Origin of the sequence: Streptomyces sp. NPDC006739, from assembly GCF_042869815.1 — a bacterium.
GTDB lineage: Bacteria > Actinomycetota > Actinomycetes > Streptomycetales > Streptomycetaceae > Streptomyces.
The window spans coordinates 169,611-225,478 of record NZ_JBIAGM010000004.1 but is presented as its reverse complement, the minus strand read 5'-3'; the positions used below and the strand labels follow the sequence as shown (position 1 = coordinate 225,478).

The 55,868-nt window shown below is 71.4% G+C and carries 51 protein-coding genes, 1 tRNA gene and 1 pseudogene (2 of these 53 cut by a window edge); 25 read left to right on the top strand and 28 right to left on the bottom strand.

Features of this window, described 5'->3' with window-relative positions:
- The 3 genes and pseudogenes from ACFYMM_RS10840 to ACFYMM_RS10830 form a co-directional block, all read right to left on the bottom strand.
- A protein-coding gene (locus ACFYMM_RS10840) for a pirin family protein (protein WP_388385501.1) crosses the window boundary here: on the bottom strand, positions 1–396 show its beginning. Its footprint begins 579 nt before the window's first position; the window shows 396 of its 975 coding nt (coding positions 1–396); its start codon is at positions 394–396; the stop codon falls past the left edge of the window.
- A gap of 90 nt (positions 397–486) precedes the next feature.
- Positions 487–699 (bottom strand): annotated as a pseudogene (locus tag ACFYMM_RS10835) (pirin family protein); the annotation flags it as partial.
- A gap of 116 nt (positions 700–815) precedes the next feature.
- Positions 816–1,283: an SseB family protein gene (locus ACFYMM_RS10830; protein WP_388385500.1), complete on the bottom strand. Its 468-nt coding sequence runs from the start codon at positions 1,281–1,283 to the stop codon at positions 816–818.
- A 160-nt stretch (positions 1,284–1,443) separates the two neighbouring features.
- Between ACFYMM_RS10830 and ACFYMM_RS10825 the strand changes: the two genes are divergently transcribed.
- From ACFYMM_RS10825 to ACFYMM_RS10810, 4 genes are all read left to right on the top strand, one after another.
- Positions 1,444–3,270, top strand: coding sequence for an acyl-CoA dehydrogenase (locus ACFYMM_RS10825; protein WP_388385499.1), 1,827 nt, complete (start codon positions 1,444–1,446; stop codon positions 3,268–3,270).
- Between the two features lie 121 nt (positions 3,271–3,391).
- Positions 3,392–4,738 carry a M18 family aminopeptidase gene (locus tag ACFYMM_RS10820; RefSeq protein ID WP_388385498.1) on the top strand — a complete coding sequence of 449 codons (1,347 nt, stop codon included), beginning with the start codon at positions 3,392–3,394 and terminating at the stop codon, positions 4,736–4,738.
- A gap of 111 nt (positions 4,739–4,849) precedes the next feature.
- Complete coding sequence (locus ACFYMM_RS10815) at positions 4,850–5,119, top strand: DUF6458 family protein (protein WP_388385497.1); 270 nt, start codon at positions 4,850–4,852, stop codon at positions 5,117–5,119.
- Between the two features lie 109 nt (positions 5,120–5,228).
- Positions 5,229–5,723, top strand: coding sequence for an LURP-one-related/scramblase family protein (locus tag ACFYMM_RS10810; RefSeq protein WP_388385496.1), 495 nt, complete (start codon positions 5,229–5,231; stop codon positions 5,721–5,723).
- Positions 5,724–5,727: 4 nt separating this feature from the next.
- Here the strand turns inward: ACFYMM_RS10810 and ACFYMM_RS10805 are convergent, their stop codons facing one another.
- Complete coding sequence (locus tag ACFYMM_RS10805; RefSeq protein ID WP_388385495.1) at positions 5,728–6,528, bottom strand: carbon-nitrogen family hydrolase; 801 nt, start codon at positions 6,526–6,528, stop codon at positions 5,728–5,730.
- Between the two features lie 184 nt (positions 6,529–6,712).
- On the opposite strand from ACFYMM_RS10805, the gene ACFYMM_RS10800 reads away from it, so the two are divergent.
- Complete coding sequence (locus ACFYMM_RS10800) at positions 6,713–7,537, top strand: maleylpyruvate isomerase family mycothiol-dependent enzyme (RefSeq protein WP_388385494.1); 825 nt, start codon at positions 6,713–6,715, stop codon at positions 7,535–7,537.
- Between the two features lie 133 nt (positions 7,538–7,670).
- Positions 7,671–8,477, top strand: coding sequence for an SAM-dependent methyltransferase (locus ACFYMM_RS10795; protein ID WP_388385786.1), 807 nt, complete (start codon positions 7,671–7,673; stop codon positions 8,475–8,477).
- A gap of 30 nt (positions 8,478–8,507) precedes the next feature.
- Here ACFYMM_RS10795 and ACFYMM_RS10790 read toward each other — a convergent pair whose 3' ends face one another.
- Both ACFYMM_RS10790 and ACFYMM_RS10785 read right to left on the bottom strand, forming a co-directional pair.
- Complete coding sequence (locus ACFYMM_RS10790) at positions 8,508–9,806, bottom strand: nitrate/nitrite transporter (protein WP_388385493.1); 1,299 nt, start codon at positions 9,804–9,806, stop codon at positions 8,508–8,510.
- On the bottom strand, positions 9,803–10,462 hold the full coding sequence (locus ACFYMM_RS10785) for a GntR family transcriptional regulator (protein WP_388385492.1): 660 nt from the start codon (positions 10,460–10,462) through the stop codon (positions 9,803–9,805). The genes ACFYMM_RS10790 and ACFYMM_RS10785 overlap by 4 nt, the downstream gene beginning before the upstream one ends.
- A 188-nt stretch (positions 10,463–10,650) precedes the next feature.
- Here ACFYMM_RS10785 and ACFYMM_RS10780 point away from each other — a divergent pair, with 188 nt between their 5' ends.
- Complete coding sequence (locus ACFYMM_RS10780; protein WP_388385491.1) at positions 10,651–11,553, top strand: D-alanyl-D-alanine carboxypeptidase family protein; 903 nt, start codon at positions 10,651–10,653, stop codon at positions 11,551–11,553.
- 154 nt (positions 11,554–11,707) lie between these two features.
- Positions 11,708–12,664, top strand: a complete 957-nt coding sequence (locus ACFYMM_RS10775) for a Bro-N domain-containing protein (RefSeq protein ID WP_388385490.1) — start codon at positions 11,708–11,710, stop codon at positions 12,662–12,664.
- A gap of 88 nt (positions 12,665–12,752) precedes the next feature.
- Here ACFYMM_RS10775 and ACFYMM_RS10770 read toward each other — a convergent pair whose 3' ends face one another.
- Genes ACFYMM_RS10770 through pdhA (ACFYMM_RS10760) form a run of 3 tightly spaced genes read right to left on the bottom strand, consistent with a single transcriptional unit; the run spans position 12,753 to position 16,403 of the window.
- A complete protein-coding gene (locus ACFYMM_RS10770) occupies positions 12,753–14,174 on the bottom strand; it encodes a dihydrolipoamide acetyltransferase family protein (protein ID WP_388385489.1) in 1,422 nt (473 codons plus the stop codon).
- 10 nt (positions 14,175–14,184) lie between these two features.
- Positions 14,185–15,189 carry an alpha-ketoacid dehydrogenase subunit beta gene (locus tag ACFYMM_RS10765; RefSeq protein ID WP_388385488.1) on the bottom strand — a complete coding sequence of 335 codons (1,005 nt, stop codon included), beginning with the start codon at positions 15,187–15,189 and terminating at the stop codon, positions 14,185–14,187.
- A 2-nt stretch (positions 15,190–15,191) separates the two neighbouring features.
- Positions 15,192–16,403, bottom strand: coding sequence for a pyruvate dehydrogenase (acetyl-transferring) E1 component subunit alpha (gene pdhA / locus ACFYMM_RS10760; RefSeq protein ID WP_388385487.1), 1,212 nt, complete (start codon positions 16,401–16,403; stop codon positions 15,192–15,194).
- A 474-nt stretch (positions 16,404–16,877) separates the two neighbouring features.
- Here pdhA (ACFYMM_RS10760) and ACFYMM_RS10755 point away from each other — a divergent pair, with 474 nt between their 5' ends.
- Positions 16,878–17,894, top strand: a complete 1,017-nt coding sequence (locus ACFYMM_RS10755; RefSeq protein WP_388385486.1) for a phosphotransferase — start codon at positions 16,878–16,880, stop codon at positions 17,892–17,894.
- Between the two features lie 105 nt (positions 17,895–17,999).
- Here ACFYMM_RS10755 and ACFYMM_RS10750 read toward each other — a convergent pair whose 3' ends face one another.
- Complete coding sequence (locus tag ACFYMM_RS10750; protein ID WP_388385485.1) at positions 18,000–19,571, bottom strand: protein kinase; 1,572 nt, start codon at positions 19,569–19,571, stop codon at positions 18,000–18,002.
- A gap of 344 nt (positions 19,572–19,915) precedes the next feature.
- On the opposite strand from ACFYMM_RS10750, the gene ACFYMM_RS10745 reads away from it, so the two are divergent.
- Positions 19,916–21,547, top strand: a complete 1,632-nt coding sequence (locus ACFYMM_RS10745) for a protein kinase (protein ID WP_388385484.1) — start codon at positions 19,916–19,918, stop codon at positions 21,545–21,547.
- Positions 21,548–21,639: 92 nt separating this feature from the next.
- Here ACFYMM_RS10745 and ACFYMM_RS10740 read toward each other — a convergent pair whose 3' ends face one another.
- The gene (locus ACFYMM_RS10740; protein ID WP_388385785.1) at positions 21,640–22,182 is read right to left on the bottom strand and encodes a bacterial proteasome activator family protein; all 543 of its coding nucleotides are present in this window, start codon (positions 22,180–22,182) and stop codon (positions 21,640–21,642) included.
- Between the two features lie 170 nt (positions 22,183–22,352).
- Between ACFYMM_RS10740 and ACFYMM_RS10735 the strand changes: the two genes are divergently transcribed.
- Positions 22,353–22,856, top strand: coding sequence for a hypothetical protein (locus tag ACFYMM_RS10735; protein ID WP_388385483.1), 504 nt, complete (start codon positions 22,353–22,355; stop codon positions 22,854–22,856).
- Between the two features lie 5 nt (positions 22,857–22,861).
- Here ACFYMM_RS10735 and ACFYMM_RS10730 read toward each other — a convergent pair whose 3' ends face one another.
- From ACFYMM_RS10730 to pdhA (ACFYMM_RS10705), 6 genes are read right to left on the bottom strand one after another with little or no spacing between them, the layout of a single operon-like run.
- Positions 22,862–23,842, bottom strand: coding sequence for an NAD(P)H-quinone oxidoreductase (locus ACFYMM_RS10730; RefSeq protein ID WP_388385482.1), 981 nt, complete (start codon positions 23,840–23,842; stop codon positions 22,862–22,864).
- 57 nt (positions 23,843–23,899) lie between these two features.
- A complete protein-coding gene (locus ACFYMM_RS10725) occupies positions 23,900–25,285 on the bottom strand; it encodes a molybdopterin molybdotransferase MoeA (protein ID WP_388385481.1) in 1,386 nt (461 codons plus the stop codon).
- Positions 25,282–26,211, bottom strand: a complete 930-nt coding sequence (locus tag ACFYMM_RS10720) for an NTP transferase domain-containing protein (RefSeq protein ID WP_388385480.1) — start codon at positions 26,209–26,211, stop codon at positions 25,282–25,284. Before ACFYMM_RS10720 ends, ACFYMM_RS10725 begins: the two co-directional genes overlap by 4 nt.
- A gap of 10 nt (positions 26,212–26,221) precedes the next feature.
- The gene (locus ACFYMM_RS10715) at positions 26,222–27,556 is read right to left on the bottom strand and encodes a dihydrolipoamide acetyltransferase family protein (protein WP_388385479.1); all 1,335 of its coding nucleotides are present in this window, start codon (positions 27,554–27,556) and stop codon (positions 26,222–26,224) included.
- Entirely contained in the window at positions 27,556–28,560 is a 1,005-nt protein-coding gene (locus ACFYMM_RS10710) for an alpha-ketoacid dehydrogenase subunit beta (RefSeq protein ID WP_388385478.1), read from the bottom strand. The genes ACFYMM_RS10715 and ACFYMM_RS10710 overlap by 1 nt, the downstream gene beginning before the upstream one ends.
- Entirely contained in the window at positions 28,557–29,720 is a 1,164-nt protein-coding gene (gene pdhA / locus ACFYMM_RS10705; RefSeq protein ID WP_388385477.1) for a pyruvate dehydrogenase (acetyl-transferring) E1 component subunit alpha, read from the bottom strand. The genes ACFYMM_RS10710 and pdhA (ACFYMM_RS10705) overlap by 4 nt, the downstream gene beginning before the upstream one ends.
- A gap of 174 nt (positions 29,721–29,894) precedes the next feature.
- Here pdhA (ACFYMM_RS10705) and ACFYMM_RS10700 point away from each other — a divergent pair, with 174 nt between their 5' ends.
- Entirely contained in the window at positions 29,895–30,395 is a 501-nt protein-coding gene (locus ACFYMM_RS10700) for an Lrp/AsnC family transcriptional regulator (RefSeq protein ID WP_388385476.1), read from the top strand.
- A gap of 91 nt (positions 30,396–30,486) precedes the next feature.
- Here the strand turns inward: ACFYMM_RS10700 and ACFYMM_RS10695 are convergent, their stop codons facing one another.
- Together ACFYMM_RS10695 and ACFYMM_RS10690 are read right to left on the bottom strand one after the other, a co-directional pair.
- The gene (locus tag ACFYMM_RS10695) at positions 30,487–31,077 is read right to left on the bottom strand and encodes a TetR/AcrR family transcriptional regulator (protein WP_388385475.1); all 591 of its coding nucleotides are present in this window, start codon (positions 31,075–31,077) and stop codon (positions 30,487–30,489) included.
- The gene (locus tag ACFYMM_RS10690; RefSeq protein ID WP_388385474.1) at positions 31,074–32,591 is read right to left on the bottom strand and encodes a 3-hydroxyacyl-CoA dehydrogenase; all 1,518 of its coding nucleotides are present in this window, start codon (positions 32,589–32,591) and stop codon (positions 31,074–31,076) included. The genes ACFYMM_RS10695 and ACFYMM_RS10690 overlap by 4 nt, the downstream gene beginning before the upstream one ends.
- A 161-nt stretch (positions 32,592–32,752) precedes the next feature.
- Here ACFYMM_RS10690 and paaN point away from each other — a divergent pair, with 161 nt between their 5' ends.
- Positions 32,753–34,444, top strand: coding sequence for a phenylacetic acid degradation protein PaaN (paaN, locus tag ACFYMM_RS10685; protein WP_388385473.1), 1,692 nt, complete (start codon positions 32,753–32,755; stop codon positions 34,442–34,444).
- Here the strand turns inward: paaN and ACFYMM_RS10680 are convergent.
- The 3 genes from ACFYMM_RS10680 to ACFYMM_RS10670 are packed head-to-tail and all read right to left on the bottom strand — an operon-like array spanning position 34,441 to position 37,275.
- A complete protein-coding gene (locus tag ACFYMM_RS10680) occupies positions 34,441–35,178 on the bottom strand; it encodes a TrmH family RNA methyltransferase (protein ID WP_388385472.1) in 738 nt (245 codons plus the stop codon). The genes paaN and ACFYMM_RS10680 overlap by 4 nt on opposite strands.
- 10 nt (positions 35,179–35,188) lie before the next feature.
- A complete protein-coding gene (locus ACFYMM_RS10675; protein WP_388385471.1) occupies positions 35,189–36,436 on the bottom strand; it encodes an HTTM domain-containing protein in 1,248 nt (415 codons plus the stop codon).
- Complete coding sequence (locus ACFYMM_RS10670) at positions 36,433–37,275, bottom strand: DUF5819 family protein (RefSeq protein ID WP_388385470.1); 843 nt, start codon at positions 37,273–37,275, stop codon at positions 36,433–36,435. Before ACFYMM_RS10670 ends, ACFYMM_RS10675 begins: the two co-directional genes overlap by 4 nt.
- A 327-nt stretch (positions 37,276–37,602) precedes the next feature.
- On the opposite strand from ACFYMM_RS10670, the gene paaA reads away from it, so the two are divergent.
- The 6 genes from paaA to ACFYMM_RS10640 all read left to right on the top strand — a co-directional run bounded on the left by paaA (position 37,603) and on the right by ACFYMM_RS10640 (position 42,605).
- Entirely contained in the window at positions 37,603–38,619 is a 1,017-nt protein-coding gene (paaA, locus tag ACFYMM_RS10665) for a 1,2-phenylacetyl-CoA epoxidase subunit PaaA (RefSeq protein ID WP_388385469.1), read from the top strand.
- The gene (paaB, locus tag ACFYMM_RS10660) at positions 38,616–38,903 is read left to right on the top strand and encodes a 1,2-phenylacetyl-CoA epoxidase subunit PaaB (RefSeq protein WP_094218582.1); all 288 of its coding nucleotides are present in this window, start codon (positions 38,616–38,618) and stop codon (positions 38,901–38,903) included. Before paaA ends, paaB begins: the two co-directional genes overlap by 4 nt.
- Positions 38,900–39,619 (top strand): 1,2-phenylacetyl-CoA epoxidase subunit PaaC, encoded by a 720-nt coding sequence (paaC, locus tag ACFYMM_RS10655; RefSeq protein ID WP_388385468.1) that lies wholly within the window; start codon positions 38,900–38,902, stop codon positions 39,617–39,619. The genes paaB and paaC overlap by 4 nt, the downstream gene beginning before the upstream one ends.
- A complete protein-coding gene (gene paaD / locus ACFYMM_RS10650) occupies positions 39,613–40,206 on the top strand; it encodes a 1,2-phenylacetyl-CoA epoxidase subunit PaaD (RefSeq protein ID WP_388385467.1) in 594 nt (197 codons plus the stop codon). The genes paaC and paaD overlap by 7 nt, the downstream gene beginning before the upstream one ends.
- Entirely contained in the window at positions 40,206–41,264 is a 1,059-nt protein-coding gene (locus tag ACFYMM_RS10645; protein WP_388385466.1) for a 2Fe-2S iron-sulfur cluster-binding protein, read from the top strand. Before paaD ends, ACFYMM_RS10645 begins: the two co-directional genes overlap by 1 nt.
- A gap of 186 nt (positions 41,265–41,450) precedes the next feature.
- Complete coding sequence (locus ACFYMM_RS10640) at positions 41,451–42,605, top strand: acyl-CoA dehydrogenase family protein (RefSeq protein WP_388385465.1); 1,155 nt, start codon at positions 41,451–41,453, stop codon at positions 42,603–42,605.
- Positions 42,606–42,659: 54 nt separating this feature from the next.
- Here ACFYMM_RS10640 and ACFYMM_RS10635 read toward each other — a convergent pair whose 3' ends face one another.
- From ACFYMM_RS10635 to ACFYMM_RS10620, 4 genes are all read right to left on the bottom strand, one after another.
- A complete protein-coding gene (locus tag ACFYMM_RS10635; protein ID WP_388385784.1) occupies positions 42,660–42,989 on the bottom strand; it encodes a rhodanese-like domain-containing protein in 330 nt (109 codons plus the stop codon).
- Between the two features lie 59 nt (positions 42,990–43,048).
- Positions 43,049–43,861 carry a hypothetical protein gene (locus ACFYMM_RS10630; RefSeq protein ID WP_388385464.1) on the bottom strand — a complete coding sequence of 271 codons (813 nt, stop codon included), beginning with the start codon at positions 43,859–43,861 and terminating at the stop codon, positions 43,049–43,051.
- Positions 43,862–43,902: 41 nt separating this feature from the next.
- Entirely contained in the window at positions 43,903–45,318 is a 1,416-nt protein-coding gene (locus ACFYMM_RS10625) for a DUF2252 domain-containing protein (protein ID WP_388385463.1), read from the bottom strand.
- A 208-nt stretch (positions 45,319–45,526) separates the two neighbouring features.
- Positions 45,527–45,610 (bottom strand) — tRNA-Leu (locus ACFYMM_RS10620).
- A 327-nt stretch (positions 45,611–45,937) separates the two neighbouring features.
- On the opposite strand from ACFYMM_RS10620, the gene ACFYMM_RS10615 reads away from it, so the two are divergent.
- The 6 genes from ACFYMM_RS10615 (at position 45,938) to pknB (ending at position 54,114) form a co-directional block, all read left to right on the top strand.
- Positions 45,938–46,798, top strand: coding sequence for an FhaA domain-containing protein (locus tag ACFYMM_RS10615; protein WP_388385462.1), 861 nt, complete (start codon positions 45,938–45,940; stop codon positions 46,796–46,798).
- A 10-nt stretch (positions 46,799–46,808) separates the two neighbouring features.
- Entirely contained in the window at positions 46,809–47,336 is a 528-nt protein-coding gene (locus ACFYMM_RS10610) for an FHA domain-containing protein (protein ID WP_388385461.1), read from the top strand.
- A 98-nt stretch (positions 47,337–47,434) separates the two neighbouring features.
- Positions 47,435–49,009, top strand: a complete 1,575-nt coding sequence (locus tag ACFYMM_RS10605; protein WP_388385783.1) for a Stp1/IreP family PP2C-type Ser/Thr phosphatase — start codon at positions 47,435–47,437, stop codon at positions 49,007–49,009.
- 27 nt (positions 49,010–49,036) lie between these two features.
- Positions 49,037–50,482: an FtsW/RodA/SpoVE family cell cycle protein gene (locus tag ACFYMM_RS10600; protein WP_388385460.1), complete on the top strand. Its 1,446-nt coding sequence runs from the start codon at positions 49,037–49,039 to the stop codon at positions 50,480–50,482.
- A complete protein-coding gene (locus tag ACFYMM_RS10595; RefSeq protein WP_388385459.1) occupies positions 50,479–51,960 on the top strand; it encodes a peptidoglycan D,D-transpeptidase FtsI family protein in 1,482 nt (493 codons plus the stop codon). The genes ACFYMM_RS10600 and ACFYMM_RS10595 overlap by 4 nt, the downstream gene beginning before the upstream one ends.
- Before the next feature lie 171 nt (positions 51,961–52,131).
- Complete coding sequence (gene pknB, locus ACFYMM_RS10590; RefSeq protein ID WP_388385458.1) at positions 52,132–54,114, top strand: Stk1 family PASTA domain-containing Ser/Thr kinase; 1,983 nt, start codon at positions 52,132–52,134, stop codon at positions 54,112–54,114.
- Between the two features lie 89 nt (positions 54,115–54,203).
- Here pknB and ACFYMM_RS10585 read toward each other — a convergent pair whose 3' ends face one another.
- A complete protein-coding gene (locus ACFYMM_RS10585) occupies positions 54,204–54,950 on the bottom strand; it encodes a class E sortase (protein WP_388385457.1) in 747 nt (248 codons plus the stop codon).
- Positions 54,951–54,963: 13 nt separating this feature from the next.
- A protein-coding gene (locus ACFYMM_RS10580) for a class E sortase (RefSeq protein WP_388385456.1) crosses the window boundary here: on the bottom strand, positions 54,964–55,868 show its 3' portion. It continues 196 nt past the right edge of the window; 905 of the gene's 1,101 nt are visible here — the last part of the coding sequence; its start codon lies off the right edge, out of view; its stop codon occupies positions 54,964–54,966.

Sequence of the window (55,868 nt, the reverse complement as noted above, 5' to 3'; positions counted from 1 at the left end):
CAGCGACTCCGGCGGCGCCTCGATGTGGAGCAGGCCGGATCCGGCCGTCATCCACTGGGTGTCGCCGTTGGTGATGGTGCCGCCGCCGCCCTGGCTGTCCTGGTGGTCGAAGATGCCGTCGATGATGTAGGTGACGGTCTCGAAGCCGCGGTGGGGATGCCACGGGGTCCCTTTCGGCTCCCCGGGCTGATACTCAACCTCACCCATCTGATCCATCATGATGAACGGATCCAGGTGGCGGTAGTTGATCCCCGCGAACGCCCGACGGACGGGGAAGCCCTCACCTTCGAAGCCACTCGGCGCGGTCGTCACGGCCAGCACGGGGCGAGCCACGGCATCCGCCGACGCGGCCACGCGCGGCAGGGTCAGGGGGTTCTCGACGGTTACAGCAGGCATGGGTCCGACTCTCCTCTGGGTGGAAGTTTCCGCAGGTCAGCGAGCATCCGTCGGGATACTCCCCCAACTGATAGAGTCCTTGGGCTCGCCCGGCGCGTACTCCACCTCGCCCATCTGGTCCATCATGATGAACGGGTCGAGGTGGCGGTAGTTGATCCCGGCGAACGCCCGGCGCACCGGGAAGCCCTCACCCTCGAACCCGCTCGGCGCGGTCGTGACGGCGAGCACGGGTCGTGTCACGGCGTCGGCCGACGCGGTCACGCGGGGCAGCGTCAGCGGGTTCTCGACGGTCACTGCAGGCATGGTCGGTACCTCCTTGTGCGGCCAGTTTAGTTGAGCATTGAACTTTCTGCTACCCGGAACAGCGAAAGCCCGGAGGGAATTCCCTCCGGGCTCTGGGCCTGTCGCCGGGCGCGGCTTCAGCCGTACATTCTGCGCATGGCGAACTCGACCATCTGCTCCACCGCCTTGGCGTCGAACACCATCCGGTGCTCGCCCTCCATGTCGAGGACGAAGCCATAGCCGGTCGGGAGCAGGTCGATCACCTCGGCGCCGGTGATGACGAAGTACTTGGACTCCTTGCCCGCGTACCGGCGCAGCTCCTTGAGGGAGGTGAACATCGGGATCACCGGCTGCTGGGTGTTGTGCAGCGCGAGGAAGCCGGGGTTGTCGCCGCGCGGGCAGTACACCTTGGACGTGGCGAAGACCTGCTGGAAGTCCTCGGCGGACAGCTGGCCGGTGGTGAAGGCGCGCACCGCGTCCGCGAGCGAGGGCGGGGACGGCTCGGGGTAGAGCGGCGCCTGCTGGCCGTACCCACCCGGCATCTGCTGCTGCGGCGGGACGCCGTACTGCTGCTGGGCCCCAACGTTCTGGTCGTAGCCGTACATGCCACAAAGGGTACTGACCCCGCACGAGGGCTCGGTCACAGATGGCCGGATCGGGGTTGCTTGTTATTACCGACGGGTAGCATCATCGTAGCTACTTGTTGGTACGTGAACCAGATGCGAGGAGACAGTGCCTCGCCCAGTCCTATACGGAGCCGTCACCATGGGGCACTACAAGTCGAATCTCCGCGACATCGAGTTCAACCTCTTCGAGGTACTCGGGCGCGACAAGCTGTACGGCACCGGCCCGTTCGCGGAGATGGACACGGACACCGCCAAGAGCGTCCTCGAGGAGCTGACCCGGCTCGCCGAGAACGAGCTGGCCGAGTCGTTCGCCGACGCCGACCGCAACCCGCCGGTCTTCGACCCGGAGACCAACACCGCGCCCGTCCCGGCGTCCTTCAAGAAGAGCTACAAGGCCTTCATGGACTCCGAGTACTGGCGGCTGGGCCTGCCCGAGGAGATCGGCGGGACGACGGCTCCCCCGTCCCTGATCTGGTCGTACGCGGAACTGATCCTCGGCGCGAACCCGGCGGTCTGGATGTACTCCTCCGGTCCGGCGTTCGCCGGGATCCTCTTCGACGAGGGCAACGAGGCCCAGAAGAAGATCGCCCGGATAGCGGTCGAGAAGACCTGGGGCTCCACCATGGTGCTCACCGAGCCCGACGCGGGCTCCGACGTGGGCGCCGGCCGCACCAAGGCGGTCCAGCAGGAGGACGGCTCCTGGCACATCGAGGGCGTGAAGCGCTTCATCACCTCCGGTGAGCACGACATGGAGGAGAACATCCTCCACTACGTCCTCGCCCGCCCCGAGGGCGCCGGCCCCGGCACCAAGGGCCTCTCCCTCTTCCTCGTGCCCAAGTACCTGTTCGACTGGGAGACCGGCGAGCTGGGCGAGCGCAACGGCGTCTACGCCACCAACGTCGAGCACAAGATGGGCCTGAAGGCGTCCAACACCTGCGAGATGACCTTCGGCGACCGCCACCCGGCCAAGGGCTGGCTGATCGGTGACAAGCACGACGGCATCCGCCAGATGTTCCGGATCATCGAGTTCGCCCGGATGATGGTCGGCACGAAGGCCATCTCGACCCTGTCGACCGGCTACCTCAACGCGCTGGAGTACGCCAAGGAGCGCGTCCAGGGTCCGGACCTGGCGAACTTCATGGACAAGACCGCGCCGAAGGTCACCATCACCCACCACCCCGACGTGCGCCGCTCGCTGATCACGCAGAAGGCGTACGCGGAGGGCATGCGCGCGCTGGTCCTCTACACCGCCTCGATCCAGGACGCCATCGCCGTGAAGGAGGCGAACGGCGAGGACGCCAAGACCGAGCACGCGCTGAACGACCTGCTGCTGCCGATCGTCAAGGGCTACGGCTCCGAGAAGGGCTACGAGCAGCTCGCCCAGTCGCTGCAGACCTTCGGCGGCTCCGGCTTCCTGCAGGAGTACCCGATCGAGCAGTACATCCGCGACGCCAAGATCGACACCCTGTACGAGGGCACCACCGCGATCCAGGGCCAGGACTTCTTCTTCCGGAAGATCGTCCGCAACCAGGGCGCCGCGCTGAACTCCCTCGCCGAGGACATCAAGAAGTTCCTCGCGCTCGGCACCGGCGGCGAGGAGCTGGCGGGCGCCCGCGAGTACCTGGCCAAGGCCGCCGTGGAGCTGGAGGCGATCGTCGGCCTGATGCTGACCGACCTCGCGGCCACCGAGCAGGACGTGAAGAACATCTACAAGGTGGGCCTGAACACCACCCGCCTGCTGCTGGCCTCCGGTGACGTCATCGTCGGCTACCTGCTGCTGAAGGGCGCCGCCGTCGCCCAGGAGAAGCTGGAGACGGCCTCCGCCAGGGACAAGGCCTTCTACACGGGCAAGATCGCTGCCGCGAAGTTCTTCGCCGCCAACGTCCTGCCGGGCGTCACCGGTGCGCGCAAGCTCGCCGAGGGCGTCGACCTGGACCTGATGGAGCTGGACGAAGCCGCTTTCTGAGGTCCGGCGAACCGCTTGGCCGAGCGGGTTCCCGAGGACGGCCTCCGAACCCGTCGACCGCCGCTGTGGGCCCACTCCCCGGACGGGGAGTGGGCCCACAGACGTCGTTAAGGTAAATCCCATGAGCGAACCCGCCCGGCCGTCCGCCGCCGCCCTTCCGCAGAGCGCTCCGCGCGCTCCTCTCGCTTTCGACCGCGGCCACACCGACGACCTCATGAGCTTCCTGGCGGCGAGCCCGTCGCCGTACCACGCCGTGGCGAACGTCGCCGAGCGGCTGGAGAAGGCCGGCTTCAGGCAGGTCGCGGAGACGGACGCCTGGGACGCGACGAGCGGCGGCAAGTACGTCCTGCGCGGCGGCGCGATCGTGGCCTGGTACGTCCCCGAGGGCGCCGCGGCGCACACCCCGTTCCGGATCGTCGGGGCGCACACGGACTCGCCCAACCTGCGCGTCAAGCCGCTGCCGGACAGCGGTGCGCACGGCTTCCGGCAGGTCGCGGTGGAGATCTACGGCGGTCCGCTGCTCAACTCCTGGCTGGACCGGGACCTCGGCCTGGCCGGCCGGGTGGCGCTGCGGGACGGCTCGACCCGTCTGGTCGACATCGCCCGCCCGCTGCTGCGGGTCCCCCAGCTCGCCATCCACCTCGACCGGTCGGTGTCCACGGACGGGCTCAAGCTCGACAAGCAGCGCCATCTGCAGCCGGTGTGGGGACTCGGCGACGACGTGCGCGACGGCGATCTGATCGCCTTCGTCGAGGCGGAGGCCGGGATCACGGCGGGCGAGGTCACCGGCTGGGACCTGATGACGTACCCGGTGGAACAGCCCTCCTACCTGGGCCGCGACCTCGACCTGGTCGCCGGCCCGCGCATGGACAACCTGCTGTCGGTGCACGCCGGCACGGCCGCGCTGGCCGCCGCCGCCACCTCCGGCGCCCCGCTCACCCACATCCCCGTGCTGGCCGCCTTCGACCACGAGGAGAACGGCTCCCAGTCGGACACCGGCGCGGACGGGCCGCTGCTCGGCACCGTGCTGGAGCGTTCGGTGTTCGCGCGCGGCGGGTCGTACGAGGACCGGGCCCGTTCCTTCGCCGGTACGGTCTGTCTGTCCTCCGACACCGGTCACGCGGTGCACCCCAACTACGCCGAGCGGCACGACCCCACCCACCACCCCCGGGTCAACGGCGGCCCGATCCTCAAGGTCAACGTCAACAACCGCTACGCGACGGACGGTTCGGGCCGCGCGGTCTTCGCCGCCGCCTGCGAGAAGGCGAACGTCCCCTTCCAGACCTTCGTCTCCCACAACTCCATGCCCTGCGGCACCACGATCGGCCCGATCACGGCGGCCCGGCACGGCATCAAGACCGTCGACATCGGCGTGGCGATCCTGTCGATGCACAGCGTCCGCGAACTGTGCGGCGCGGACGACCCGTTCCTGCTGGCCAACGCGCTGGTGGCGTTCCTGGAGGGATGAGCGCCGCCGGGAAGGCACGGCCCCCGCATGGGAGTTGCCGCCCGGGGTACCCGAACGTCCGGACCGGCCCGGACCTACCGGATGCACCGGTCAAACAGGGAGGCGAGACTCATGGGCCTCGGCGGGTGCATCATCCTCATCGCCGTGGGAGCCATCCTCACGTTCGCGACCGACTGGCACATGAACGGGGTCAACCTCGACCTCGTCGGCGTCATCCTGATGGCCGTCGGCCTGATCGGCGTCTCGACGTTCAGCAGCATCGCCCGCCGCAGGCGGGTCGTGGTGCCGCCGCCGGCCACGACGGTCGTCGAGGAGGAACGGCACGTCCACCACCGGCCGGACGCGTACGGCGACGGGTACCGGGACGGCTACGGCGTCTGAGGGACTGAGGGTCCGAGGGTCTGAGAGTCTGAGGGTCTGAGGAAAGGTTTCTCAGCCCGTCGGCCTACCGGCTGCGTTCCGTGTCCCCTGCCGGGGAAGCGGTAACGGCATGAGATTCCTCGTACGCGACCGGCTCCTCGGCTTCGGTGACGACTACTGGATCGAGGACGAGCACGGCAACAAGGTGTTCCTCATCGACGGCAAGGCGATGCGGGTGCGGGACACCTTCGAGCTGAAGGACACCCAGGGGCACGTCCTCATCCACATCCACCAGAAGATGTTCGCCCTGCGCGACACGATGGTGATCGAGCGGGGCGGCGAGCCGCTGGCCCGCATCAAGCGCAAGCGACTGTCCCTGCTGCGCAACCACTACCGCGTCTCCCTGGTGGACGGCACGGAACTGGACGTCAGCGGCAAGATCTTCGACCGTGAGTTCGCCGTCGAGTACGACGGCGAACTCCTCGCGGTCGTCTCCCGCCGCTGGCTGCGCGTCCGGGAGACCTACGGCGTCGACGTGGTCCGCGACGACGCCGACCCGGCACTGATGATCGCGGTGACGGTGTGCGTGATCCACCTGGCCGAGAAGGAACGGGACGACGACTGAGCGGTCAGGGGCGAGGACGGGGTGGCAGGAGCCCCAGGACCCGGTCCTTGAGCGCCGGGAACTGCTCCCGCGTCGCCGCCACCCTCGCCGGGTCGAAGTCGACCGTGAGGATCTCCTCGCCCGGGCCGGCCTGCGCCAGTACCTCACCCCACGGGTCCACCACGATCGAGTGACCCGCCTGGGGAACTCCCGCGTGCGTCCCGGCCGTTCCACACGCGAGCACGAACGCCTGGTTCTCCACCGCCCGCGCCTGGGCCAGCAGCGTCCAGTGCGCGCGTCGCCGCTCGGGCCAGCCCGCCGGGATCACCAGGGTCTCGGCGCCGGCGTCGACGAGGGAGCGGAAGAGTTCGGGGAAGCGGAGGTCGTAGCAGGTCGCCAGGCCGAGCGTGGTCTGCGGGAGGCGGACGGTCACCAGCTCGCCGCCCGCGCCCATCAGCACCGCCTCGCCCTTGTCGAAGCCGAAGCGGTGGATCTTGCGGTAGGCCGCGACCAGTTCACCGGAGGGGGAGAAGACGAGAGAGGTGTTGTAGAGGGGGCCGTCCGGGTCCCGCTCCGGGATCGACCCGGCGTGCAGCCACACGCCCGCGTCGCTCGCCGCCTTCGCCATGGCCTCGTACGTCGGCCCCTCCAGCGGTTCGGCCTGCGCGGCGAACTCCTCGTAGGCGAACGCGCCCGTCGTCCACAGCTCGGGGAGCACCACCAGGTCGGCCCCGGACTGTTCCCCGACGAGCGCGGCCACCCGCCGCCGCCGGGATTCGAGCGATTCGCCCTCGTTCACGGCGATCTGGATCAGCGAGGCGCGCACACTACCACCGTCCTGGCATTCGGGCCGTCCATACAGGCCTACGATCGTCACACGAAAGCACTGCCGGGGTGCCTTGGAGCAGCGTAACTTAGCGTTCCAAGACACCCGCCGACAGCTGCCGCCGCCGCCCGCTGGCAACGCCGCCACCACCGCCCGTGTACCGACCGCCGAGGGGTCCCGTTCCGTGAGTCTGCATCCCACCCTCCAGCCCTACGCCGACGCCTGGACCCACTCCATCGACGCGATATCCGAGCTGGTGCAGCCGCTTGCGGAGGGCGAGTGGAACCGGCGGACCCCGTGTCCCGGGTGGTCGGTCCGTGACATCGTCTCGCATGTCATCGGCCTGGACTGCGAGATGCTCGGCGACCCGCGCCCGATCCACACCCTGCCCCGCGACCTCTTCCACGTCACCAACGAGCACCAGCGGTACATGGAGATGCAGGTCGACGTCCGCCGCCACCACACCGCCCCGGAGATGACCTCCGAGCTGGAGTACACGGTCATCCGGCGCAACCGCCAGCTGCGCAACGAGTCCCGCGACCCCGGCACCAAGGTCCGCGGCCCGCTCAGCACCGAGATCACGCTGGAAGAGGCCATGCGCACCCGCGCGTTCGACGTGTGGGTGCACGAACAGGACCTGCGCGCCGCCCTCGGCCGCCCCGGCAACCTCGACTCGCCGGGCGCGTACGTCGCCCGTGACGTCCTGCTCGCCGCGCTGCCCCGCGTCGTCGCCGAGAAGGCGGACGCCCCGCGCAGCTCCGCCATCGTCTTCGACGTGCACGGGCCCGTCGAGTTCCTGCGCACCATCCGCGTCGACATCCAGGGCCGCGGCACCCTGGAGAGCACCCCCGCGCTCGGCCCCGCCGCCACCCTCACCCTCGACTGGGAGACCTACGTCCGCCTGGCCTGCGGGCGCGTCCACCCCGAGGCGGTCACGGACCGCGTGAAGGCCGACGGAGAACCCGAACTGACGGCGGCGATCCTGCGGAACTTCGCGGTCACGCCGTGAACTCGCGGTCACGCGGTGAACTCGTGACGCCGTGAGGTCGTGACCGGTCTCCGGGGCGCCGCCCGGGCCCCGGATATTCGCTGTCGCCGGGACGACGACGGAAACTAGCGTGCCCGCCATGACCGACTCCGCCATGACCGGCCCCGCCACGTCCAGCACCGCGGCCACCCTCGACACCGACGAAGTTCCGCCCCGTCTCACCCGGCTCACCTTCCACGGCCCCCTCTCCGAGACCCGCGCCACCGCGATGGTGCGGCGGCTCGCCGGAGTACGGCCCGGCAGCGTCCTGGACATCGGCTGCGGCTGGGGCGAGATGCTCCTCCGCGTCCTGGACGCCGTACCGGACGCCCATGGCGTCGGAGTCGACATCCGGGGCCAGGACCTGGAGCGGGGGCGACGCAACGCCGAGGCGCGCGGGCTCGCGGAGCGGGTGGAGTTCGTCGAGGAGTCGGCGGTCGGAACCCGGCGCGGGCCCGCGGACCTCGTGCTGTGCCTCGGCGCCAGCCATGCGCTGAGCACCGCCGAGCCGCCCCGGCACACCACCGACGCCCTGCGGGAGCTGCGCCGGCTGGTCGCCGACGGCGGACGGGTGGTCCTCGGCGAGGGCTTCTGGGAGCGCACCCCGACCCCGGCCGAGTTGTCCGGCATGTGGCCGGGCGCCGCCGCCGGCCAGCACCACGGCCTCGCCCGGCTGACGGACCTCGCCGTGGAAGCCGGGTTCCGGCCCGAGTGGACCGAGACGGCGAGCCAGGAGGAGTGGGAGGAGTTCGAGTCGGCGTACCAGGCGGACACCGAGGTGTGGCTGGCCCGCCACCCGGACCATCCGCTGGCGGCCGAGACCCGCGAACGCCTCGACCGGCACCGGGGCCAGTGGCTGAGCTACCGGGGCGTCCTCGGCATCGCCTACCTCACCCTGGTACCGGTGGCGTCGGCGCGCTGACGTGTCCGGGGCCGGCTCGAACGGGCCGGCTCACACGGGCACGTGCACCGTCTCCACCCGGCTCGCCACCAGGCGCTCCCGCTCCCGGCGGGCCGCCCGTCCGCGCAGGCGCAGGATCTGGCTCACGCCCAGCGCCTGGAGGACGAAGACGAAGGAGAAGGCGACCGTGTAGTCGTCGCCGGTGGCGTCGAGGAGCACACCGACCGCGAACAGCGTCGTCATGGAGGCGACGAAACCACCCATGTTGGTGATCCCGGAGGCGGTGCCCTGACGCTCCGGCGGGTTGGCCGGGCGCGCGAAGTCGAAACCGAGCATCGATGCCGGTCCGCACGCGCCCAGCACCACGCACAGCACCACCAGCAGCCCCATGGGGGCGTGGGCGGCCGGACAGGCGAGGGTCGCCGCCCACAGCGTCGCCGTCGCCGCGACCGTGCCCAGGGCCAGCGGCAGCCTGGCCGCGTGGTGCCGGGCGACGATCTGGCCGTAGACCAGGCCGATCACCATGTTCGACAGGACGACCAGGGTGAGCAGTTCACCGGCGGTGGCGCGGCTGAGGCCCTGGTCCTGCACCAGGAACGGCATGCCCCACAGCAGCAGGAAGACCATCGCCGGGAACTGGGTCGTGAAGTGCACCCACAGACCCAGGCGGGTTCCCGGCTCCCGCCAGGACGCGGCGATCTGCCGGCGGACGTAGGCCGCGCCCTGGTGCGGGAGGGGCTCGGGGGCGTAGCCCTCGGGGTGGTCCTTCAGGAAGAGCAGCACCAGGACGAGGACGACCGCGCCGGCCAGCGCGCTGCCCGCGAACGCCGGGGTCCAGCCGACGCCGTGCAGCAGCCGGGCCAGGACGAGGGTGGAGACCAGGTTGCCCGCCATGCCGACCAGCCCGGCCAACTGGGCGACCAGCGGACCGCGCCGGGCCGGGAACCAGCGGGAGCCCAGGCGCAGCACGCTGATGAAGGTCATCGCGTCACCGCAGCCGAGCAGCGCGCGGGAGGCGAGCGCGGTGCCGTAGGAGGGGGAGAAGGCGAAGCCCAGCTGACCCGCGGTGAACAGCACGGCGCCGATGCTCAGCACCCGCTTGGTGCCGAGCCGGTCCACCAGCAGGCCGACGGGTATCTGCATGCCGGCGTAGACCAGCAGCTGGAGGATCGAGAACGTCGACAGGGCCGAGGCGTTGACGTGGAAGCGGGCGGCCGCGTCCAGACCGGCGACCCCGAGGGACGTGCGGAAGATGACGGCGACGAAGTAGACCGCCACGCCGATGCCCCACACCGCGGCGGCGCGCCGGCCGCCCGGCGGATCACCCGGAAGAGTGGTGTTGGTGCTCATCGGACCTCACCCCGTGCGAGATGCGAGAACCAGCTCACATGCCGGTGCACGACGGCGACCGCGTCCTCCGCGTCGCCGGCGCGCAGCGCCCGCAGGATCTCCTCGTGCTCGGCCAGCGTCTTGGCGATCCGGTCCGGGTGGGAGTGCATGATCGCGACGCCCATCCGCAGCTGACGGTCCCGCAACTGGTCGTAGAGACGGGAGAGGATCTCGTTGCCGCCGCTGCGCACGATCTCGGCGTGGAAACACCGGTCCGTGACCGCGGCGCCCGCCAGATCACCGGCGGCGGCCTGCGCCTTCTGCTGGGCCAGCAGGTCCGCCAGCCGTTCGAGGAGTACGGGCGAAGCGGGTACGGCCTTGCGCGCCGCGTGCACCTCGACCAGCAGCCGGGTCTCCACCACGTCGGAGATCTCCTGCGCGGAGACCGGCAGCACCAGCGCGCCCTTCTTCGGGTAGAGCCTGATCAGCCCCTCCGCCTCGAGCCGCAGCAGCGCCTCCCGCACCGGCGTGCGCGAGACGCCGACGGCCTCGGCCAGCTCACCCTCCGTCAGCAGCGTCCCGCCCTCGTAACGGCGGTCCAGGACACCCTGTTTGACATGGGCGTAGACGCGGTCGGCGGCGGCAGGCGGCTTGAGGGAGGTCATGGCGGCGGGCATGCCCACAGGATAGATACAACGCGTACCCATACGATGGGCGGTCCAGCATGCGGACGTGACGCAGATCTCTTTCAGCAACCGCACAACCAACTGTGCTACTTACGTGTCACACATGTGCGGCCCTACTCTCGTGCCATAGCAACTCGGCCGCACATCAGGGGCATTCCAGACAATCGGGGTACTTTACTTTGATTACCGGCATTAAGGGCACCCGCATCCGCCGCGCCACCGCCGTCGCCGTCACCTCCGGCGTGCTGTGCGCCACCGGGGCTCTCACCGCGGCGCCCGCGCAGGCCGTCACCGCGCCCTCGATCGTGGCCAAGGGCGGCTACGTGATGAACAACTCCAACTCCGCGACGCTGTTCACGAAGGCCGCGGACACCAAGCGCTCCACCGGCTCCACCACCAAGATCATGACCGCCAAGGTCGTGCTCGCCCAGTCGAACCTCAACCTCAACCGCCAGGTCGTCATCCAGAAGGCCTACAGCGACTACGTCGTCGCCAACAACGCCTCCCAGGCCCACCTGATCGTCGGCGACAAGGTCACCGTCGGCCAGCTGCTGTACGGCCTGATGCTGCCGTCCGGCTGCGACGCCGCCTACGCGCTCGCCGACACGTACGGCTCCGGGTCGACCCGGGACGCGCGCGTGCAGAACTTCATCGGCAAGATGAACACCACCGCCAAGAGCCTCGGCCTGACGAACACCCACTTCGACTCGTTCGACGGCATCGGCAACGGCGGCAACTACTCGACGCCGCGCGACCTGACGAAGCTCGCCAGCGCCGCGATGAAGAACGCCACGTTCCGCACGGTCGTCAAGACGAAGTCGTACACGGCGAAGACGGTCACCAAGACCGGCTCCACCCGGACGATGAACGCCTGGACCAACACCAACGGGCTGCTCAGCAGCTACAGCGGCACCATCGGCGTGAAGACCGGCTCCGGCCCCGAGGCCGGCTACTGCCTGGTCTTCGCCGCGACCCGGAACGGCAAGACGGTCATCGGCACCGTCCTGTCCTCCACGTCCATCCCGCAGCGCGAGGCGGACGCGAAGAAGCTCCTCGGCTACGGCTTCTCGAAGCTCGGCTGAGGCTTCACCGACGCCCAGGGGCCCGTCGCCTTGCCGCGGCGGGCCCTTTGCGTGGGCGGAATCCCCCTAAATTCCCTCGCAATCGTGAACATCACGGCCTCAGCTGGCATATGCGCTTTTCCGCGCTCTACGTTCCCCAGCGGAGGTGGTTCACATGAACGAACCCAGCAAGCAACCCCACTCCGCCGAGCGGCACGAGGCGATCGACGTCAGCGACTTCGTGTACGCGGCGACGGGAGCCCGGGTGCGACGGCTGACGATGCCCGACGGGACGCATTGGTTCCCGGCGGTGGATGTGTGCAAGGAACTCGGGCACAGCAACTCGAGGAAGGCACTTGCCGACCACGTCCCGGACGAGCACCGAGAGATTCTCGAGAGCGTAACCAGAGGTTACGGTCTCAGCGTTCCCGCAGGTCGGGAGTGGCGTCGAGACATGAATCTCATCGATCTCCAAGGCCTCGTCCTCCTTGTCTCCGCCTGTACGAAACCCGCCTGCGCCCCCTTCAAGCAGTGGGTCGCCGAGGTCGTCGAGACAGTGCAGCGGGAGGGTTCCTACTCCCTCGAAGAGGCCGAGGTGCAGCCGGCCGAGCCGGGGGCGCCCGTCGCGTACGCCATGCCCGAGCAGGTCGCCGAGGCCATCGTCCGGCTGGAGGCGCACAACCTTCAGATCGACGAGGAGCTTGCCGCCGGGCACCGCGAGTCGATGGCTCTGCAAAGGGAAATGCTGGCCACGCAGAAGGCCGCACTCGCCGTGCAGCAAGCCACGGTCCGGGCCATGGAACGCATCGCGGACCGGCTCGACACCCTCGTGCTGGAACGCTCGACGCCAGGCGGTGACCTCACGCCGCTGTCCACCACGGCGTCCGTGCTGGCCGACTGGCGGCAACGGCTGTCCGTCACGGAGGACGTGTGGACGGTGGCCGTGGTGATCGCCCCGGTTCTCGTCGAGAAGGGTGAGCTGCGCGAGCCGCTCGAAGGGATCGCGGCCCGCACAGGCCTCTCGGTGCGCCGGGTCAACGACTGTCTCCGCCTGCTGCACAGGCACGCCTGCATCCGCTCACGCGGCGGGACGGAGGACGGGGCGCCGGTGTACCTGCTCGGCACCGCCTGAAGGACCTGAACGACCTGAAGGAGAGGGGGCGGTCGCAAGACTTGGTTGCGGCCGCCCCCGAGCTTCAGAGGCTACTCCCCCCGGCCCCTCAGGCCCAAGTGATCAAGCGCTTCGGCTGTTCCAGGATCGAGGCGAGATCCCCGAGCACCTTGGAGCCCAGTTCGCCGTCGACCAGGCGGTGGTCGAAGCTGAGCGCGAGGGTCGTGACCTGACGCGGCTTCACCTTGCCCTTGTGGACCCACGGCTGGAGCTTGATCGCGCCGACCGCCAGGATCGCCGACTCTCCGGGGTTGAGGATCGGCGTGCCGGTGTCGATGCCGAAGACCCCGACGTTGGTGATCGTCACCGTACCGCCCTGCATCGCCGCCGGGGACGTCCTGCCCTCCCGCGCCGTCGACACCAACTCACCCAGTGCCTCGGCCAGTTGCGGGAGCGTCTTGTCCTGGGCGTCCTTGATGTTCGGGACGATCAGGCCCCGCGGAGTGGCGGCGGCGATGCCCAGGTTGACGTAGTGCTTGCGCACGATCTCCTGGTTCGCCTCGTCCCAGGACGCGTTGATGTCCGGGTTCCGCCTGATGGCGACCAGCAGGGCCTTGGCGATCAGCAGCAGCGGGTTCACCCGCAGGCCCTGCATCTCCTTGTCCTGCTTCAGCTCCTCGACCAGCTTCAGCGTCCGTGTGACGTCCACCGTCACGAACTCCGTCACATGCGGCGCCGTGAACGCCGAGCCGACCATCGCCTGCGCCGTGGCCTTGCGGACGCCCTTGACCGGGATGCGGGTCTCGCGGGTCCCGTCGTAGGTCACCACCGGCGCGGGAGCGGGCGCGGCGGCCGTCGTCGTCGCGGGCGCCGGGGCCTCGGGAGCGGCCGGTGCCGCCGCCGCGTGCACGTCCTCGCGGGTGATGACGCCGTCCGGGCCCGACGGCGTCACCGTCGTCAGGTCCACGCCGAGGTCCTTCGCCAGCTTCCGTACCGGCGGCTTGGCCAGCGGGCGCGGCTTGGCCGCCGGCGTCGCCGCCCCGTGGCCGTTCAGTTCCGTCTGGATCGAGTGCGCCGCGGGGACCGCCACCTCCGGGCCCTTGCGGGGGCGCCGCTTGGTCGAGGAGGCCGCCACGCCGTAGCCGACCAGGACCGGCTGGCGGCCCTGCTGCTTCGGCTCCGGCGCCTTGGGTTCCGCCGTGGATTCCGCCTTCGGCCGCTCGGCGACGGCAACGGCGACGGGCTGCTCGGCCGGCGCCGGTGCGGCGCCGCCCGCCACGTCCACCGCGATGATCGACGTGCCCACGTCGACCGTGGTGCCCTCGGGGAAGTGGAGTTCGCGGACCACACCGTCGTAGGGGATGGGCAGTTCGACGGCCGCCTTCGCGGTCTCGACCTCGCACACCACCTGGCCGTCGCTGACCGTGTCCCCGGGCTGGACGTACCACTTGAGGATCTCGGCCTCGGTGAGTCCCTCGCCCACGTCCGGCATCTTGAACTCGCGTACGGACGCTTCCGTCATCGTCGTCACGACCCTCTCCTCAGTACGCCAGGGCACGGTCGACGGCGTCGAGCACCCGGTCCAGGCCCGGCAGGTACTCCTCCTCCAGGCGGGCCGGCGGGTAGGGGGCGTGGTAGCCGCCCACCCTGAGGACCGGTGCCTCCAGGTGGTAGAAGCAGCGCTCCGTGATCCGGGCCGCGATCTCCGCGCCGGAGCCGAGGAAGACCGGCGCCTCGTGGACCACGACCAGGCGGCGCGTCTTCTCGACGGACGCCTGGATGGTGTCGAAGTCCACCGGGGACACCGAGCGCAGGTCCAGGACCTCCAGGCTCTTGCCCTCCTCGGCCGCCGCGTCCGCGACCTCCCGGCAGAGCTTCACCATCGGGCCGTAGGCGACCAGGGTCAGGTCGGTGCCCTCACGGACCACGGACGCCTTGTGCAGGGGGCCGGGGATCGCGTCGGTGCTGACCTCGGCCTTGTCCCAGTAGCGGCGCTTGGGCTCGAAGTAGATCACCGGGTCGTCGCTCTGGATGGCCTGCTGCATCATCCAGTAGGCGTCCGAGGCGTTCGACGGCGAGACCACCTTCAGGCCCGCCACGTGCGCGAACAGCGCCTCCGGGGACTCGGAGTGGTGCTCGACCGCGCCGATGCCGCCGCCGTAGGGGATGCGGACCACGATCGGCAGCTTGACCTTGCCCAGGGAACGCGCGTGCATCTTGGCGAGCTGGGTGACGATCTGGTCGTAGGCCGGGAAGACGAAACCGTCGAACTGGATCTCCACGACGGGCCGGTAGCCGCGCAGGGCCAGGCCGATCGCCGTGCCGACGATGCCCGACTCGGCGAGCGGGGTGTCGATGACACGGCTCTCGCCGAAGTCCTTCTGCAGGCCGTCGGTGACCCGGAAGACGCCGCCGAGCTTGCCGACGTCCTCGCCCATGATGATGACCTTGGGGTCCGTCTCCAGGGCGCGGCGCAGCGACTCGTTGATCGCCTTGGCCAGGGGCAGGCTCTTGGTGGCGTTGGCGGCCACGGTCTCCTCTGCCATGATCAGGCCCCCTCTCCCGCGGCGATGCCGCTGTCGGATTCCGTCGCGAACGACGCCTGGTAGGCGGCGAACTGGGCTCGTTCCTCGTCGACGAGCGCGTGTCCGTCCGCGTACACGTTCTCGAAGATGGCGAAGTGGTCCGGGTCCGGCATGGAACGGACCGCTTCGCGCACTCGCCTGCCCAACGCCTCGGACTCGTTCTCGAGTTCCGCGAAGAATCCGTCGTCCGCGTGGTTTGAGGCTTCGAGATAACGGCGAAGGCGCAGGATCGGGTCCTTGGCCTCCCAGGCCTCGCGCTCCTCGTCCGCCCGGTACTTGGTGGGGTCGTCGGAGGTGGTGTGGGCGCCCATGCGGTAGGTGTACGCCTCGACCAGGGTGGGGCCGGCGCCGGTGCGGGCCCGCTCCAGCGCCCACTTGGTCACCGCGAGGCAGGCCAGCACGTCGTTCCCGTCCACCCGGACGCCCGGGAAGCCGTAGCCCTGGGCCCGCTGGTAGAGCGGTACGCGGCTCTGCCGCTCGGTCGGCTCGGAGATCGCCCACTGGTTGTTCTGGCAGAAGAACACCACCGGGGCGTTGTAGACCGCCGAGAAGGTGAACGCCTCGGCCACGTCGCCCTGGCTGGAGGCGCCGTCGCCGAAGTAGGCGATGACGGCCGAGTCGGCGCTGTCCATCGTCACGCCCATCGCGTAGCCGGTGGCGTGCAGCGTCTGGGAGCCGATGACGATCGTGTAGAGGTGGAAGTTGTTGGTGGTGGGGTCCCAGCCGCCGTTGTTGACGCCGCGGAACATGCCCAGCAGGTTGGTCGGGTCGACGCCCCGGCACCAGGCGACGCCGTGCTCGCGGTAGGTGGGGAAGACGTAGTCGTCGTCGTGGAGGGCCCGGCCGGAACCGATCTGGGCGGCCTCCTGGCCGAGCAGGGAGGCCCACAGGCCCAGCTCGCCCTGGCGCTGCAGAGCGGTGGCCTCGGCGTCGAAGCGGCGGGTGAGCACCATGTCGCGGTACAGACCGCGCAGCTCGTCGGGGGTGATGCCGTCGACGTAGGCGTCGTACTCGGCGTGCTTGACGCGCTTGCCCTCGGGCGTCAGCAGCTGTACGAGCTGGGGGTCGCCGGTCTGCTTCGTGGTGCGGGGGGTGGTGCGCTTGGTGCCGGTGGTGCCGGCCCTGCCTGCGGCGCTGCGTCGCGGCTTGCGCGCGGCACTGCTGTCCACGGTCACGTGTGCTCCTCCGTCGTTCCGGCCCCCAGGGTTGCCGGGTGGCCAGTGCGGCTCACCTGTTCCGGCACCCGTGCACGGGGTGGGTGCCACTCGGCCGGGAACAGGCGTGACAGGTGCCCCGGCGAGCACCCTGCAAGAATTCACGTTACCCAGTGCCCCACATTTCTGTGAAACCCCACCTGACCTGCGATTTTGCTTGGATTTCCAAGTAAATCGAAGCGGTGTGGAAGGTCGCTGGTCACAGCCTTGCAGGAGGCCGGAGCAACGGCACGTTATCCCGCTGACCCATGTCACGGGAAGAGTCCAATAGCACGGCCGCTTCCAGGGCGGTGGCCACACGGCGGCCACAGTGCGCTGTGCGACCAAAAGCGACCGTCAGTGAATACCCGCGACTGTGTGTGACAACCCGCAGCTCACAGGGCCATCCGGGTGCCCTAGCATCTGGCCGTGCCGCGCCCTTGTGTACCACCCCCCATGTCCCACGCGCTCCCCCTGGGCGCCCTCTTGCGCCTGTATCCCGCCGGTTCCGCCGTCGCCTGTGAGCCCGTCGACCAGGGTCTGCTCAACCGCGGCTACCGTCTGCGGACCACTCGCGGCCGCTACTTCCTCAAGCACCACTTCGACCCCGACACCGCCGATCCGGCCGCGATCGAACGCCGGCATCGCGCCACCCAGCGGCTGGCCGACCTCGGCGTGCCGGTCGCGCCGCCGCTGGCCCGCCGGGACGGCCGTACGGTCGCCGTCGTCGGCGGCCACGCCTACGCCCTGCATCCCTGGATCGACGGCAGACACCGCCACGGCGGTCAGCTCACGCGCGCGGAGAGCGCACGGCTGGGGGCGCTCCTGGGGGCCGTACACGCCTGCCTGGAGCGTGTGATGCCACCCAAAGGGCGCACCCGCCCGGCCACCAGCCCGCATCCCGTCCGGAGCGCCGACCCGGCCGACACCTTCTCCCTCATCGACGACCTGCTCGCCCAGGTGCGCCGCCACCGACCCGCCGACGCCTTCGACGAACTGGCCCGCCACCGGCTCCTGGAACGGCGGGCGCTCCTGGAGCGGCACGCCGGCCGGCGCCCCCCGCGCGGCGGCTCGGTCGGCTGGGTGCACGGGGACTTCCACCCCTTCAACCTGCTCTACAAGGGCGACGCGCCCGCCGCGATCGTCGACTGGGACCGGCTGGGCGTGCAGCCCCGCGCGGAGGAGGCCGTTCGCGCCGCCGCGATCTTCTTCGTACGGCCCGTGGGGGCGCTCGACCTGCCGAAGGTGCGGGCGTACGCGCGCGCGTACCTGCGCGCGGCCGACGCCACGCCCTCGGAGCTGGCGGCGGCTGTGCACCGGGTGTGGTGGGAGCGCCTGAACGACTTCTGGATGCTGCGCTGGCACTACGAACGCGGCGACACCCGGGCGGACTGCCAGTTCCCGGCCGCCTCCGCGCTCGCGGTGTGGTGGACCCGGGAGTACGACAAGGTGTGCGACGCCTTCGTGGCCTGACACCGCCCCCACATCCCACGCCACCCGTGCCGCCCGCGCGCCCGGGACCGGCCGACCTCAGCCCGACTACCCGGTGGGCGGCCCGTCAGTGCCCGTGGGCGTCCTTCAAGGGCCGCCCTGCCCGGTGGTGTCCCCCGTGCCGCCGGTGCCGGGGTCCGTCACCGGGTCCGAGGGCTGCGACTGCGAGGGCGTGTCCGGCTGGCTCTGCGCCGGCGTGGTCGCCGGAGCGCTCGGCTGCTTGCTCGGGCCGGACGTGGCGGTGTGGGAGGGCGTGTACGACGGCGTGTACGAGGGGGTGTAGCCGGAGCCGTTGCCCGTGTCGGACGAGCCCTGGGTGGCCGTGTCGCTGGGCTGGTCGGTGGTCGTGTCGGACGGGCTGTCGGTGGCCGTCTCGTCCTTCGTGGTCTGTGTCTGCGAGGGCGACTTCGACGGGTCCGTGCCGGCACCGCCGCCACCGCCGCCGCCGTTCATCGCCAGGGCCACGCCGGCCGCGACGGCGATCACCGCGAGGACGGCGAGGATCCACAGCTTGCCGCGGCCGCTGCCCCTGTTGCCGTGCCCCTCGAAGCCGCCGTCGTCGCCGTTGCCGTATCCGCCGGGCAGGATCGGCTGCGGGATCTGGGTGGTGCCGGACGCGTCGGCGGGGTGCGGCATCACGGTCGTCCCCGCGAAGCCGCCCGCCGGGGTGTGCCGGTTCTCGTGCAAGGCCACCGGCCCGGTGTTCCAGGTGCCGGTGTGGCCGCCCTGGTCGTAGAGCATCTGCAGCCCGTACTGGACCAGCCCGCGCATCTCCTCGGCCGTCTGGAACCGGTCGTCCGGGTCCTTGGCGAGCGAGCGCATGACCAGGCCGTCCAGCTCCGGCGGACAGGCGCCGTCCGAGGTCCGCGACGGCGGCACCGGGATGTCCTGGACGTGCTGGTAGACCACCGACAGCGGTGTCTCGCCGGTGAACGGGGGCCGCAGCGCGAGCAGTTCGTAGAGCAGGCAACCCGTGGCGTACAGGTCGGAGCGGTGGTCGACGGCCTTGCCGAGCGCCTGCTCCGGGGAGAGGTACTGCGGGGTGCCCATGACCATGCCGGTCTGCGTCATCGTCGTGGACGCGCCGTGCAGGGCGCGGGCGATGCCGAAGTCCATCACCTTGACGGCGCCGTTGTGGGTGATGATGACGTTGGCCGGCTTGATGTCGCGGTGCACGATGCCGTGCTGGTGCGAGTAGGCCAGCGCCTCCAGGACACCGGAGACGATGATCAGGGCCTGCTCGGGACCCGGCGCCTCGGCGTTGAGCAGCAGGTCGCGAATGGTGCGTCCCTCGACCAGCTCCATCACGATGTACGGCACCGACTGGCCGCCGACGAAGTCCTCGCCGGAGTCGTAGACCGCGACGATCGCGTGGTGGTTGAGCCCGGCCACCGACTGGGCCTCGCGCGTGAAGCGGGCCTTGGACACGGGGTCCTCGGCCAGGTCCGCGCGGAGCAGCTTCACGGCGACCGTCCGGCCCAGGCGGACGTCCTCGGCCGCGAACACCTCGGCCATGCCGCCCCGGCCGAGCCGATGGGTCAGCCGGTACCGGCCGTCGCCGACGAGCCCGCCGTTGCCCCACATCTCCGGCGTGTCTGACATGCCGCCGCCAGTCGCCTCGGGGTCGGACGGGCCCTGGGCGCTGTGCGTCTGTGCCATCGGTCCTCGCCGTCGTTTCTGCCCGCGGTGCGCGCGGTGTTGTTACGGTCTCCGTCGGCCACGCTACAGCCTCCGCGCAAGCCGCCGGTCCGGGATCGGGACCGGGGCCGGCCCGGGACGGACCGGCCATCAAACCTGTAGCACGCGCTGTCGTGCAAATTCTGTGTGCCGGGCGTACGTCCGCTGTAACGCTTCCGCCTCGCTTCTTTCGCGTACGGTCACGGATCGGGCACCGAGCTTGACGTGTCGGTGCCCTGGGGCAGACTTGGCCGGGAATAGCACATTGGATCACCGGCATTGGGTCACCGGCTTCCGGTCACCGGCGCCTATGGGGGACGCAGAACATGAGCCAGGACGGCGCGCACGGCCGGCATGCGGGGCGGGCGGTCGCCGGTGGCCGCTACCAGCTGCGCGACTTGCTCGGCGAGGGCGGCATGGCCTCGGTGCACCTGGCGTACGACGCCGTGCTGGACCGCCAGGTCGCGATCAAGACACTGCACACCGAACTGGGGCGGGAACAGGCCTTCCGCGAGCGCTTCCGCCGCGAGGCGCAGGCAGTGGCCAAGCTCACGCACACCAACATCGTGTCCGTCTTCGACACCGGCGAGGACGATCTCGGCGGCCTGATGACGCCGTACATCGTCATGGAGTACGTCGAGGGCCGCCCGCTGGGCTCGGTGCTGGAGGAGGACATCCGGCAGTACGGCGCGATGCCCGCCGACAAGGCGCTGAAGATCACTGCCGATGTGCTGGCCGCGCTGGAGATCAGCCACGAGATGGGCCTGGTCCACCGCGACATCAAGCCGGGCAACGTGATGATGACCAAGCGTGGCGTCGTCAAGGTGATGGACTTCGGCATCGCCCGTGCCATGCAGTCCGGCGTCACCTCGATGACGCAGACCGGCATGGTCGTCGGCACCCCTCAGTACCTCTCCCCCGAGCAGGCGCTGGGCCGGGCCGTGGACGCCCGCTCCGACCTGTACTCGGTCGGCATCATGCTGTTCCAGCTGGTCACCGGCCGGCTGCCGTTCGACGCGGACTCGCCGCTGGCGATCGCCTACGCGCATGTGCAGGAGGAGCCGGTGGCGCCCTCCTCCGTCAACCGCGCGCTGCCTCCGGCCGTGGACGCGCTGGTCGCCCGCGCGCTGCGGAAGAACCCGAACGAACGCTTCCCGACCGCCGAGTCGATGCGGGAGGAGTGCCTGCGCGTGGCCGCGTCGCTGCAGGCGGCGGCGCCGAGCATCGTGCCGGGCGCCGGCCCGACGCAGAGCGGCTCGGGCGTCGGCTCGGCGGTGTTCCCGCCGGTCGACCAGGCCACCGGGGCGCCCACCGGCCCCGTGCAGACGCCGTACCAGCCGGCCCCGGTGCCGAACCCGTACGGCACCCCGCACCCCTCCCCGGCGTACGGCTACCCGCAGCAGGGCGGCTACCCGACGCCTGCGGCGGGGTACGGGCAGCAGACCCACGCCACCCCGCCGCCGTACACCATCTCGCCGCAGACCTCCGTCCAGGGCTCCGGGCCGGGCGGCGGCAGGGGCAACAAGCCGGTGATCGTCGGCTCGGTCGTGGTGTCGCTGGTCGCGGTGGTCGGCCTGGTCGTGGCGCTGACGATGAACAGCGGTGGCCCGGGCGACGCGAACAAGGGCGGCGGCGCGAGCGCCTCGGCGTCCCACGCGGCGGCCTACCGGGGCCCGGACGAGTCGAAGACGATCGAGAAGACCGCCTGCACGGAGCCCGAGAAGTCCTACAACGACCCGACCAAGGTGCGGGTCCCCGACTTCAAGTTCAAGTACATCAAGTCGGTCAAGGAGTGCTTCGAGGCCGCGGGCTGGGTCATGAAGATCGTGCACGTGGACGAGAACACGTACGGCGACGGGACCGTCATGAACCAGTTCCCCGCCGCTGACACCGACGTCGACCCGAAGAACATGCCGACGATCCAGCTGAACGTCTCGACGGGCAACCCGCCGTCCTGACCCGGCCGCCGAGACGCCGGGTGAGCCGAGGTCGTCGACCTCGGCTCACGTGTGTGTGACGGACGGACAGAGCTTGGAACAGATGAGTATCGCTAGAGGTACGGGCCGCCCGAGCGGCCGCCCGTGCGCGGGTCGTCGCCGCCCTCCTGGCCCCCCACGCCCGGAGGAAGGGCACGGCGCATCTGCTCCAGCTGCGCGCGGGCCGCCATCTGCTGGGCGAACAGCGTCGTCTGGATGCCGTGGAAGAGGCCCTCCAGCCAGCCCACCAGCTGGGCCTGCGCGATGCGCAGCTCCGCGTCGCTCGGGGTCGCCTCGTTCGCGAAGGGCAGCGAGAGCCGTTCCAGCTCCTCCACCAGCTCCGGCGCGAGACCGTCCTCCAGCTCCTTCACCGAGCTGGCATGGATCTCCTTGAGCCGGACCCGGCTCGCCTCGTCCAGAGGAGCCGCGCGCACCTCCTCCAGAAGCTGCTTGATCATGCTGCCGATCCGCATGACCTTGGCCGGCTGCTCCACCATCTCCGTCACCGGGATCTCACGGGGGTCGTCGTCGCCCACGCCGCCGAGCGCCATGCCGTCCTGGCCTACGACCAGGATCTGCGGGTTCTCCGGCGACCTTTCGTTCCTCGGCATCTCCATGCCGCCATTCTCTCGCACGCCTCCACCTCATCACCGTGGTGCCCCCGGTTGTGGCTGATCCACCGTTTAACTCGGTCGGCGTAACCGGTAATGCCCGAATTGCCATGAAAGATAAGGATTATTTTCGTCGGCTTCATGCTGCGCCGACTGTGCTGCGGGAGGTCACCGACGTGAGTCCATGGCCGCGTTTCACGCTTCGCCTCGTACGGCTGCTGATCGTCCTGGCGGCGGTGGGACCGCCGTACGGCACGGCCCACGCGGCCACCGCCGCCCCGTCCCCTTCCGCCTCCGCCTCCGCCGTCGCCGCCGAACCGTCCCGGGCCGGCAGCCGTGCCGGGGAGGGGCGGCTGCGGCCGGGGCGGCGGGAGGGGCCGGCGGCGCAGATCGAGGGCGACGACGACACCGGCGAGGCCCCCACCACCCCGGACGCCGTCTCCTCCGCCGGGGACGAGACCGTGGACGGCGGGCAGGGGAACCCGACGGACTCCGCCTCGCCACAGGACGCCGGACTGGCGCCTGCCACGCCTCGGCAGCGGCCCGCGAACACCGGCCACAGCGGCGAAGCCGCGGACGACGGGCCCACCCTGCGGATCCTGCCGCTGGGCAGCGGCCTCGTCCTGATCGGCCTGGGCCTGGCCCTGGCGTTCGTGGGCCTGCGGGTGCGGCGTGGCTGAGCGCGCTACGGCGCCACCAGCAGCACCTTCCCGATGTGCCCGCTCGCCTCCACCAGCCGGTGCGCCTCGGCCGCCTCCGGCATCGGCACCTCGCGGTCGACGACGGGGCGGACGTGCCCGGCCGCGAGCAGCGGCCACACGTGCTCGCGTACGGCGGCCACGATGGACGCCTTCTCGGTGAGCGGGCGCGCCCGCAGCGAGGTCGCGCTGATGGCGGCCCGCTTGCCCAGCAGCGTGCCGATGTTCAACTCGCCCTTGACGCCGCCCTGCATGCCGATGATCGCCAGCCGCCCGTTCACGGTGAGGGCCTGCACATTGCGGTCCAGGTACTTGGCGCCCATGTTGTCGAGGATCACATCGGCGCCCGCCCCGTCGGTGGCCTGCCTGACCTCGGCGACGAAGTCCTGGTCCTTGTAGTTGACGAGGACGTCCGCGCCGAGCTCGGCGCAGTAGTCCAGTTTCTCCTTGCTCCCGGCGGTCACCGCGACCTTGGCGCCGATCGCCTTGGCGAGCTGGATGGCCATCGTGCCGATGCCGCTGGAGCCGCCGTGGACGAGCAGTGTCTCGCCGGGGCGCAGGTGAGCGATCATGAAGACGTTGGACCAGACCGTGCTGACCACCTCCGGCAGCGCGGCGGCCTGCCTGAGGTCGACGCCCTCGGGCACCGGCAGCAGCTGTCCGGCCGGCACGGCGACCTTCTCGGCGTATCCGCCGCCCGCGAGCAGGGCGCACACCTCGTCGCCGACGGTCCAGCCGGACACGCCGGGACCCAGCGCTGCGATCCGGCCGGAGCATTCCAGGCCGGGGTAGCGGGACGCGCCGGGCGGCGGGTCGTAGAAGCCCTGCCGTTGCAGGATGTCGGCGCGGTTGACTGCGCTAGCCACCACCTCGACCAGCACTTCGCCCTCGCCGGGCACCGGATCGGGGACCTCGTCCCACACCAGAGCCTCGGGACCACCAGGTTCGGGAATCGTGATCGCATGCATGCAGGCGACGCTACTCCCCGGCCGGGCGTCCGCCGAGGCACACCCGGTCCGGAGGTTTCACGTGAAACACACCCCGATTCCGGCGGCTGCCCACGGGAGGTCGAGCAGCTCCGCCTCCTGTCCCGCTGGAACCCCGCCCGGCGGTACGACCGCGAGCGCGTCGGCGGCGGCGATTCCGCGCAGCATCGCCGGGCCGTTGTAGTGCAGCGGCACGGCCCGGTCGCCGCGCAGGACCACCGGGACGAGCCGGGTGTCGTGCGGGTGCCCGTGCACCGCCTCCCGCACCGGCAGGGTGTACGGCTCGGGGGCAGGGTGGGCGGCGAGGGTCCGCAGCAGGGGTTCGGCGAGCGTGAGCAGGCCGGAGACCGCTGCCAGGGGGTTGCCGGGCAGACCGACGAGGTGCTGGTCGTCCTTGGTGCGGGCCAGCAGCATGGGGTGGCCGGGGCGGACCTTGACGCCGTCGACGAGGAGTTCGGCGCCGATGCGCTCCAAGGTCGGGTGCACATGGTCGACCGGTCCGGAGGCGGTGCCGCCGGTGGTGACGACGAGGTCGGCCGGGGAGCCGGTGATCGCCCTGCGCAGGGCCTTGGCGTCGTCGCCGAGCCGGCGCACCGCGATGACCTCGGCGCCGAGGGCGCGCAGCCAGGACGGCAGCATCGGACCGAGCGCGTCCCGGATCAGACCGTCGTGGGGGGTTCCCTCGGTCAGCAACTCGTCGCCCAGTACGAGGACTTCGACGCGTGGTCGGGGCAGGACGGCGAGGGTGTCGTATCCGGCGGCGGCGGCCAGGCCGAGCACGGCCGGGGTGACCAGGGTGCCGACGGGCAGCAGCTGGTCGCCGCTGCGGCACTCCTGGCCGCGCGGGCGGATGTCCTGGCCGTGGCTCATCTCGCGGGTGGCGTGCAGCCTGCCCTGGGTGTCCGTGCGGCCGTGTTCGGTGCGCAGGACGGCGGTGGTGTCGGCCGGGATGCGGGCTCCGGTGGCGATCCGTACCGCCTCGCCGTCGGTGAGCGGACCGGGCTGCGCCTGTCCGGCGAGGACGCCCTCGTCCCGGACGGCCCAGGGGCCCGGTCCGGCGACCGCCCAGCCGTCCATCGCGGAGGTGTCGAAGGAGGGCAGGTCGGTGAGGGCGTCGAGGGGGGCTGCCAGGACCAGCCCGAGGGCGTCGGCGAGGGACACGGAGACGGGCGGGCGGCGGGCACCGGACCGGGCCGCGCGGGCGGCGGTCTCACGGGCCCGGGGCCAGGGTGTGGCCCGGTGCCGTTCCAGGGGCTCGCCGCCGGCGGCCGGGGGCACGGCGGGCGCGCTGTCGTCCCGGGGTTCCCTCACGAGGGCAAGGGCCTCCTCGACGCCGAGGTCGTCGGTGTCCTCGTGGTTCTCGGGGTTCCCGGGCTTCACGGGCTTCCCGGCTCTGGCACCGTCCCGGACGCCATGGGCGGTCATCCGGCGTCCGGGGCGTCGGGTCGGGGGGCGGGAGCGCCGGGCCGGGGGGCGGCGGCGCTGTTCTCCTCCTCCCAGCGCAGGGCCAGCGCGGCGGCCTTGCGGGCGGCCTCGGCGACCGCCTCGGGGCCCTGCCCGCCCCGGGCGGCCGCGTAGCCGACGAGGAAGGTGGTCAGCGGGGCGGCGGGGCGGGCCACGCCGTGCGCGGCGTCGCGGGCCAGGTCGAGCAGAAGACCGGTGTCGACGTCGAGGTCGATGCCCAGCTCGTCCTTGACTGCGGAGATCCATTCATCCAACACGTGTCCATGCTCCCTGATGCGTGCCCTGGCGTCGGCGATGTCGTCCCAGGTGTCGCAGTCGAAGGAGGCGAGCGGGTCCGGGACACGGGTGAGGTCGAGCGCGCCGGTCAGCCGGCGCAGGGGCAGGCCGGTCAGACCGTCGTGCGCGGCGGCGAGCGCGGTCAGCTCGCGGCGGAGGGTGGCGGTGCGGTACGCGGCCACGAGGGGCTGGTCGCGGGCGTCGGCGTCGGTGAGCAGCGCACCGTCGGCGCCGGTGGCGCTCAGGGCGGCCAGCAGCCGTCGTACCGTGTCCGGTCCGAGGAAGGGCAGGTCGGCCGAGAGGACGACGACACGGTCGGCGGTGGTGAGGACCAGCCCGGCTTCGAGGGCGGCGACCGGTCCGGCGCCGGGCGGCTCCTCACGAGTCCAGCGCACCGGGCGGGCGGTGGGGCGGGGAGCGGCCACGACGACGGTGGTGCGGGCGTCGCCGCAGGCCGCGAGCACCCGGTCGAGCAGGGGGCGCCCGCCGACGCGCACGCCGGGCTTGTCGACCCCGCCGAGCCGCCGGGCGGCACCGCCGGCCAGCACGACGGCGTCGTACGGCTCGGCGGGCCCGGCAGCCTCATGAGCGTGGGGGGAGTCGTGGGTCACCCCCCGAGTATCACAGGGTGCGCAGAAGCACGGTCGGCTGCTCCACGCAGTCCGCCACGTACCGCAGGAAACCGCCCGCGGTGCCGCCGTCGCAGACCCGGTGGTCGAAGGTGAGCGAGAGCTGCACGACCTGGCGCACCGCCAGCTCGCCCTCGTGCACCCACGGCTTGGGGACGATCCGGCCGACGCCGAGCATGGCCGCCTCGGGGTGGTTGATGATCGGTGTGGAGCCGTCGACGCCGAACACGCCGTAGTTGTTCAACGTGAACGTGCCGCCGGTGAGTTCGCCGGGTGTCAGCGTGCCGGTCCGGGCGGCCTCGGTGAGCCGGGCGAACTCCGCGGTGAGCGACTCCGCGTCGCGCACATGGGCGTCGCGGACGACGGGCACCACCAGTCCGCGCTCGGTCTGCGCGGCGAACCCGAGGTGCACCTGGTCGAGCCGGACGACCTCCCTGGCCTCCATGTCGACGAAGGAGTTCAGCTCGGGGTACCGGGCGAGGGCGGCGGAGCAGATACGGGCGAGCAGCGCGAGGAGGGAGATCCTGGGCGCTCCGGCCGCGTTCATGGCGGTCCGCGCCCGCATCAGTTCCGTCGCGTCGGCGTCGACCCAGCAGGTGGCGTCCGGGATCTCCCGGCGGCTGCGGGAGAGCTTGTCGGCGACGGCGCCGCGGACGCCCTTCAGGGGGGTGCGCAGGCCCGCGGCAGAGGCGGCCGTGGAGGGAGCGGGGGTCCGTGTGTCCGCCGCTTCCCGCGGGCCGGCGGGGGCGGTGCCGGCTCGCAGGGCGCCCTCCACGTCGGCCCGCAGGATCAGCCCGTCCGGTCCGGAGCCCACCAGGTGCCGCAGGTCCACGCCGTTGTCCCGGGCCAGGCGGCGGACCAGGGGGGAGATCACGGGCACGGGGCCCTCGACGGGCGTGGGCGCGGCCACGCGCGCGTGGGGCGCCGGGACGGGGTCCGGCCGCCGCGTCGACGCCTTCTCGGCGGCCGCGCCGTCCGCGACCGCCGACGTCCGGACCCGGCGCCGGCGCGCCGCCGGCGCGCCCGTGCCGTAGCCCACCAGGACGTTGCCTGAGCCCTCCGGGGCGTCCGTGGGGGCCGGTGCGCCGACCGCCACCGTCAACAGGGGCGCTCCTACCGGCAGTTCGGTGCCCTCCTCGCCGAAGCGGGCGGTGACCACGCCGCCGTAGGGGCAGGGGACCTCGACCATCGCCTTGGCGGTCTCGACCTCGACCACCGGCTGGTCGATGGCGACGACATCGCCGACCCGCACCAGCCAGCGGACGATCTCCGCCTCGGTCAGTCCCTCCCCGAGGTCGGGGAGCTTGAACTCCAGCACGTGTGCCATCAGCCCTCGGCCTCCCACTGCAGACGCGCCACGGCGTCCAGGATGCGGTCGACGCCGGGCAGGTGGTGCCGCTCCAGCATCGGGGGCGGGTAGGGGATGTCGAACCCGGAGACGCGCAGCACCGGCGCCTCCAGGTGGTGGAAGCAGCGCTCGGTGACGCGGGCCGCGATCTCCCCGCCCGGGCCGCCGAACCCGCCCGACTCGTGCACGACGACCGCGCGTCCGGTGCGCCGTACCGCCGCGCAGACCGTCTCGTCGTCGAACGGCACCAGGGAGCGCAGGTCGACGACCTCCAGGTCCCAGCCCTCCGCGCGTGCGGCCTCGGCGGCCTCCAGGCAGATGGGCAGGGAGGGGCCGTAGGTGAGGAGCGTGGCGCTCCGGCCCGGGCGTCGCACCACCGCGCGGCCGATCGGTTCGACGTCGGTGGGGTGGTCGGGGTTCCAGGAGTCCTTCGACCAGTACAGCCGCTTGGGCTCGAAGAAGACCACCGGGTCGTCGGAGGCGATGGCCGCGCGCAGCAGCCCGTAGGCGTCGGCCACGGTCGCGGGTGTGACCACGTGCAGCCCGGGGGTGGCCATGTAGTAGGCCTCGGAGGAGTCGCTGTGGTGCTCGACACCGCCGATGCCGCCGCCGTAGGGGACGCGGATGGTGATGGGCAGGGGCATCCGGCCGCGGGTGCGGTTGCGCATCCGGGAGACGTGGCTGATCAGCTGTTCGAAGGCGGGGTAGGCGAAGGCGTCGAACTGCATCTCCACGACCGGGCGCAGGCCGTACATCGCCATGCCGACGGCCGTACCGAGGATGCCCGCCTCGGCCAGCGGGGTGTCCGTGCAGCGGTCCTCGCCGAACTCCTTGGCGAGGCCGTCGGTGACCCGGAAGACACCGCCGAGCGTGCCGACGTCCTCGCCCATGACGTGCACGGCCGGGTCGGCGGCCATCGCGTCGCGCAGTGCGCGGGTCAGCGCCTGCGCCATGGTGGCGGGCTTGACGGCGACAGTGGTCATCGGTGGCCGCCTTCCGGCTGCTCTTCGTCGCCCTGGTCGGCCCGCTCGGCCTCCAGCTCGGCACTCAGCAGGGCGCGCTGCTCGCGCAGTTGCGCGGTGGGCTCGTCGTACACGTGGTCGAAGAGGTCCATGGGGTCGAGCCTCGGGTCACGGTTCATGCGCTCGCGCAGGTCCGCGGCCATCGCCTCGGCGTCCTCGCGGGCGGCCCGGATGCCGTCCTCGTCGAGCAGGCCGCGGCCGGTCAGCTCGCGCTCCAGCAGTTGGACGGGGTCGTGCGCGCGCCAGGCCTCGACCTCGGTGTCGCCCCGGTAGCGGGTGGCGTCGTCGGCGTTGGTGTGGGCGTCGATGCGGTAGGTGACCGCCTCCACCAGGGTGGGTCCGCCGCCCGCGCGCGCCTGCCGGACGGCGGCGCCGAGGACCTCGTGCACGGCGGCGGCGTCGTTGCCGTCGACCAGCCGGCCCGGCATGCCGTAGCCGACGGCCTTGTGGGCCAGGGAGGGGGCGGCGGTCTGCTTGGCGAGCGGGACGGAGATGGCGAAGCCGTTGTTCTGGACCAGGAAGACGACCGGTGCCTGCCAGACGGCGGCGAAGTTCAGCGCCTCGTGGAAGTCGCCCTCGCTGGTGCCGCCGTCGCCGACCATGGCGAGCGCGACCACGTCGTCGCCCTTGAGGCGGGCGGCGTGGGCGAGGCCGACGGCGTGCGGGAGCTGGGTGGCGAGGGGGGTGCTCAGCGGTGCCACCCGGTGCGCGCGGGGGTCGTAGCCGGTGTGCCAGTCGCCGCGCAGCAGGGTCAGCGCCTCGACCGGGTCGACGCCCCGGCTGACCACGGCGAGGGTGTCGCGGTAGCTGGGGAAGAGCCAGTCGCGGTCCTCCAGCGCGAGCGCGGCGGCCACCTCGCAGGCCTCCTGGCCGGTGGTGGAGGGGTAGACGGCCAGGCGGCCCTGCTTGGTCAGGGCGGTGGCCTGGGCGTTGTAGCGGCGGCCGCGGACCAGCAGGGCGTAGAGCCGGCGCAGCAGTTCCGGGTCGGCCTGGAGGGCCGCGTCGGTGCCGAGGACGCGGTACGGCTCCGCGTCGGGCAGCAGCGGCGCGGGGTCCATCCGGGGCTGCCAGGCGGGCGGCGGCGAAGGCCGGTACGCGCCTCGCTGCTCCATCACCGTCATGACGGCACCTCCTCGTGGGAGCGGTACGGGAGGCGGGTCGGCAGTGACCCGTCTCACCTACCGATTGTTCGGTCGTCGGCACATTTTGGCTACAGGCCCCGTCAGGCTGTGGACAAACGGTTCTCCACAACCTGAAATGAACGCACTACGTCCACGGCAGGGAGGCGGGGGCACATGGCACCTGAACAAATGGCCGAGGGCCCGGAGGCCGGCGCCGTCCTGCCGCCGCCGCGCCCGCTGGACGCCATTGATCAGGACATCCTGCAGATCCTGCAGACGGACGGCCGCGCCTCGATACGGTCCGTCGCCGAACGCGTCCACGTCTCCCGCGCCAATGCCTACGCCCGCATCAACCGCCTCATCGAGGACGGCGTCATCCGGGGCTTCGGCGCCCGCGTCGACCACGAGCGGGCCGGACAGGGCACCTCGGCGTACATCACACTGAAGATCGTCCAGAACACCTGGCGCACCGTGCGCGAGCAGCTCAGCCAGCTGCCCGGGGCCTCCCACATCGCCCTGGTGGGCGGGGACTTCGACGTGCTGCTGCTGGTGCACACGCCGGACAACAGGGCGCTGCGCGAGCTGGTACTCACCCGTCTCCAGGCCCTCCCCGAGGTGCTCAGCACGCGCACGCTGCTGGTGTTCGAGGAGGCGGACCTGGAGCCGCAGGACTGATTCCGGCCGTTCTCGCCCTCAGACACCCCTGCCCTCAGGGTCCCTCTCCTCAGGGGGCCTGTCCTCAGGCGCCCCTGACGTGTCCCTGTCCTCAGACGTCCTTGCGCAGGCCGCCGAAGGCGAGCTGGACCACCGCGTCCGCCACCTCGCGCTCGTTCATGCCGCGCCCGTCGGGCCGGTACCACTCCACGATCGAGTTGATCATCCCGAAGACCAGCCGGGTGGCCAGCCGTACCTCCACGTCCCCGCGCACGTCCCCGTCGGCGGCCGCGGCCTTCAGCAGCTCGGCCACCTGGTGGTCGAAGTCGCGGCGCCGCTCCAGCGCCCAGCGCTCGGTGCCGGTGTTGCCGCGCACCCGCAGCAGCAGCGTCACGTAGGGCAGCTCGGCTATGAGGACCTCGACCATGCGCCGTACGACGTGCTCCAGGCGGTCCGCGGGCCGCCCCCCGCGCGCGTGCTCCTCGTCGAGGATGCCGAAAAGGCCGTCCAGCGCCCGGCTGACGGCGCGGCGCAGCAGCTCCTCCTTGCCGGAGACGTGGTGGTAGATCGACGACTTGGAGATGCCGGCCGCCTTGGAGAGGTGCTCCATGGAGGTGCCGTCGTAGCCGCGTTCGTTGAAGACCTGGACGGCGACGGTGAGCAGCGTCTCGGGGGTGTAGGTGTCGCGCTTGGCGGTGGTCATGAGCCGCTGCCCTCCCGCTTGTCGGTGGCGTACGCGTGGCGGTAGAGCGCCAGGGAGGGCGCGTACCGGCCGGAGGGTTCGCGCAGGTGCAGGTCGTCCAGCAGGCCGTAGGCGAAGTCGCGGCCGAGCCGGCGGCTCCACTCGAAGGGGCCGAGCGGGTAGTTGACGCCCAGGCACATCGCGGTGTCGATGTCCTCCTCGGTGGCCACGCCCTTGGCCACGGCGTCGTGCGCGAGGTCGACGATCCGGGCGACCGTGCGCGCGACGATCATGCCGGGGACGTCGCCGATGACGCTGACGTCCTTGCCGAGCGCCTGGAAGAGGCCGATGGCCTCGGCGAGGGTCTGCGGGGAGGTGTCCTGGGAGGCGGACAGGGCGATGCGGGTGGCTCGGCGGTAGTCGAGGGCGAGATCGAAGTAGACGACATCGCGGAACTCGACGGAGGTCTGGCCGTCGGCGAGGGCCAGCTGGCCGCCGCCGGGCAGCACCAGGCGGGTGCCGTGGTCCTCGTCCTCCTCGCGGACCTGGATGCCCGCCTCGCGGATCAGCGGGAGCAGCTCGGCCGCCGGGCCGAGACCGCCCTCGGCGACGACGTAGGCGGGCGGCCGGGCCTGCTCGGCGGTGTGCGGCTCGGTCCGCTCGGCGCCGTCCGCGTAGTCGTACCAGCCGTGTCCCGACTTGCGGCCCAGACGGCCGGACTCGACCAGGCGGCGCTGCGCCAGGGAAGGGGTGAAGCGGACGTCCCGGAAGAAGGCCTCCCACACGGAGTGGGTGACGGACTCGTTGACGTCCTGGCCGATCAGGTCGGTCAGCTCGAACGCGCCCATCCGGAAGCCGCCGCACTCGCGCAGGACGGCGTCGATGGTGGCGGGGTCGGCGGCCTGGGCCTCGAGGACGGCGAAGGCCTCCGCGTAGAACGGCCGGGCGATGCGGTTGACGATGAACCCGGGGGTGTCGGCGCAGGCCACCGGGGTCTTGCCCCAGGCGCGGGCGATCTCGTACGCGCGCGTGGCCGACGTGACGTCGGTGGCGAACCCGGAGACGACCTCGACCAGCGGGAGCAGCGGGGCCGGGTTGAAGAAGTGCAGGCCGACGAGGCGGCCGGGGTTGCGCAGGGCGCCGCCGATGGCCGTCACCGACAGGGAGGAGGTGTTGGTGGCGAGCAGGCAGTCGTCGGCGACGATGTCCTCCAGCTCGCCGAAGAGCCGCTGCTTGACGTCCAGCCGCTCCAGGACGGCCTCGACGACCAGCGCGCACTCCGCCAGGTCGGCCAGGGTCTCGGCGGGCCTCAGGCGGGCGCGGGCCGCGTCCCGGTCGGCGGCGGTCAGCCGGTCCTTCGCCACGAGCCGGTCGAGGCGGGCGCCGATCGCTTCGGCCGCGTCCCGGGCCCGCCCGGGTACGGCGTCGTACAACCGCACGGGGTGGCCCGCGACCAGCGCGACCTGGGCGATGCCCTGGCCCATGGTGCCGGTGCCGACGACGGCCACGGGGCTGCTGAGGTCGAGTGCTGTCATGTGCGCGATCCTCCCGCACGGGGTTTTCCACAGATGCGGCGGACCCCCTTGTCCCGACCGATCGTTCGGTTACTCTAACTCTGACCGGCTGTTCCTGCCCATGTTTCCGCCAGGTCGATGAGCTCGACGGAGAGTTCTCTGAGACGAGGAGTTGGTCCCGCATGGCCGCCGAACCGACCACGCACGAACTGATCGCCAAGCACCGGCCCACGCTCGACCAGGCGCTGGAAGCGATCCGCACCCGCGCGTACTGGTCTCCGCATCCCGAGCACCCCAAGGCGTACGGCGAGCACGGCAGCCTCGACGCGGCGGCGGGCAAGGCCGCCTTCGACGCCCTCCTGGGCACCCGCCTGGACCTCGGCCAGCCCGGCACCGACGACTGGGTGGGCGGCGAGGTCTCGCCGTACGGCGTCGAGCTGGGCGTGACCTACCCGCACCCGGACCTCGACGTGCTGCTGCCCGCGATGAAGGCGGGCCAGCGGGCCTGGCGGGACGCGGGGGCGGAGATCCGGGCCGTGGTCTGTCTGGAGATCCTCAAGCGGATCAGCGACCGGACGCACGAGTTCGCGCACGCCGTCATGCACACCTCCGGCCAGGCCTTCATGATGGCGTTCCAGGCGGGCGGCCCGCACGCCCAGGACCGCGGTCTGGAGGCGGTCGCGTACGCGTACGTGGAGCAGGTCCGCACGCCCGACACGGCGGAATGGACGAAGCCCCAGGGCAAGCGCGACCCGCTGGCGCTGAGCAAGCGGTTCACGGCGGTGCCGCGCGGGATCGCGCTGGTCATCGGCTGCAACACCTTCCCGACCTGGAACGGCTTCCCGGGCCTGTTCGCCTCCCTCGCCACCGGCAACGCGGTCCTGGTCAAGCCGCACCCGCGCGCGGTGCTGCCGCTCGCGCTCACCGTGCGGGTCGCGCGCGAGGTGCTCGCCGCGTCCGGATTCGACCCGAACCTGGTGGCGCTGGCCGCCGAGCGCCCCGGCGAGGGCGTCGCCAGGACGCTGGCCACCCGCCCCGAGATCCGGATCATCGACTACACGGGCTCGACGTCCTTCGGCGACTGGCTGGAGGCCAACGCCCGCCAGGCGCAGGTCTACACGGAGAAGGCCGGCGTCAACACGGTGATCGTCGACTCGACCGACGACTACAAGGGGATGCTCTCCAACCTGGCCTTCTCGCTGTCCCTGTACAGCGGCCAGATGTGCACCACCCCGCAGAACCTGCTGATCCCGCGCGACGGCATCCGCACCGAGGAGGGCCCGAGGACCTTCGACGAGGTGGTCGCGGACCTCGCCCGCTCGGTGGACGGCCTGCTCGGCGACGACGCGCGCGCGAACGCCCTGCTGGGCGCGATCGTCAACCCGGACGTGAAGGCCCGCCTGGAGGCCGCGGCGGGGCTCGGCGAGGTGGCCCTCGCCTCCCGGGAGGTCGGCAACCCGGAGTTCCCGGACGCGGTGGTGCGCACGCCCGTGATCGTGAAGCTCGACAGCGCCAAGCCGGACGACGAGGCCGCCTACATGAGCGAGTGCTTCGGGCCCGTCTCCTTCGCCGTCGCGGTCGACTCGGCGGCGCACGCCGTGGAACTGCTGCGGCGCACCGTCCGCGAGAAGGGCGCGATGACGGTCGGCGCGTACACGGTGGACGACGAGGTCGAACAGGCGATCACGGAGGTCTGCCTGGAGGAGGCCGCCCAGCTGTCGCTGAACCTCACCGGCGGCGTGTACGTCAACCAGACCGCCGCCTTCTCGGACTTCCACGGCTCGGGCGGCAATCCGGCGGCCAACGCGGCGCTCACCGACGGGGCGTTCGTCGCAGGCCGCTTCCGCGTGGTGGAGGTCCGCCGGGAGGTCTAGACCGTGGCGCTCCAGTGGTACAGCGTCATGGCCACGCTGGTCGCGAGGTTGTAGCTGGAGACCTGGGGGCGCATCGGCAGGGACAGCAGGTGGTCGGTCCGCGCGCGCAGTTCGGCGGACAGGCCGCTGCGTTCGGAGCCGAAGGCCAGGACGGCGTCGTCCGGGAGCCTCACGCCCCGGATGTCGTCGCCCTCCGGGTCGAGCGCGAACACCGGTCCCGGGGGCAGCTCGTCCACGCCGAGCCGCTCCACGGCGGTCGCGAAGTGCAGTCCCGCGCCGCCGCGCACCACCGTGGGGTGCCAGGGGTCGAGCGTGCCGGTGGTGACCACCCCGGTCGCACCGAAACCGGCGGCCAGCCGGATCACCGCCCCCGCGTTGCCCAGGTTGCGCGGGTTGTCGAGGACCACGACGGGGGCGGTGCGGGGCGTGTGGGCCAGGGCGCGCAGCTGGTCCTCGCGCGAGGGCCGTACGGCCAGGGCGGCGACCCCGGTGGGGTGCGGGCGCGGCACCAGGGTCGCGTAGACGGCCTCCGGCACCTCGGTCAGGAGCGCGTCCAGCGCCTTGTGGACGTCCGGGGCCAGCTCCTCGGCGAGGGCGAGCGCGGCCCGCCGGCCGGTGGTGACCGCGACCGGTACGTCGGCCCCGAAGCGCAGCGCGTGCTTGAGGGCGTGGAAGCCGTCGAGCAGTACGGCGGTGGTGGCGTGCTCGCGCCAGCGGATCACGGGGTCGCTCATGCGGGCGAGCCTACGCGGCCGTCTCCCTCGCCCCCGTGGCGTCTCCGGGGGGCTCTCCCGCGGTGTCTGCGCGGGTCCCTCCCGCGGTGTCTCCCGGGGCGGGAGGCGGTGGCAGCGGGCGGTCCCGCCGGGCCAGTCGCTCACGCGCGCGTGCCGCCCGGCCGCCGAGCCGGAGCAGGAACGAGGTGGGCAGGAAGACCGAGTCCGCCGCGATCATCGCCAGCGAGAAGAACGGCAGGCCGAGGACGACCGCGATCACGGCGTGCTCGGTCATCATCAGGGCCAGCAGGACGTTCTTGACCCGCCGGTTGAACAGCGTGAACGGGAAGGCGACCTGCACGATGACGGTGCCGTAGGTCACCAGCATCACCAGGGTGCCGTTGGCCGAGAGCAGGTCGGCGAGGCCGGGCCAGGGCGAGAAGTAGTCCAGGTGGAGGGGGTAGTAGACGGCGGTGCCGTCCTGCCAGCGGGAGCCCTGGATCTTGTACCAGCCGGCGGTGGCGTAGATCAGGCACGCCTCCGCCATGATCACGAACAGGGCGCCGTTGTGCAGGACGTTGGCGATCACGTCCAGCAGGATCCGCGGCTGCCGCAAGCGTGGCCGGCGCCCGGCGGCCCACCACAGGGCCAGCGCCACCCACACCGCCCACAGCAGCGCGGGCACCAGCCGGCCGCCGCCGAGCCGGCCGGCCAGGGCCACCACGGCCAGCGCCGTGCCGGACACCACCCACAGGACCGGCCCCACACGGTCGGGAGCGAGCCGTCCGGGCCGCTGCGCACACGCGCGCGCCGCCCGTCGTGCGTCGAGGGACCAGACCTGTCCGCAGCGCGTGAACACCAGGTAGAAGGACATCAGGTGCAGGACGTTGTCGCCGCCGTCGCCCACGAAGACGCTGCGGTTCTGCAGGGACAGCACACCCACCATGAACAGCACGGATGCGGTGCGGGTGCGCCAGCCCAGCAGCAGCAGGGCGCTGGAGACGAGCGCCAGCGCGTAACAGCTCTCGAACCAGAACTGTCCGTTCGCCCACGTCAGGGCCGTGAAGGCGTGGTTGTCCGCGGTCAGCTGCCGGGCCAGGTCCAGGTTCCACGGACCGTTCGGGCCGTACAGCTCCTGGTGGTGCGGGAACTCGCGCAGCAGGAACAGCAGCCACGTCGCGGCGAAGCCGATACGGATGACGGCGGTCTGGTACGGCCCGAGGGGCGACTCGGTCACGCGGGCGATACCCCGGGAGACGGTCAGCGCGAGACGGTTCACCGCACACCTCCCGCGGCCTCGTCCGCCGTGACCGTCCACCACGGCAGCTCCCGGTAGACGGGCTTGCCGGAGACCTGCTCGGTGCTCCACTTCGGCGGCGGCACATCGGTGGTGCAGGAGCGGATCTGGACGCGCTGGACGACCCCCTCCTGACGGATCGCGTCCTCCCGGTGCAGGCGCATCACCACGATCCGGCGCAGGTACTCCTCGGAGAGCGTGCCGCGCAGGCCCACCGGACGGGCGTCGTTGTCGTGCGTGCCGACGAAGAAGTCCCAGGCGCGGCGCAGCTCGTTCTGGACGGTGTGGCTGGGCAGCAGGCTGCCGTCGATGGCCGCGCCGTCCTCGGCCGACAGATCGGTCCAGCCGGTGGTCACCACGCTGCCGTCCTTCGCCCGCACCTCGGCGCGCGCCTGTACGGCGATGTTCTGCTGGAGCGGATTGGGCGCGAACAGCTTCCAGTTCTGCTCGAACTCCGGATACACCCATTCCTCCACCGCTTTGCCGTGCTGCTTGGTCATCGTGTTCGCCGGCGCCACGCTGAGGAACACCATCCCGAGGTGCGCGCAGACGGCGACGGCGACGACCGCGAGGGCCAGCGCCGCACCTACCCGGTAGCACGGGGAGAGGGCGGCGACGCCGGTGCGCGGGGGCACGGGCTCGGACACGGGCTCGGACACGGGCTCGGACACGGGCTGCGGGGGCGGCGGAGGGGAGGCCGGCGCGGGCGGCGACTCGGCGGCCGGCGGGTCGGAGGCGGGAGGCGATGCGGGGTCGGAGGCCGACCGCGACGCGGGGTCGGAGGCCGGCCGGGCGTTCGAGTCCTCGTCGTACGCGTCCATTCCGCCCGCTCCCCGGTTCCGCTCGGTAATCCGGCCGCCCGCCGCGGGACGCGGCACCGCATGCCCCACGAGCACCACTGCCGGGCGCTCGCACGAACGGTACTCAGCCTCACCCGCCGGGCCCAGCCCCGAGGGGCGGCCGGGCCACGTGGCCATCGCCACGTCAGCGGCGCGACCGGCCCGGACCGGAAGGTTGTCCACAGGCCGCCGGGCACGTTTTCCACAGCGGTTGACACCCGCGGCGGCCCGGCACACCATGGAATCGCACCGGACCGAACGATCGGTCGGGACGACGCTCACGGCAGAGCCCGAGGTCAGGGGGACCGCATGGCCACAGCAGCCGCGCACCGCACGGCCCGCACAGCGGCGGACGGCGCACCGGACACCGCCGGCACGGCGGCGTACGAGCGTGCCTTCGACGCCGCGGTGGCCGCCGAGGAGCGCATCGAGCCACGTGACTGGATGCCCGACGCCTACCGCGCGACGCTGGTCCGGCAGATCGCCCAGCACGCCCACTCCGAGATCATCGGCATGCAGCCGGAGGCCAACTGGATCACGCGGGCGCCCAGTCTGCGCCGCAAGGCGATCCTGATGGCCAAGGTGCAGGACGAGGCGGGCCACGGCCTGTATCTCTACAGCGCGGCCGAGACCCTCGGGACGGGCCGCGACGAACTGCTCGACAAGCTGCACAGCGGCCGCCAGAAGTACTCGTCGATCTTCAACTACCCCACCCTGACCTGGGCGGACGTCGGCGCGATCGGCTGGCTGGTGGACGGTGCCGCGATCACCAACCAGGTCCCGCTGTGCCGCTGCTCCTACGGTCCGTACGCCCGCGCGATGGTGCGGATCTGCAAGGAGGAGTCCTTCCACCAGCGCCAGGGGTACGAGCTGCTGCTGGCCCTCAGCAAGGGCACCGAGGAGCAGCACGCGATGGCGCAGGACGCGGTGGACCGCTGGTGGTGGCCGTCGCTGATGATGTTCGGCCCGCCCGACGACGAGTCACAGCATTCCGCGCAGTCCATGGAGTGGAAGATCAAGCGCCACTCGAACGACGAGCTGCGCCAGCGGTTCGTCGACATCTGCGTCCCCCAGGCCGAGTCACTGGGCCTGACCCTGCCGGACCCGGACCTCCGGTGGAACGAGGAGCGGAAGCAGCACGACTTCGGAGCGATCGACTGGACGGAGTTCTGGGAGGTCCTCAAGGGCAACGGCCCGTGCAACGAACAGCGGATCACCCAGCGCAGGCGGGCCCACGACGAGGGAGCCTGGGTCCGGGAGGCGGCGGTGGCCTACGCGGCCAAGCACACCGGGGACACCGGTGGGACAGGAGCGACGCGAGCATGACGAACACCGACTGGCCCCTGTGGGAGGTCTTCGTGCGCTCCCGGCGCGGTCTCTCCCACACCCACGCCGGCAGCCTGCACGCGCCCGACGCGGAACTCGCCCTGCGCAACGCCCGCGACCTGTACACCCGGCGCGGCGAGGGCGTCTCGATCTGGGTCGTCCCGGCCGCCGCGATCACCGCGTCCTCGCCCGACGAGAAGGACCCGTTCTTCGAACCGGCCGCCGACAAGCCCTACCGGCACCCCACCTTCTACGAGATCCCGGAAGGGGTGAAGCACCTGTGACCGCCACCGTCCCCGCGACCGCCGCGCTCGCCCTCGGCGACGACGCCCTGGTGCTCTCCCACCGTCTGGGGGAGTGGGCCGGCCACGCCCCGGTCCTGGAGGAGGAGGTCGCCCTGGCCAACATCGCGCTGGACCTGCTCGGCCAGGCCCGCCTCCTGCTGTCGATGGCGGGCGACGAGGACGAGCTGGCCTATCTGCGCGAGGAACGCGCCTTTCGCAACCTGCAGCTGACCGAGCAGCCGAACGGCGACTTCGCCCACACCATCGCCCGTCAGCTGTACTTCTCCACCTACCAGCAGCTGCTCTACACAGAACTGGCCGCCGGGCAGGGCCCCTTCGCCCCGCTGGCCGCGAAGGCGGTCAAGGAGGTCGCCTACCACCGCGACCACGCCGAGCAGTGGACGCTGCGGCTCGGCGACGGCACCGAGGACAGCCACCAGCGGATGCGGCGGGCGTGTGCGGCGCTGTGGCGGTTCACCGGGGAGCCGTTCCAGCCGGTGGAGGGCCTGGACGCCGACTGGGCCGGGATGGAGACGGCATGGCTGGAGTCCGTGACGGACGTGCTGCACCGGGCCACCCTCACCGTCCCGGACGGGCCGCGGACCGGCGCCTGGTCGGCGGGCGCCGGCCGGCAGGGTGTGCACACCGAGTCCTTCGGGCGGATGCTCGCCGAGATGCAGCATCTGCACCGCAGTCACCCGGGGGCGTCATGGTGACGGCCACCGCCCTGGAGGCGGAGCTGCTGGCGCTGGCCGGCTCGGTCCCCGACCCGGAGCTGCCCGTGCTCACCCTGGAGGAACTGGGTGTGCTGCGCGCGGTGCACCTCACGGACACGGGCGCGGTCGAGGTGGAGCTGACCCCCACCTACACCGGCTGCCCGGCCGTCGAGGCGATGTCCACGGACATAGAGCGGATCCTGCGCGAGCACGGCGTGCGCGAGGTCACCGTCCGCACGGTGCTCACTCCCGCCTGGTCGACCGACGACATCACGGCCGAAGGGCGCCGCAAGCTGCGGGAGTTCGGCATCGCTCCCCCGCGCGTCCGACAGGCCGGCGGCCAGGTGCCCCTGACCCTGGGCCCGACCCGGACGACCGGGTCCGAAGCCGTATCCGAAGCCGTATCCGAAGCCGTATCCGCGGCCGCATCGGGAGGGGAATCCGAAGGCGAACACGCGGCCGTGCACTGTCCGCACTGCGGCTCCGCCGACACCGAGCTGCTCAGCCGGTTCTCCTCCACCGCGTGCAAGGCGCTGCGCCGCTGCCTGGCCTGCCGGGAGCCGTTCGACCACTTCAAGGAGCTGTGATGGCGCGCTTCCACCCGCTCCCGGTGGCCGCGGTCGAGCGGCTCACCGACGACTCCGTGGCCCTGACCCTGACCGTCCCGCCCGGGCTGCGCGCGGAGTACCGGCACGCGGCCGGCCAGCATCTCGCCCTGCGCCGGCGGTCCGACGGCACGGAGATACGGCGGACCTACTCGATCTGCTCGCCCGCCCCGGGTCCCGAGGGGCCGGACACCCTGCGGGTCGGGGTGCGCCTGGTCGAGGGCGGTGCCTTCTCCACGTACGCGCTGAAGGAGATCGGCGTCGGGGACGAACTGGAGGTGATGACCCCGGCCGGACGCTTCACCCTCGAACCGGCGCCCGGTCTGTACGCGGCGATCGTCGGCGGCAGCGGCATCACCCCGGTCCTGTCGATCGTCTCGACGCTGCTGGCGCGCGAGCCCGGCGCCCGGTTCTGTCTGATACGCAGCGACCGTACGGCCGCCTCGACGATGTTCCTGGAGGAGGTCGCCGACCTCAAGGACCGCTATCCCGAGCGGCTGCAGCTGGTCACCGTGCTCTCCCGGGAGGAGCAGCAGGCCGGACTGCCGTCTGGGCGGCTCGACCGGGAGCGGCTGGTGAGCCTGCTGCCCGCGCTGCTGCCGGTGGCGGCGGTGGCGGGGTGGTTCCTGTGCGGGCCGTTCGGGCTGGTGCAGGGGGCGGAGAAGGCGCTGCGGGACCTCGGGGTGGACCGGGCCAGGGTCCATGAGGAGATCTTCCACGTGGACGGGAGCCCGGCCCCGGCGGCGACCGCGCCGGCGCCCGCGCACAGCACCGTGACCGCACGGCTGGACGGGCGTGGCGGCAGCTGGCCGGTCCGGGACGGGGAGTCCCTGCTGGAGACGGTGCTGCGCAACCGGCCCGACGCGCCCTACGCCTGCAAGGGCGGGGTGTGCGGGACCTGCCGGGCCTTCCTGGTCGCGGGCGAGGTGCGGATGGACCGCAACTTCGCGCTGGAGGCGGAGGAGACGGAGGCCGGGTACGTGCTGGCCTGCCAGTCGCATCCGGTGACGGAGAGGGTGGAGCTGGACTTCGACCGCTGAGCCCGCCGGGCCCGCTGAGCCCGGGGGCCCGCTGAGCCCGGGGGCCCGCTGAGAACGTCGACTCTCGGACCGCCGGACACCTGTGGGTGACGCCCCGTTCCCTTCTCCTAGAACCTGTTCTATCTTGACGGACCGTCAGATCTACATCGTCGCATCCGGTCGGCGGACCGCCGGGAGGACAGGGTCGTGGACTTCACCTTCACCGAGGAGCAGCTGGCGGCGGCCGAGGCGGCGCGGGGGGTGTTCACCGGGGTCGCACCGGACGCGGTGCCCAGCCCCGCCCGCACCACGGGCGCCGTCGCCGAGGACTTCGACCGGGCGCTGTGGGACAGGCTCGCCCACGCCGATCTGCTGAGCCTGCTGCTCGGCGAGGAGTACGGCGGGGCCGGCCTGGACGCCATCGCGCTGTGTCTGGTGCTGCGGGAGTCGGCGAAGGTGCTCGCCCGGGTGCCGTTGCTGGAGAGCAGCGCGGCGGCAGCGGCCGTACAGGCCTTCGGTGGCAGGGAGTTGGGGGAGCGGCTGCTGGCTCGGGCGGGGCGCGGTGAACTGGTGCTGACCGTCGCGGCCAACGGCCGTACCGGTCACGACGGCGCCGAACTCGCCGTCTCCGCGCGGCGGGAGGGGGAGGTGTGGGTGCTGGACGGGGTGCAGACGGGGGTGCCGTGGGCGTACGGCGCCGACCTCGTCGTCGTACCGGCGCGCACCGACGCCACCGACGCGGCCGTGGGAGCCGGGCGGACCGTGCTCGCGCTGGTGGCCCCCGGGCAGGTCGGGGCGGCCCTGGCCGAGCAGGTCTCCACCAGTGGGGAGCGGCTCGGAGAGCTGCGGCTGGAGTCCGTTCGGATCGCGGCCGGGGACGTCGTCGAGGCCGACGGCGCCTGGGAGTGGCTGCGGGCGCTGCTGGCCACCGGGACCTGTGCGCTGGCCCTCGGGCTGGGCGAGCGGGTGCTGCGGATGACGAGCGAGTACACCGGAAAGCGGGAGCAGTTCGGGTATCCGGTCGCGACCTTCCAGGCCGTCGCCGTGCAGGCCGCCGACCGGTACATCGACCTGCGGGCCATGGAGGCCACCCTGTGGCAGGCCGCCTGGCGGATCGGCTCCGGCGCGCAGGGGGTGCTGCCCGCCTTCGGAGACGTGGCCGTGGCCAAGATCTGGGCGTCGGAGGGGGTACGTCGGGTGGTGCAGACGGCGCAGCACCTGCACGGCGGGTTCGGCGCCGACACCGACTACCCGCTGCACCGGTACCACGCCTGGGCCAAGCACCTGGAGCTGGCGCTCGGCCCGGCGGCGGCCTACGAGGAGGAACTGGGGGATCTGCTGGCGGCGCATCCGCTCGCCTGACCGACGCGGCTCACCGACCGCTCCCCCGCGACCCGTCCCCGGCCTGCGCGCGCGTTACAGGACGGAGCCCGGCCGGCCCTCGTCCGTGACCACGGGGCGGCCGGCGGCCTGCCAGACCTGCATGCCGCCGTCCACGTTCACGGCGTCGATGCCCTGCTGGACCAGGTACATCGTGACCTGGGCCGAGCGGCCGCCGGAGCGGCAGATCACGTGGACCCGGCCGTCCTGCGGGGCGGCCTCGGTCAGCTCGCCGTACCGGGCGACGAACTCGCTGATGGGAATGTGCAGCGCCCCCTCGGCGTGGCCCGCCTGCCACTCGTCGTCCTCGCGGACGTCCAGCAGGAAGTCGTCGTCCTTGAGGTCCGTGACCTCCACCGTGGGCACACCAGCTCCGAAGTTCATACCGAAGACGCTACCCGACGGCCCGCCCGCGACAGCGGCACCTATTCCTGCGCCAACAGTGCCGCCAGCTCCGCCTCCCGCTGCGCCACGTCGGCCCGCAGCTTCCCGGCGATCTCGTCCAGCAGGGCGTCGGGGTCGTCCGGGGCCAGCCGCAGCATCCCGGCGATCGCGCCGTCCTCCAGTTCGCGGGCGACCAGGGTGAGCAGTTCCTTGCGCTGGGCGAGCCATTCCAGACGGGCGTACAGCTCCTCGCCGCGGCTCGGGCGCCGCTCGGCCGGTACCGGGCCCGCCGCCCACTCCTCGGCCAGCTCCCGCAGCAGCGCCTCGTCGCCGCGGGCGTAGGCGGCGTTGACGCGGGTGATGAACTCCTCGCGCCGTTCCCGCTCGGCGTCCTCCTGGGCCAGGTCGGGGTGGGCCTTGCGGGCCAGGTCCCGGTAGAGCCGTCGCGCCTCCTCGCTGGGACGCACCCGCTCCGGGGGCCGTACCTGCTGGTCGGTGAGCATCGCGGCGGCCTCCGGGAACAGGCCCTGCCCGTCCATCCAGCCGTTCATCAGTTCCTCGACCCCGGGCATCGGCAGGACCCGGGCGCGGGCCTCCTCGGCGCGGCGGATGTCCTCCGGATCGCCGGTGCGGGCGGCACGGGCCTCGGCGATCCGCGCGTCCAGTTCCTCCAGCCGGAGGTACAGAGGACCCAGCTTCTGCTCGTGCAGCCGGGAGAAGTTCTCGACTTCGACGCGGAAGGTCTCCACCGCGATCTCGTACTCGATCAACGCCTGCTCGGCGGCCCGCACGGCCCTCTCCAGCCGTTCCTCGGGCCGCGGTGCCTGGGACTCTTCAGCTTCCGGGGTCGTCACGCCACCAGCCTAGGCCCATTCGTCAAACGCCGGGCACGTGCCTATATCCCCAGCTCAGCGGCGATCCGGCCGGAGCGCACGGCCGCCACCAGATCGGCGTGGTCCGCCTCGGTGCGGTCGGCGTAGGCGAGGGCGAAGTCGGCCACCGCCTCGTCCAGCTCCTCGTTCTTGCCGCAGTAGCCGGCGATCAGGCGCGGGTCGGCGCTGTGCGAGTGGGCGCGGGCCAGCAGGGCGCCGGTCATCCGGCCGTAGTCGTCGATCTGGTCGGCGGCGAGCGCGGCGGGGTCGACGCTGCCCTTGCGGTTGCGGAACTGACGTACCTGGAAGGGCCGCCCCGCCACCGTCGTCCAGCCGAGCAGGATGTCGCTGACGACCTGCATCCGCTTCTGGCCCAGGACCACCCGACGCCCCTCGTGGTCGACCACCGGCGTCTCGAAGCCGGCCGTGGCCAGATGCGGGACCAGCGCCGACGGCCGGGCCTCCTTCACCTGCAGCACCAGCGGCTCGCCCCGGTGGTCCAGGAGCAGCACGACGTAGGACCGGGCGCCCACGCTGCCCGTGCCGACCACCCGGAAGGCCACGTCGTGCACCGCGTGCCGGGCGAGCAGCGGGTGGCGGTCCTCGGAGAGGGTCGTCAGGTACTCCTCCAGGGACGCCGTCACCGCCGCCGCCTCCGCGTCCCCGACCCGCCGCAGCACCGGCGCCGCGTCGACGAACCGGCGGCCGCCCTCCTCGGCGGCCTCGGTGGACTTCGCGGCGAACCGCCCGCTGGTGTTGGCCCGCGCCTTCTCCGAGACCCGGGCCAGCGTGCCGAGCAGGTCGTGGGCGTCGGTGTGGGAGACCAGTTCCTCGTCCGCGATGGCGTTCCAGGCGTCCAGCACCGGCAGCTTCGCCAACAGGCGCATGGTGCGCCGGTAGGCGCCCGTCGCGTCGTAGGCCGCCTTGCGGCAGGTGTCCTCGTCGGCCCCCGCCTCCCGCCCGGCCAGCACCAGCGAGGCGGCCAGCCGCTTCAGGTCCCACTCCCAGGGGCCGTGCGCCGTCTCGTCGAAGTCGTTGAGGTCGATGACGAGACCGCCGCGGGCGTCCGCGTACAGGCCGAAGTTGGCCGCGTGCGCGTCACCGCAGATCTGGGTGCCGATCCCGGTCGTGGGGGTACGGGCCAGGTCGTACGCCATGAGGCCGGCCGAACCCCGCAGGAAGGCGAACGGCGTCGCCGCCATCCGGCCCACCCGTATCGGGGTCAGCTCCGGTATCCGGCCGCGGTTGGACTCCTCCACCGCGCTCACCGCGTCCGGGCGGCCGGCGTCGAGGTCGAGGACGAGGTGTGCGGAGCGCGGCACGCTCGCGCGCAGCGCCTTGCCCTCGTCCTTCGCCGAGCCCTGCGGCGGCCACTGGGCGAACCCGCGCACCTGGGGGAGCCTGCGCTCCCGCCCCGTACCTGCTCCGGCCTCGGTCACCGCGACCGCCTCCCCCGAACACACGCCTGAACGATCACCACACGAATATCAGACGATCACCGGCACGGACATCAACTCGTCCGGACCGCACAGGCTCGGGAGCCCCACGTGACCTCGGCCACCTTGAGAGACTCATCACATCTCGAACACAAGCGGCCCGACAAACGATCAAGGGCCCATCGTTTTCACGATGGGCCCTTGATCTCTGTGCGCGAGGGGGGAGTTGAACCCCCACGCCCTTGCGGGCACTGGAACCTGAATCCAGCGCGTCTGCCTATTCCGCCACCCGCGCATTGGGTGTGTCCTCCGGTTCCGGCCCTTGTGGGCTGGCCCCTTCCGACATCCAGAACATTAGCACGTCGGACAGGGCGGGTTCACATCCCTTCTTCCGTCCCGGGCACGTATCAACCTCGTACCGGTCATGGTCATCTCCTCAGGAGCGGACCGGGTCCACAGCCAGGTGCGGGACACTGGTCTCGGGCCGCCTCTACGATCCTTGGCACGAGGAGTTCGAAGGGGAGCCGCTGGGGGAACCGGCTGATTGCCGGGCGCGTGGATACGATCAGTAAGCAGGACAAGGAAGAGCGGCGAAGAGCAGCAGCGACGGAGGAGGTGCCCCATGGGAGTCCTGAAGAAGTTCGAGCAGCGTCTCGAAGGTCTGGTCAACGGCACCTTCGCCAAGGTGTTCAAGTCCGAGGTCCAGCCGGTGGAGATCGCCGGCGCGCTCCAGCGGGAGTGCGACAACAACGCGACGATCTGGAACCGCGACCGCACGGTCGTACCCAATGACTTCATCGTGGAGCTGAGCACGCCGGACTTCGAGCGGCTCAGCCCCTACTCGGGGCAGCTGGGCGACGAGCTGGCCGGCATGGTCCGCGACTACGCCAAGCAGCAGCGCTACACCTTCATGGGACCGATCAAGGTCAACCTGGAGAAGGCCGACGACCTGGACACCGGTCTGTACCGGGTGCGCAGCCGCACCCTCGCCTCCTCCAGCAGCCAGCAGGCGCCCGCCGCGCCCGCGGCCCCCCAGTCCGCGCCGCCCACCGGCCGTCCCGGTCACGGCTTCCCGCCGCCCGCCGCGCCCGCCGGTGCGCCGCCGATGCCGGCCGCGCCGCCGCCCGGCGCCCGGCCCGGGGGCTACGGCTACCCGCAGCCCGCCACCCAGCGTCCCGCCGCCGCGCCGATGGGCGGCGGCCGCACCCGCTACTGGATCGAGATCAACGGCACCCGCCACCAGATCTCCCGCGCGACGCTGGTGCTGGGCCGCAGCACCGACGCCGACGTGCGGATCGACGACCCCGGCGTCTCCCGCCGGCACTGCGAGATCCGGACCGGAACGCCCTCGACGATCCAGGATCTCGGGTCCACCAACGGCATCGTGGTGGACGGACAGCACACCACCCGCGCTACGCTCCGCGACGGCTCGCGGATCGTCGTGGGCAGCACCACCATCATTTACCGGCAAGCCGAAGGGTGAAGCGGGGGCAATGTCAGAGCTGACCCTCACGGTCATGCGGCTGGGTTTCCTGGCCGTACTGTGGCTGTTCGTGATCGTGGCCGTGCAGGTCATCCGCAGCGACCTGTTCGGTACGCGCGTCACCCAGCGCGGATCGCGTAGGGAAGCGGCCCGTCCGCAGCCGCAGACGGCCCGGCAGCAGGCCGCGCCCCCGCAGCAGCGCGGCCAGCAGGCCGCCGGTGGCGGCGGCCGGCAGCGGCGCAACGCCCCCAGCAAGCTGGTGGTCACCGAAGGCACCCTGACCGGCACCACCGTCGCGCTCCAGGGCCAGACCATCACCCTGGGCCGCGCCCACGACTCCACGATCGTGCTGGACGACGACTACGCCTCCAGCCGCCATGCCAGGATCTACCCGGACCGCGACGGCAACTGGATCGTCGAGGACCTCGGATCCACCAACGGCACCTACCTGGACCGGTCCCGGCTGACGACACCCACGCCGATCCCGCTGGGCGCGCCGATCCGCATCGGCAAGACCGTCATCGAGCTGCGGAAGTAGTGCTGCATCATGAATAGGCGCGAGCGGAGCGAGCACGCAGCGGCAGGCCGCCACCCGGTCTCCGGCGCGCTCCCGACCGGAGGGTGGGCACCGTGCGGATGTACCCGGAGCCGACGGGCGAGGTGCGCATGAGTCTGTCACTGCGTTTCGCCGCCGGATCGCACAAAGGCATGATCCGCGAGGGCAACGAGGACTCCGGCTACGCCGGTCCGCGGCTGCTCGCCATCGCCGACGGCATGGGCGGCCAGGCGGCCGGCGAGGTCGCCTCCTCCGAGGTCATCTCCACCCTCGTCACGCTCGACGACGACGTGCCGGGCTCCGACATCCTCACCTCCCTCGGCCACGCCGTACAGCGCGCCAACGACCAGCTGCGCGCCATGGTCGAGGAGGACCCGCAGCTCGAGGGCATGGGCACCACCCTGACCGCGCTGCTGTGGACCGGACAGCGCCTCGGCCTGGTGCACGTCGGCGACTCCCGCGCCTACCTGCTGCGCGACGGCCTCCTCACCCAGATCACCCAGGACCACACCTGGGTGCAGCGCCTGGTCGACGAGGGCCGCATCACCGAGGAAGAGGCGACCACCCACCCCCAGCGCTCCCTGCTCATGCGCGCGCTGGGCAGCGGCGAGCACGTCGAGCCCGACCTGTCCATCCGCGAGGTCCGGGCCGGCGACCGCTATCTGATCTGCTCCGACGGCCTCTCCGGCGTCGTCTCCCACCAGACCATGGAGGAGACCCTCGCCAGCTACCAGGGCCCGCAGGAGACCGTCCAGGAGCTGATCCAGCTCGCGCTGCGCGGCGGCGGCCCGGACAACATCACGGTCATCGTCGCCGACGTCCTCGACCTGGACACCAACGACACCCTCGCCGGGCAGCTGTCCGACACCCCGGTCGTGGTCGGTGCCGTCGCGGAGAACCAGCACCACCTGCACGACAACGGCATCATGCAGACCCCGGCCGGCCGCGCCTCCCACCTCGGCCGCCAGGCACACGGCCAGGGCGGCGGAGGCGAGTTCGGCCCGCCCGGCTCCGGCGACACCACCGGCTACATCCCGGCCGGCAGCTTCGGCGACTACACCGACGACGACTTCGTCAAGCCCCGCAAGGGCCGCAGGTGGCTCAGGAGATCCCTCTACGGCGCCCTGGTCCTCGCCGTCATCGGCGGCGGCCTGTACGGCGGTTACCGGTGGACGCAGACGCAGTACTACGTCGGCGCCAACGACGAGCACGTCGCGCTCTACCGCGGCATCAGCCAGGACCTGGCCTGGGTGTCGCTGTCGAAGGTGGAGAAGGATCACCCCGAGATCGAACTCAAGTACCTGCCGCCCTACCAGCAGAAGCAGGTCAAGAACACGATCACGGAGGGCGGTCTGCAGGACGCCCGGTCGAAGGTCCAGGAGCTGGCCGTGCAGGCGTCCGCCTGCAAGAAGGAGACCCAGCGCCAGGCCGCCCAGAACCAGCAGAAGTCCAAGACGGGCAAGGGCCAGGCCCAGGGCACCACGGGAACCACCCGTAGCGCTCTCACGTCCAAGGCCTCACCGACACCCCACCCGTCGGGCTCGACTACCGCACCACCGAAGTCTCCGTCCACGACACCGTCCGCGACCCCCAGCCCCGGCCCCACCCTCTCGGAGGATGAGCAGAAGGTCGTCTCGCTGTGCGGTAAGCAGTAGGCAAGCCGTGAGAGGCCCCGTCACACGATGAGCAGTACTACCAACCCGTCGACGCACCACACGTCCACGATCGGCTCGATCGGCACGCCGAGCCGCCGCAACACCGAGCTGGCGCTCCTGGTCTTCGCCGTCGCCATCCCGGTGTTCGCCTACGCCAACGTGGGCCTGGCCATCAACGACAAGGTGCCCGCCGGCCTGCTGAGCTACGGCCTGGGCCTCGGCCTGCTGGCCGGCGTCGGCCACCTCGTCGTGCGCAAGTTCGCCCCGTACGCCGACCCGCTGCTGCTGCCGCTCGCCACCCTGCTCAACGGGCTCGGCCTGGTCGCCATCTGGCGGCTCGACCAGTCCAAGCTGCTGCAGAGCATCCATGTGTCCGGCGGCAAGGCCACCAACCAGCTGATCTACACCGCGATGGGCATCGCGCTGTTCGTCGCCGTGCTGATCTTCCTCAAGGACCACCGCACGCTGCAGCGCTACACCTACATCTCGATGGCGGCCGCGCTGGTCCTGCTGCTGCTCCCACTGGTCCCGGGCCTCGGCGCGAACGTCTTCGGTGCCAACATCTGGATCCAGATCGGCAGCTTCACCATCCAGCCCGGCGAGTTCGCCAAGATCGTGCTCGCGATCTTCTTCGCCGGCTACCTGATGGTCAAGCGCGACGCGCTGGCCCTGGCCAGCCGCCGGTTCATGGGTCTGTACCTGCCGCGCGGCCGCGACCTCGGCCCGATCCTCGTCGTCTGGGCGATCTCGATCCTGATCCTGGTCTTCGAGACCGACCTCGGTACGTCGCTGCTGTTCTTCGGCATGTTCGTGATCATGCTGTACGTCGCCACCGAGCGGACCAGCTGGATCGTCTTCGGTCTGCTGATGTCCGCGGCCGGCGCGGTCGGCGTGGCCAGCTTCGAACCGCACATCCAGGTGCGTGTGCAGGCCTGGCTGGACCCGATGCGCGAGTACACGCTCAGCCGCACCCCGGGTGTCAAGGGCGTCCACTCCGACCAGCTGCAGCAGGCCCTGTGGGCGTTCGGCTCCGGCGGCACCCTCGGCACCGGCTGGGGCCAGGGCCACTCCGACCTGATCCGCTTCGCCGCCAACTCCGACTTCATCCTCGCCACCTTCGGCGAGGAACTGGGCCTGGCCGGCCTCATGGCGCTGCTGCTGCTCTACGGCCTGATCGTGGAGCGCGGTGTGCGCACCGCCCTCGCCGCCCGCGACCCCTTCGGCAAGCTGCTCGCCATCGGCCTCTCCGGCGCCTTCGCCCTCCAGGTCTTCGTCGTGGCCGGCGGTGTGATGGGCCTCATCCCGCTGACCGGTATGACGATGCCGTTCCTCGCGTACGGCGGTTCCTCCGTCATCGCCAACTGGGTGCTCATCGGCATCCTGATCCGCATCAGCGACACCGCCCGCCGCCCGGCGCCCGCGCCCGCCGCCACCCCCGACGCCGAGATGACCCAGGTGGTCCGCCCGTCATGAACAAGCCCCTGCGCCGGATCGCGGTCTTCTGCGGCCTCCTCGTCTTCGCCCTGCTCCTGAGGGACAACTGGCTGCAGTACGTCAAGGCCGACAGCCTCAGGACGAACCCCGCCAACCGCCGGGTCACCATCGCCCGCTACGCCACCCCGCGCGGCGACATCATCGTCGACGGCGACCCCATCACCGGGTCCGTCGAGACGAAGAACAACGACCTGAAGTACAAGCGCACCTACAAGGACGGCCCCATGTGGGCGCCGGTCACCGGATTCGCCTCCCAGGCCTTCGGCGCCAACCAGCTGGAGAGCATCGAGGACGGCATCCTCACCGGCACCGACGACCGGCTCTTCTTCCGCAACACCCTCGACATGCTCACGGGCAAGCAGAAGCAGGGCGGCAACGTCGTCACCACCCTCAACGCGGACGCGCAGAAGGCGGCGTTCAACGGCCTCAAGGACCGGGGCGGCAAGGGCGCCGTGGTCGCCCTCGACCCGTCCACCGGCAAGATCCTGGCGCTGGCCTCCTACCCGTCGTACGACCCCTCGTCCTTCGCGGGCAACTCGACCGGCAGCGACACCACGGCCTGGACGAAGCTCAAGAAGGAGAACAACCCGGCCGACCCGATGCTGAACCGGGCCCTGCGCGAGACCTACCCGCCGGGCTCCACGTTCAAGGTGGTCACCGCGGCCGCCGCGCTGGAGAACGGCAAGTACACCTCCGCCGACCAGCCGACCGACTCGCCGCTGCCGTGGACCATGCCGGGCACCACCACCCAGCTGAAGAACGAGGGCAACATCCCCTGCAAGAACGCGACCATGCGGGTCGCCCTGCAGTACTCGTGCAACAGCGTCTTCGGCAAGATCGGTTCCGACCTCGGCAACGCGAAGATGCTGGCCGAGGCCAAGAAGTTCGGCTTCGACGCCGAGCAGTTCACCCCGGTCCGCTCCAGCGCCTCGGTGTTCTCCGACCAGATGAACCAGTCGCAGACCGCGCTGTCCTCGATCGGCCAGTACAACACCGCCGCCACCCCGCTGCAGATGGCCATGGTCGCCTCCGCGGTCGCCAACGGCGGCAAGCTGATGAAGCCGTACATGGTCGACAAGCTCCAGTCGTCGAACGTCGACACGGTCGCGCAGACCCAGCCGGAGGAGCTGAGCCGGCCGCTGAGCCCGAAGAACGCCCAGATCCTGCAGTCGATGATGGAGACGGTCGTCAAGGACGGCACCGGCAAGAACGCGCAGATCGGCGGCGGTATCACGGTGGGCGGCAAGACCGGTACCGCCCAGCACGGCGTGGCCAACAGCGCGAACCCGTACGCGTGGTTCCTGTCGTACGCGAAGCTCAGCGACGGCAGCTCGCCGGTGGCCGTGGCCGTGGTCATCGAGGACGAGAACGCCAACCGTGACGACATCTCCGGTGGCGGCCTGGCCGCCCCGATCGCGAAGAGCGTGATGGAGGCAGTGATCAACTCCAAGAAGTGACCCCGCTCACGTCCCTTTCACATCGGTGCACGTTGCGATACCGGTCCTGTATCGGGTTACGGGCTTGGCCAGGTCACACAGAGCGAGCCGGGTACGGTAGGCCCGGACGGCAGCCTCCGGCCGCACACAGACGTGGCGGCCGGGACCGACGGAGAGGGCTGGTAGGTAGCTATGGAAGAGCCGCGTCGCCTCGGCGGCCGGTACGAGCTGGGCCATGTGCTCGGCCGTGGTGGCATGGCGGAGGTCTACCTCGCGCACGACACCCGGCTCGGTCGCACCGTGGCGGTGAAGACGCTGCGCGCGGACCTCGCGCGCGACCCGTCCTTCCAGGCCCGGTTCCGCCGGGAGGCCCAGTCGGCCGCCTCGCTCAACCATCCCGCGATCGTCGCGGTCTACGACACGGGCGAGGACTACATCGACGGGGTCTCGATCCCGTACATCGTCATGGAGTACGTAGACGGCTCCACGCTCCGCGAGCTGCTCCACTCAGGCCGCAAGCTGCTGCCGGAGCGGGCGATGGAAATGACCATCGGCATCCTCCAGGGCCTGGAGTACGCCCACCGCAGCGGCATCGTCCACCGCGACATCAAGCCGGCCAACGTCATGCTGACGCGCAACGGCCAGGTCAAGGTGATGGACTTCGGCATCGCCCGCGCGATGGGCGACGCCGGCATGACGATGACGCAGACCGCCGCCGTGATCGGCACCGCCCAGTACCTCTCCCCGGAGCAGGCCAAGGGCGAGCAGGTCGACGCGCGGTCGGACCTGTACTCGACGGGTTGTCTGCTGTACGAGCTGTTGACCGTCCGTCCGCCGTTCGTCGGCGACTCCCCGGTGGCCGTGGCCTACCAGCACGTCCGGGAGGAGCCGCAGCCGCCGAGCGTCTTCGACCCCGAGATCACGCCCGAGATGGACGCGATCGTGCTGCGGGCGCTGGTCAAGGATCCCGACTACCGCTACCAGTCGGCCGACGAGATGCGTGCCGACATCGAGGCGTGTCTCGACGGCCAGCCGGTCGCGGCCACGGCCGCCATGGGCTCGGTCGGCTACGGCGGCTACCCCGACGACCAGCCGACCACGGCCCTGCGCTCCGAGCCGGGCGCCGGCGCCACCACCATGCTGCCCCCGATGAACCCGGACGACGGCGGCTACGGCTACGACGACCGCCCCGACCGGCGCCGCCAGCAGCCCAAGAAGAACAACACCTCCACGATCCTCCTCGTCGTCGCGGGCATCCTGGTGCTGGTCGGCGCGGTCCTGATCGGCAAGTGGGTGGTCAGCAGCAAGACGTCGGACCAGACCTTCGCGGCTCCGAACTTCGTCAGCAACAGCTACGGCGACGCCCAGAAGATGGCCGTCAACGCCGATCTGAAGCTGGCGCCGCCCACCCGCAAGCCCTGTGACAACCAGCCCAAGGGCAACGTCTGCTCGCAGAACCCGGCGGCGGGGACGGACGTCAAGAAGGGCGACACGATCTCGCTGGTGGTCTCCACGGGCGCGCCGAAGGTGACGGTGCCGGACGTCCGGGGCATCTCCTTCGACAAGGCGCAGGCCCAGCTCAAGAGCCAGGGCTTCGACGTGGCCAAGAAGACCGAGGTGTCGACGCAGACCCCGGACGTCGTCATCGCCCAGGACCCGGCCGGTGACACGGAGAAGGAGAAGGGCTCGACCATCACCCTCACCGTGGCCAAGGCCGAGGAGAAGGTCGCCGTCCCCGACGAGACCGGCAAGAGCTGCGACCAGGCCAAGGCGGACCTGCAGGCCCAGGGCCTGGCCGGCACCTGCAACGACCAGCCGACCACCGACCCCAACCAGAACGGCAAGGTCGTCTCCAGCTCCCCGCCGGCGGGCACGCAGCTGGCGAAGAACACGCCGGTGACCCTCAACGTCGGCAAGCTCCAGCAGCAGACGCAGGTCCCGAACGTCACCGGCCGGTCCGTGAAGGACGCCCGGCAGATCCTGCAGCAGCAGGGCTTCAACAACATCCAGTTCTCGGGGTCCTCGGACGACAACGCGTTCGTGGTCAAGCAGGACCCGGGCGGGAACAGCCAGGTCGGTGACCCGGGCAGCACGCAGATCACGCTGACCACCATCGGCGGGAACGGCGGTAACGGGAACGGCGGTACGAACATCTTCGGCGGGGTCGGCGGCTGATCCGGTCCTGACCCGCCTCACCCAAAGGGCCCTCGGCACCGCACAGCGCGGAGCCGAGGGCCCTTTGGGTACCTCACCGGCTCACCGGCTCAGCGCAGTTCCTTCGGCGGCGTCCGCTCGCTGTCCACCTTCTGCACCCGGACCAGCTCGCCCCAGACCACGTAGCGGTAACGGGACGTGTACACGGGGGTGCAGGTCGTCAGGGTGATGTAGTGGCCCGGCTTCTTCTTGCCGGACTCCCTGGGGACCGCGGTCAGGACCTTGACGTTGTACTTCGAGGTCTCGTCGAGGATCGCGTAGACCTTGTAGACGTACCAGTCGTCCTTCGTCTCGAAGACGATCGGGTCGCCCTTCCTCACCTTGTCGATGTTGTGGAACTTCGCGCCGTGGCCGTCCCGGTGCGCGGCGAGGGCGAAGTTGCCCGTCTTGCCGGAGGTCGGGAGGGTGGCCTTGACGGGGTCGGTGTAGTAGCCGGCCACGCCGTCGTTCAGGACGCTCGTCGAGGTGCCCTTCTCGACCAGGACCTCGCCGTTGCGCATCGACGGAACGTGCAGGAAGCCGATGCCGTCCTTGGTGTCCAGCGCGCCCGGCCCGGTGTCCGCGGCCCAGTGCTCACGGACCTTGTCGGACTGCTTGTGCGCCACCCGGTCGGCGACGACGTTCGTCCACCACAGGGAGTAGGCGACGAAGAGGCCGAGCACCAGGCCCGCCGTGATGAGGAGTTCACCGAAGACGCTGACCGCCGCGGCGATCCTGCCCGTGCCCCGGCGTCCCGAGGAGGTCGCCGTGTCCGGCACGGACGTCTGCTCTTCGGTGTCGTCGGCGGTCGCTGCCACTGTTCATCTGCCCTTAACTGACGAGCGCATCCGGCTTGCCCTTGCTGCGCGGCCGTTCCTCCACCATCTTGCCCCAGACGATCAGCCGGTACTTGCTGGTGAACTCCGGCGTGCAGGTGGTGAGGGTGATGTACCGGCCCGGCGTGGTGAACCCCGAGCCGTTCGGGATCGGGTTCAGCACGCTCGTGTTGGACGGTGACGTCACCGGCAGCGTCGAGGTCACCTTGTACACGAAGTACGTGTCCTGCGTCTCGACCACCACCGCGTCACCCTTGGTGAGGCGGTTGATGTACCGGAACGGCTCACCGTGCGTGTTGCGGTGCGCGGCCAGCCCGAAGTTGCCCGTCTTCGCGTCCGGCATCGCCGTCTTCAGCGCGCCCTCGGAGTAGTGCCCGACCATGCCCTTGTCGAGCACCTTCTTGTTGCTGACGCCCTCGGCGATCGGCGCGACCACGTCCAGCTTGGGAATGTGCAGGATGGCGAAGCCCTGCCCCGGCTCGAAGGCACCCGGCGCCCGCTTGCCGTTCGCCCAGTCCTGCTGCAGGGTGCTGGTCTCCTGGCCGGCCTGCGCGTGCGCGCGCACGTTCGTCCACCACAACTGGTAGGTGACGAACAGCAGCATCAGCACACCGGTGGTGATGAACACCTCGCCTATCGCCCGGCTCGCCAGCACCCCGGGGCTCGGCCTGCGCGCCCGCTCCTGGCGCCGCGCCTCCATCCGGGAGAGCGGGGCCCGCGACGGGGTGCCCCCCGAAGCCGCTGACGCCGGTCCCGCGGCCGGCCTCGGCTCCGGGTCCGGGGCCACGGGGGTCCCGTGCCGTCCGCCGCGCCGCTTGGCGGCCTTTCTGCGGGCCGCTCGGCCGCCCGCCGGGGTTCCTGTGACACCAGAGCCCGATGAGGCCGCAGAGGCGGCTCCAG

Bases quoted from the DNA above. Each gene is read 5' to 3' on its own strand.
- ACFYMM_RS10695 (WP_388385475.1), bottom strand. From the start codon at position 31,077: ATGACCACCGCCAAGCGCGACACCTACACCCCCGAGACGCTGCTCACC.
- ACFYMM_RS10810 (WP_388385496.1), top strand. From the start codon at position 5,229: ATGAGATTCCTCGTACGCGACCGGCTCCTCGGCTTCGGTGACGACTAC.
- pknB (WP_388385458.1), top strand. From the start codon at position 52,132: ATGGAAGAGCCGCGTCGCCTCGGCGGCCGGTACGAGCTGGGCCATGTG.
- ACFYMM_RS10755 (WP_388385486.1), top strand. From the start codon at position 16,878: ATGTCCCACGCGCTCCCCCTGGGCGCCCTCTTGCGCCTGTATCCCGCC.
- ACFYMM_RS10775 (WP_388385490.1), top strand. From the start codon at position 11,708: ATGAACGAACCCAGCAAGCAACCCCACTCCGCCGAGCGGCACGAGGCG.
- ACFYMM_RS10645 (WP_388385466.1), top strand. From the start codon at position 40,206: ATGGCGCGCTTCCACCCGCTCCCGGTGGCCGCGGTCGAGCGGCTCACC.
- ACFYMM_RS10610 (WP_388385461.1), top strand. From the start codon at position 46,809: ATGTCAGAGCTGACCCTCACGGTCATGCGGCTGGGTTTCCTGGCCGTA.
- ACFYMM_RS10745 (WP_388385484.1), top strand. From the start codon at position 19,916: ATGAGCCAGGACGGCGCGCACGGCCGGCATGCGGGGCGGGCGGTCGCC.
- ACFYMM_RS10790 (WP_388385493.1), bottom strand. From the start codon at position 9,806: ATGAGCACCAACACCACTCTTCCGGGTGATCCGCCGGGCGGCCGGCGC.
- ACFYMM_RS10785 (WP_388385492.1), bottom strand. From the start codon at position 10,462: ATGCCCGCCGCCATGACCTCCCTCAAGCCGCCTGCCGCCGCCGACCGC.
- ACFYMM_RS10680 (WP_388385472.1), bottom strand. From the start codon at position 35,178: ATGAGCGACCCCGTGATCCGCTGGCGCGAGCACGCCACCACCGCCGTA.
- ACFYMM_RS10595 (WP_388385459.1), top strand. From the start codon at position 50,479: ATGAACAAGCCCCTGCGCCGGATCGCGGTCTTCTGCGGCCTCCTCGTC.
- ACFYMM_RS10825 (WP_388385499.1), top strand. From the start codon at position 1,444: ATGGGGCACTACAAGTCGAATCTCCGCGACATCGAGTTCAACCTCTTC.
- ACFYMM_RS10830 (WP_388385500.1), bottom strand. From the start codon at position 1,283: ATGTACGGCTACGACCAGAACGTTGGGGCCCAGCAGCAGTACGGCGTC.
- ACFYMM_RS10815 (WP_388385497.1), top strand. From the start codon at position 4,850: ATGGGCCTCGGCGGGTGCATCATCCTCATCGCCGTGGGAGCCATCCTC.
- ACFYMM_RS10740 (WP_388385785.1), bottom strand. From the start codon at position 22,182: ATGGAGATGCCGAGGAACGAAAGGTCGCCGGAGAACCCGCAGATCCTG.
- ACFYMM_RS10690 (WP_388385474.1), bottom strand. From the start codon at position 32,591: ATGACAGCACTCGACCTCAGCAGCCCCGTGGCCGTCGTCGGCACCGGC.
- pdhA (WP_388385477.1), bottom strand. From the start codon at position 29,720: ATGACGGTGATGGAGCAGCGAGGCGCGTACCGGCCTTCGCCGCCGCCC.
- ACFYMM_RS10795 (WP_388385786.1), top strand. From the start codon at position 7,671: ATGACCGGCCCCGCCACGTCCAGCACCGCGGCCACCCTCGACACCGAC.
- ACFYMM_RS10605 (WP_388385783.1), top strand. From the start codon at position 47,435: ATGTACCCGGAGCCGACGGGCGAGGTGCGCATGAGTCTGTCACTGCGT.
- ACFYMM_RS10600 (WP_388385460.1), top strand. From the start codon at position 49,037: ATGAGCAGTACTACCAACCCGTCGACGCACCACACGTCCACGATCGGC.
- ACFYMM_RS10725 (WP_388385481.1), bottom strand. From the start codon at position 25,285: ATGACCGCCCATGGCGTCCGGGACGGTGCCAGAGCCGGGAAGCCCGTG.
- ACFYMM_RS10615 (WP_388385462.1), top strand. From the start codon at position 45,938: ATGGGAGTCCTGAAGAAGTTCGAGCAGCGTCTCGAAGGTCTGGTCAAC.
- paaD (WP_388385467.1), top strand. From the start codon at position 39,613: ATGGTGACGGCCACCGCCCTGGAGGCGGAGCTGCTGGCGCTGGCCGGC.
- ACFYMM_RS10715 (WP_388385479.1), bottom strand. From the start codon at position 27,556: ATGGCACACGTGCTGGAGTTCAAGCTCCCCGACCTCGGGGAGGGACTG.
- paaA (WP_388385469.1), top strand. From the start codon at position 37,603: ATGGCCACAGCAGCCGCGCACCGCACGGCCCGCACAGCGGCGGACGGC.
- ACFYMM_RS10750 (WP_388385485.1), bottom strand. From the start codon at position 19,571: ATGGCACAGACGCACAGCGCCCAGGGCCCGTCCGACCCCGAGGCGACT.
- ACFYMM_RS10670 (WP_388385470.1), bottom strand. From the start codon at position 37,275: ATGGACGCGTACGACGAGGACTCGAACGCCCGGCCGGCCTCCGACCCC.
- ACFYMM_RS10820 (WP_388385498.1), top strand. From the start codon at position 3,392: ATGAGCGAACCCGCCCGGCCGTCCGCCGCCGCCCTTCCGCAGAGCGCT.
- ACFYMM_RS10765 (WP_388385488.1), bottom strand. From the start codon at position 15,189: ATGGCAGAGGAGACCGTGGCCGCCAACGCCACCAAGAGCCTGCCCCTG.
- ACFYMM_RS10710 (WP_388385478.1), bottom strand. From the start codon at position 28,560: ATGACCACTGTCGCCGTCAAGCCCGCCACCATGGCGCAGGCGCTGACC.
- paaN (WP_388385473.1), top strand. From the start codon at position 32,753: ATGGCCGCCGAACCGACCACGCACGAACTGATCGCCAAGCACCGGCCC.
- ACFYMM_RS10730 (WP_388385482.1), bottom strand. From the start codon at position 23,842: ATGCATGCGATCACGATTCCCGAACCTGGTGGTCCCGAGGCTCTGGTG.
- paaB (WP_094218582.1), top strand. From the start codon at position 38,616: ATGACGAACACCGACTGGCCCCTGTGGGAGGTCTTCGTGCGCTCCCGG.
- ACFYMM_RS10700 (WP_388385476.1), top strand. From the start codon at position 29,895: ATGGCACCTGAACAAATGGCCGAGGGCCCGGAGGCCGGCGCCGTCCTG.